The following is a 56967-nucleotide window of genomic DNA, read 5'->3' as shown; positions in this document are numbered from 1 at the left end:
GACTGCACCTGCAGCGGCGCGATGTTCACACCGGCGGCGCCGAGCTTGACCTCGCGGTTGACGCTCTGCATGAGCACGCCGAGCTCGGAGTCGATCTCCCCGTCGGTGAGCACCCTGGTGTTGTCGACGAGCACCGCGTCCACGTCGCCGTCGAGCACGGCCTGCTTGGCCGCCTCCTCGTCGGCGAACGCCCGCCACTCGAACTCCGTGTCCGGCGCGGCCTGCCGCAGCGGCAGCTGCTGGGAGTTGACCGTGCCCAGCGTGTACGAGTCGCCGCCCATGACCGTGGGCAGGAAGGAGACCGCCGCCACCAGCAGGACGGTGACCAGCAGGCCGATCACGAACCCCTTGGTCCGCACCTGCGTGACGATCTCCCGCCGCGCGATCAGCATCAGTCCGTTCACGCCACGGCCTCCTTGAAGATCTCGGTGAGGGTCGGCTGCTCGACCCCGAAGTATTCGACGTGGCCCGCCTTCATGGCGCGGCGCAGGACCTCCTGGTCGTCCACGTCGGCGGTCTCCAGGATGTGCCGGTCGCCGCGCACGGTGACCGTGCCGGGCAGGCCGTCCGACCAGCCGGGGGCGGGGTCACGGACGACGACCCGCAGCGTGTTGCTCTCGACGCCCCGCAGGTCCGCCACCGTGCCGGTGGCCACCATGCGGCCGGCGGAGACGATGCCGACGGAGTCGCACAGCCGCTCGACCAGCTCCAGCTGGTGACTGGAGAAGATGACCGGCACGCCGCCCCTGCACCGCTCCTGCAGCGCCGTGGCGAGGGTGTCGACCGCGATCGGGTCGAGGCCGGAGAACGGCTCGTCCAGGACCAGCACCGCCGGGTCGTGCACGAGCGCCACGGCCAGCTGCACGCGCTGCTGGTTGCCCAGCGAGAGCGCCTGCACGGCGTCGTTCCTGCGCTCGACGAGCCCGAGCCGCTCGATCAGGTCGGTGGCGGACTTCTTCGCCGCCTGCGCGCTCAGGCCCTGCAGCCGGCCGAAGTACTCGATCTGCTCGGTGACCTTCATCTTCTGGTACAGGCCGCGTTCCTCCGGCATGTAGCCGAACCGCCGCCGGTCGTCGTAGCCGAGCGGCCGGCCCTGCCAGCTCACCTCGCCCGAGTCGGCCTGGAGCACGCCCATGACGATGCGCATCGTCGTGGTCTTGCCGGCGCCGTTGGCGCCCACGAACCCGAACATCTCACCCGGCCGTACGGTGAAGCTGATCCCGTCCAGGGCGACCTTGCCCTCTGGGGCGTCGGGGCCGCCCGCGAAACGCTTGCGCAGGTCGCTGATCTCGAGCATCAGGTCCTCTCCTTCGTCATGGGTCAATCATGGCCTTTGCCGCATAGCCCCATGTAGTCGCGGAAATCATGGACCGCATATGGATCTCGCGTCCGATCCTGATGACATTTGTCATTACGCTGAGGCCATGACGCGCCCCGACAAGGACAAGCCGGTCGTTCTCTCACGCATCTACACTCGGGTCGGCGACGACGGCACGACGGCGCTGAGCGACATGAGCCGCACGTCGAAGACCGACCTGCGGCTCGCCGCCTACGCCGACGTGGAGGAGGCCAACGCCCAGCTGGGGCTCGCGCTCGCGTTCGGCACCCTCCCGGCCGAGCTGGCGCGGGTGCTCCGGCTCGTGCAGAACGAACTGTTCGACGTGGGGGCGGACCTGGCCACACCCGTGACGGACAACCCGGAGTTCCCGCCGCTGCGGGTGGAGCAGTCGTACATCGACCGGCTGGAAGAGCTGTGCGACCGCTTCAACGCCGGCCTCAAGCCGCTGCGGAGCTTCATCCTGCCCGGCGGCGACCCCGCCACGGCCGCGCTGCACGTCGCGCGCGTCACCGTCCGCAGGGCCGAGCGGACGACCTGGGCCGCCCTGCAGGCGCACGACGACATGAACGCGCTGACGGCGAAGTACCTCAACCGGCTGTCCGACCTGCTCTTCATCGCCTGCCGCGCGGCCCACGCCGGCGAGGAGATCCTCTGGAAGCCGGGCGGCACCCGCTGAGGGAGCCGCCTCAGGCGACGTCGAGATAGGCGCTCGGCGGGGCCGACTCCAGCCAGGCCAGGAAGCCGGTCATCGCGTCGGGGCTCATGGCGAGGGAGATGCCCCGCGTGCTGCCGTCGCAGTCGACCGCGTAGAGCCCGCCCTCGATCTCACGACGGGGGGATACGACAAGGCCGCGCCTCGCGATGGCGTGGCGCGGCCTCAGTCGGACACCCAGGAGCGGAATCCAGTGGAGCTCCCCGTCGGCATAGCGGGCTACCCCGCTCTGCCATCCCCGGTCGCCCACCCGCAGGCGGCAGGGGACGCTTCCGCGTACGCGGGCGAGCGTCACCCCCCGCAAGACGACGAGGACGGCCAGCGCAACCACGAGAACTACCACCGTCGTCACCACTGCCGCCCCCTGAGTCCGCTTGTATGTATTAAACCTCTTCGCCCGCCGCGCGCAGCCGGGCCCTGGCACGCTTGGCCTCGAGGGCCGCCTCGCCGTCTTCGTGGTCGGCCTCGATCGACGCCTGAGCCCGGTCGAGAGCGTCACGGGCAGCCGCGACGTCGACCTCGGAACCGAGTTCGGCCACCTCGGCGAGCACGGACACCTCATCGTCGGCCACGGAGATGAAACCCCCGTGCACCGCGGCCACGAGGTCGCCCTCGCCCTCCCGCTTCACGCGCAGCACGCCGCCCTCGACGAGAACGCCGAGCACAGGTGCGTGTTGCGGCATGATACCGATCTCGCCGTCCACGGTCTTGGCAATCACCATGTCGGCCTCGCCCGACCAGATCTCACGCTCGGGTGAGACAACCCCTACGCGTAGCTTCGCCACTGGTGTAGGTTCCTTTCCGATCAAGTGACGGCGCGGTCGCCCGCGCCGTCACCGTAGGTCCGGGCTCGCAGCCCTTCGACAGGGGCGATCAGCGACGCTCGAGTTCCTTGGCCTTCGCGATGGCCTGGTCGATGCCACCGACCATGAAGAACGCCTGCTCGGGCAGGTGGTCGTACTCACCCGCGCAGAGGCCCTTGAACGAGGCGATGGTCTCGTCGAGCGGAACGGTCTCGCCAGGCTGGCCGGTGAAGGCCTCGGCCGCGTACATCGGGTGCGACAGGAAGCGCTCGATGCGGCGGGCCCGCTGGACGGTGACCTTGTCCTCTTCGGACAGCTCGTCGATACCGAGGATCGCGATGATGTCCTGGAGCTCGCGGTACTTCTGCAGGATCCGCTTGGTCTCCTGGGCCACCCGGTAGTGCTCCTCGCCCACGATCTGCGGGTCGAGGATGCGGGAGGAGGAGTCGAGCGGGTCCACCGCCGGGTAGATGCCCTTCTCCGAGATCGGCCGCGACAGAACGGTCTGCGCGTCGAGGTGCGCGAACGCGTTGTGCGGGGCCGGGTCGGTGATGTCGTCGGCGGGAACGTAGATCGCCTGCATCGAGGTGATCGAGTGACCGCGCGTCGAGGTGATGCGCTCCTGGAGCACACCCATCTCGTCAGCCAGCGTCGGCTGGTAACCCACCGCGGACGGCATACGGCCGAGCAGCGTGGAGACCTCGGAACCGGCCTGCGTGAAGCGGAAGATGTTGTCGATGAAGAGCAGCACGTCCTGCTTCTGCACGTCGCGGAAGTACTCCGCCATCGTCAGCGCCGACAGCGCGACCCGCAGACGGGTGCCCGGCGGCTCGTCCATCTGACCGAAGACGAGCGCGGTGTCCTTGAGGACGTCCGCCTCCTCCATCTCCAGCCAGAGGTCGTTGCCCTCACGGGTGCGCTCGCCCACGCCGGCGAAGCACGAGGTGCCACCGAAGTTGCGGGCGACGCGGCGGATCATCTCCTGGATCAGAACGGTCTTGCCGACGCCTGCGCCGCCGAACAGACCGATCTTCCCACCCTGTACGTACGGGGTGAGCAGGTCGATGACCTTGATGCCGGTGACCAGCAGCTCCGTGCGGGACTCGAGCTGGTCGAAGGCGGGCGACGGGCGGTGGATGCCCCACCGCTCCTCGACCTTGAGGGACGCGGTGGGCACGTCGAGCGTCTCGCCCAGCGCGTTCCACACGTGGCCCTTGACGACGTCGCCGACCGGCACCGAGATCGGGCCGCCGGTGTCGATCACGGCCTGGCCGCGGACCATGCCGTCGGTGGGCTGCATGGAGATGGCCCGGACGAGGTTGTCACCCAGGTGCTGGGCGACCTCGAGCGTGAGGGTCCTGGTCTCCTCGCCGAGGGTGACCTCGACGTGGAGCGCGTTATAGATGTCGGGCATCGCATCGACGGGGAACTCCGCGTCGACGACGGCGCCGGTGACACGCGCCACGCGGCCAGTGCCGGCCGCGGCGCTTTCTACAGTTTCAACAGCCTCTGCAGTCATTTCACTCTTTCCCCGCTGCGGCGTCAGCGAGCGCGTTGGCGCCACCGACGATCTCGCTGATTTCCTGGGTGATCTCGGCCTGGCGAGCCTGGTTCATCTGCTGGGTCAGCACCCGCATCAGCTCGTTGGCGTTGTCGGTCGCGGACTTCATCGCACGCCGCCGCGCGGCCTCCTCGGAGGCCGCGGACTGCAGCAGCGCCGTGAAGATGCGGGACTCCACGTAACGCGGAAGCAGCGACTCCAGCACGTCACCCGCGGTCGGCTCGAACTCGAAGTACGGCGGGATCGTGGTGGACTCCGTCGCCTCGGTCTCCTCGATCTCCAGCGGCAGGACCCGCTTGACCACGACGTTCTGCGTGAGCATCGAGACGAACTCGGTGGAGACGATGTGGATCTCGTCGATGCCGTTGTCGTCCTTGAAGGACTCGATCAGCGTGTTCGCGATCTCCTTGGCGTCGCTGTAGGCGGGCTTCCTGGTGAAGCCGACCCAGCTGCCGCCCATCTCCCGGTTGCGGAAGGAGTGCCAGGCGACACCCTTGCGCCCCGTGACGAACGGCACCACGCTCAGGCCGCGGCCCTCCAGGTGTCCGCGCAGGGCCTCGGCCTCGCGCAGCACGTTGGCGTTGAAGCCGCCGGCGAACCCGCTGTCACTGGTGACGATGAGGACGCCCGCCTTGGCGGGGTTCTCCTTCGCCACGGTCAGCGGATGGTCGACGCTGGCCGCGTTGCTGACGACGCCCGTGACGGCGCGAGTGATCTCGCGCTCGTACGGGATCGCCGCCTGCATCCGCTGCTGCGCCCGCACGATCCGCGATGAGGCGATGAGCTCCTGGGCGCGCGTGATCTTCGCGGTCGACTTGACCGAGTTGATCCGCCGCCGCAGCAGCCTTAGCTGGGCACCCATGACCTACTTCTCCGCCGCCGGCCGGACGACCTTCTTGATCTTCTCCTGGCCGACCTCGTCGGCGCCGAGCGGCGCCACCGGCTCATCCTTGACCAGCAGCTCACCCGAAGAGGTGGTGAAGCCCTTCTTGAACTCCGTGATGGCGTCCTTGAGAGCGGTCACCGCGTCGTCGGGCAGCTCCTTGGTCTCGCGGATGCCGTCGAGAATGCCCTTGTTGGAGGACTGCAGGTAGTCGAGGAACTCGGACTCGAAGCGGCGGACGTCCTCGACCGGCACCTCGTCGAGCTCACCGGTGGTGCCGGCCCACACCGACACGACCTGCCTCTCGACCGGGAACGGCGCGTACTGGGGCTGCTTGAGCAGCTCGACCAGGCGCTGGCCGCGGTCGAGCTGAGCCCGCGAGGCCGCGTCCAGGTCGGAGGCGAACGCGGCGAACGCCTCCAGGTCGCGGTACTGCGACAGCGACAGCTTCAGCGTGCCCGCCACCTTGCGCATGGCCTTGACCTGCGCGGAACCACCGACTCGGGAGACCGAGATACCGACGTTGATCGCCGGGCGGACGCCCGCGTTGAACAGGTCGGTCTCAAGGAAGCACTGACCGTCGGTGATGGAGATGACGTTGGTCGGGATGAACGCCGACACGTCGTTGCCCTTGGTCTCGATGATCGGCAGACCGGTCATCGAGCCGGCGCCCATGTCGTCGGAGAGCTTGGCGCAGCGCTCCAGCAGGCGCGAGTGGAGGTAGAACACGTCGCCGGGGAAGGCCTCGCGGCCCGGGGGGCGACGCAGCAGCAGGGACACGGCGCGGTAGGCGTCGGCCTGCTTGGTCAGGTCGTCGAAGACGATCAGGACGTGCTTGCCCTGGTACATCCAGTGCTGGCCGATGGCCGAGCCGGTGTAGGGGGCAAGGTACTTGTAGCCGGCCGGGTCGGAGGCGGGGGCGGCGACGATGGTGGTGTACTCCATCGCGCCTGCCTCCTCGAGGCGGGCCTTGACCTGCGCGATCGTCGAGCCCTTCTGGCCGACGGCGACGTAGACGCAGCGCACCCGCTGCTCGGGGTCACCCGAGAGCCAGCCCTCACGCTGGTTGAGGATGGTGTCGACGGCGATCGCCGTCTTGCCGGTGCCACGGTCGCCGATGATCAGCTGACGCTGGCCGCGGCCGATCGGCGTCATGGCGTCGATCGCCTTGATGCCGGTCTGCAGCGGCTGCTTCACCGGCTGCCGCTGCACGACCGAGGGGGCCTGCAGTTCGAGGGCACGACGGCCCTCGGCCTCGACGGGGCCCTTGCCGTCGAGCGGGTTGCCCAGGGGGTCGACCACACGGCCGAGGAAGTTGTCGCCGACGGGCACGGACAGGACCTCGCCCGTCCGGCGGACCGTCTGGCCCTCCTCGATGCCGCTGAACTCGCCAAGGACCACGACACCGATCTCACGGGTGTCGAGGTTGAGCGCCAGACCGCGCGTGCCGTTCTCGAACTCGAGCAGCTCGTTCGCCATCGCCGAGGGAAGGCCGGAGACATGGGCAATGCCGTCGCCGGCGTCGACGACGGTCCCGATCTCCTCGCGCGCGGCGCCTTCCGGTTCGTACGCCTGGACGAAGCGCTCAAGCGCGTCCCGGATCTCGTCCGGCCGGATCGTAAGCTCCGCCATCTCTACTCTGTCTCCCTATTCGCCTAGCCGGCCAACCGGCGGCGGACTTCTTCGATTCGTCCCACAATGGTGGTGTCGATGATCTCGTCGCCGATGCGGACCGAGAACCCACCGATGACTCGCGGATCCACCTCGACGTTCAGATGTACGTCGCGGCCGTAGGAGGTGCTGAGCCAGGTGGCCAGGCGCTGCTTCTGCTGCTCGGTCAGCTCGACCGCGCTGCGCACCACCGCGACCAAGCGCTGGCGCTGCTGCGCGACCAGCAGCCCGAACTCCTCCAGGCCTGACTCCAGGCTACGTCCTCGCGGATGTACTGCGACCTGCGAGATGAGCCGCACGCTGGTCGGCGCCGTCTTGCCGCCGAGCAGGTCGCGCAGCAGCTGCCGCTTGGCCTCCTCGGGGGCGCTGTTGTTGGCGAGCGCTCGCCGCAACAGCGGATTGGCGGCCATCACCCGGCCGAAGCGGAAGAGCTCGTCCTCCACCTCGTCGAGCGTGCCCGTGCCCTCGGCCTCGGCGGCCGCGGCGACGACGCCGAGCCGTTCCAGCGCGTCCGGCAGGTCGATCCCGCTCGACCACTTCGCCGCCGCCGCGGCCTCGGCGGTGGCCACGGCGGCCTCGCTCACCTTGCCGGAGAGCAGCGCCCGCATGGTGCGCGCCCTGAGCTCGGCAGGCTTGGCCGGGTCGGACAGAGCACGGCGCAGGCTGTGCTCCCGGTCGAGCAGATCGGCGATCGCGAACAGCTCGTCGCAGAGCGTGCCGAGGTCGGCGGTACCCGCCACCGCGTTGAAACGCTCCTCGACCTCTACGAGCGAGCTCCTGCTCAGGCCTCTCATCTATCGCACCGCCTGCGCTGTGGAGTTCTCGAGGTCGTCCAGGAAGCGGTCGATCGTACGACGCTGCCTGGCCTCGTCCTCCAGGACCTCCCCCACGATCCGGCTGGCCAGATCGGCGGAAAGACGGCCGATCTCGGTGCGGAGCTGGGCGAACGCCTGCTGCCGGTCTGCCTCGATCTGCGCGTGCGCCGCCTCGACGAGGCGGCGGGCCTCGGCCTGCGCCTCTTCGCGGAGCTCGGCCTTGATCTGGGCGCCCTGCTCGCGGGCCTCCTCACGGAGCCGCGCGGCCTCGTGCCGGGCCTCGGCGAGCTGGTCGCGGTACTGCTTGAGCAGCTCCTGAGCCTCGGCCTGGGCCCCCTCGGCCCGCTTGATGCCTCCCTCGATCGCGTCGGTCCGCTCGTTCAGCACCTTCTGAATGCGGGGCGTGAGGACCTTGATGAGGAAAAAGGCGACGACAGCGAACGAGAAGATGCCGACGACGAGCTCGTAAATGTGCGGAAGGAGCGGGTTGTAGCCCTCCTCCGCCGCGAGGAGCGTAGCTGCCTTGGTCATGGACGCAGCCTTTCGTCAGGTTTCTTCGGGTCGTCAGATGGTCTGGAAGATGAAGGGCGCGACCAGACCGAGCATGGCGAGGGCCTCGGTGAGAACGGTGCCGAGAAGCATGTTCTGGCGGAGCAGACCGTAGGCCTCGGGCTGGCGGGCGATGGCCTGCACACCCTGGCCGAAGATGATGCCGACGCCGATGCCGGGGCCGATGGCGGCGAGACCGTAACCGATGGCGGTGACGTTGCCGGAGACCTCAGCGAGAACGTTCATTGCTGTTTTCCTTTACTGGACGGCCGGTGATCGGTCGTCACCGGTCTGGACACGTGGTGGGGCTGAGTTTCAGTGCTCAGGGTGCAGGGAACCGCCGATGTACATCGACGCGAGCATCGCGAACAGGAAGGCCTGCAGGAACTGGATGAACATCTCGAAAGCGGTGAAGACGATGGTCACCAGCACGCCGATGATGCCGATGGGCGCGCCCAGCGGAGTCAGCTTCTCGAAGAGGAACCAGTAGCCGACCATGCTGAAGAAGGCGATCAGCGTGTGCCCGGCGAACATGTTCGCGAACAACCGCACCGCGTGGGTGAACGGCGCGATGATCATGTTGGAGAGGAACTCCATCGGCGCCAGCAGGACGTAGATCCCCTTGGGCAGACCCGGGGGGAACATCATGTTCTTGAAGTAGCCGACAGGCCCCTGGTGCTTGACACCCAGGTAGATCTTGATGATGTAGATGGCGCCGGCGAGCACGATCGGGAACGCGAGGTGCGAGGCGACCGGGAACTGCATCAACGGGACGACGCCCATCAAGTTCCAGACGAGCACCAGGAAGAAGATGGAGAGCATGAAGCCCATCCATCGATCGGCGTCCTTGCCCAGGAAGGGCCGCGCGATCTCATCCCGGACGAACATGTAGCCCATCTCGACGACATTCTGCATGCCCCGCGGGACGAGCTTCGGCGAGGCGAAGGCGCTCCAGAAGATGGCGACCACGACGATGGCGCTCAGAACGGCCAGGATCACAGGCTTGGTCAGCCAGTAGATCCCGCCGACCGGCGCAAGCTGGAACAGCTCTTCAGGTGTCGGCGCTCTGAAAGTATCTGGATCGGCGAGGAGCGTCAGCGCGTTCACGCGGCGTTCCCTTCAAAGTGGTAGGTGATCACAAGGGTGCGGCCCTGAGCTAGCCACCGAGCTTTCGGTAGACTAGGTAGACAGCGAGCAAGACCCCCACGACGGCGCCGATGGGGAAGAAGGCGACCGTGTCGAGCCAACGATCCAGCAACCAGCCGATGCCGCCGTAGATCAGTATTCCCGAAAGCAGGGTGCTGATGATCGACCAAGCGTCGTCGGGGAAGTTGCGACCGTCGTCTTCGTTCGGTCGGTCTTTCTTTTCGCTCATCGCGGCCTTGACGATAGCAGGCAAGCGAAGGACTAGTCATATTGGACCCGTCACGGCGGTAGGACATCATCGCTCGCGCGTCTCCGCGACCGTGACCTCGGGGTCCACGTACAGCATCTTGGTCTTCAGGAACGCGCGTGCCTCGAAGCCCGTCCAGACGAGGGTGCCCACGAGGATCGACCAGGCAAAGGCCCGGAAGTCCCAGAGCGTGGTGTCGCGGAACACGGCCAGCACCAGCATGACGGCGACCACCTTGACGAGGTAGGTGCCCATCGCGACCGCGCCCATGACGTGGGGGGAGACTCGGGAGGCGAAGCCGACCGCCACCAGAGTGACGCCGAAGAAGACGGCGACCAGCACGATGCCCATCGCGGCCCCGAGCGCGCCCTTGCCGCCGGCCAGGAGGAGAGCCGCGACCACGGCCACCACCCCCACCGCCGCAGTCGGCAGTGCTGCACTCTTCAAGACGTGCACGTCCTGGGCCTGCATGGTGCTCCTCTGGAAAGTTATCAAGCGAGCGTTTGCTACCTCCAAAGCATATGCGTGCGCTGGAGGTGCCTGTTCGTGAAAGATATCACAAGCTCCGGAAGACCGCTTTTACCTGCCGTTTCTAGTGGGCGATCAAGAGCGGGTGGGAAAGACCGGAATGACCGGATTGCCCTCTGCTGTCGCACGTCCCGACGGGGGGCCGTCCGCGGGCGGGTTGTGGCTCCTGATCTCGGTGTCGGGGAAGATCGGCGGCATCGGGCCGGTCGGCGGGCCGTCGTCGTCGGGCTGCTTGTCGCGCGAGGCAGCGTGCGCGCCGCCCCTGCCCCGCCAGCGCGGCGCCGCCATCAGCACCAGCACGGCCAGCGCGAGCACGATGACCACCGGGAACAGCATGATCGGCACACCGATCGCGGACATCCCCACGATGCCGAAGGAGAACAGGAACGCCCACGCGTACATGATCAGCACGGACCTGCGGTGGGAGTGGCCGATGTCCAGCAGCCGGTGGTGCAGGTGGCCGCGGTCGGGCGCGAACGGGGACAGGCCCTGCGAAGTACGTCGCACCACCGCGGTGATCAGGTCGATCAGCGGCAGCACCAGCACCGCCGCCGGGACCAGCAGCGGCAGCAGCACGCCGAACCGGTTCATGTTCTCGATGATCGCCGGGTCGAGCGGGGTCACGGTGACGATCGAGGAGGCGAGCACGAGCCCGATGAGCATGGCCCCCGTGTCGCCCATGAAGATCTTCGCCGGATGGAAGTTGTGCGGCAGGAAGCCCAGGCACGCGCCGATGAGAACGGCGGCGATCGCGGCCGTGGTCGTGATGCGGCCACCGCTGATCTCGTTGGCCAGGAAGATCGAATAAGCCCAGGTGGCCATGCCCGCGATGCACACGATCCCCACGGCGAGCCCGTCGAGCCCGTCGACGAAGTTGACCGCGTTGATCGTCACGACCACGACCAGGATCGTGATGACCATGCTGAGGGTGTAGTCGAGGCTGGTGGAGCCGCCCCAGTCTTTCGGCAGCGGGATGTAGAGCAGCCTCATGTCGTAGAAGACCAGCACGCCGGCCGCCGCGATCTGCCCGCCGAGCTTGATGAAGGGGTCCATGCCCCACCAGTCGTCGAGGAAGCCGGTGATCGTGATGAGCGCGCCGGCCACGATGAGCGCGGTGACCGCGTTGGCGTCGGACTCGGCGAGCGCCGCCCCGGTGTGCGTGAGCTGACTCGCCGTCAGCAGGCCCACCACCAGGCCGCCGTACATCGCCAGGCCGCCCAGTCTGGGCGTGGGCGTGGTGTGCACGTCACGTTCGCGTACCTCGGGCATGGCGCCGATGCGGACGGCGAAACGGCGCACCAGCGGGACGAGGAGGTAGGTCACCACCGCTGAGATGAGCGCCATGAACAGGTATTCGCGCACGGACCCTAGTTTCCCGGATGCTCCGGCCAGGTGTGACCGGAAACCGACACAGACCAGCTTAATATTCGCTGAGATATGGCCGATGGATGGCGAGAAGCGCCGACACTCTTTCCCGAACCTCCCGGGCCCGGCCCGGTTGCCGCACCGCCCTGTTGACCAGCGCCCCCACCTCCTTGAGCTCCTCGGCGTCCATGCCCTGGGTGGTCACGCACGGCGTGCCCACCCGGATCCCGGAGGTCACGGCGGCGGGTTCCGGATCGTACGGAATCACGTTTCTGTTCAGCGTGATCCCGGCCGCGGCGCATCTGCGCTCGGCCTCGGCCCCCGACACGCCCGTCGCGCGCAGGTCGATCAGCGCGAGGTGGGTGTCGGTGCCCCCGGAGACGGCCCGCATGCCGTCGACGGCCAGCGCGTCCGTGAGCGCCTTGGCGTTCGCGATCACCCTTCTGGTGTAGTCGGCGAACTCCGGCCGCATCGCCTCCCCGAACGCCACCGCCTTGGCCGCCACCGCGTGCATCAGCGGCCCGCCCTGCACGAACGGGAACACCGCCCGGTCGATCCGCCCGGCCAGCTCCTCCGTGCACAGGATCGCGCCGCCGCGCGGCCCGCGCAGCGCCTTGTGCGTGGTGAAGGTCACGACGTCCGCGTACGGCACCGCCGACGGGATCGCGCCGCCCGCCATCAGCCCGATCGGGTGCGCCATGTCGGCCAGCAGCCACGCCCCCACCTCGTCGGCGATGCCGCGGAAGGCCGTGTACTCGATCAGTCTCGGGTACGCGGTCGCCCCGCACACGATGAGCTTCGGCCGGTGGCGCAGCGCCAGGTCCCTGACCTCGTCGTAGTCGATGAGTTCGGTGTCGCGTCGCACGCCGTACGACACGACGTCGAACCATCTTCCCGAGAAGTTCACCTTGGAGCCATGGGTCAAATGACCGCCGTGCGGCAGCGCCATGGCCAGCATCGTGTCGCCGGGCTGCAGCAGGGCGGCGTACGCGGCCAGGTTCGCCGAGGCGCCCGAATGCGGCTGGACGTTCGCGTGGTCCGCCCCGAACAACTCGCGGGCCCGCTCCACCGCCAGCCGCTCGGCCCGGTCCACGACCTCGCAGCCGCCGTAGTAGCGCCGGCCCGGATAGCCCTCGGCGTACTTGTTGGTGAGGGTCGAGCCGAGGGCGGCCAGGACGGCGGGCGAGGTGAAGTTCTCGCTGGCGATCAGCTGGATGCCGCCGCGCACCCGCTCGAGCTCGTCCAGCAGGATCTGCGCGATCTCGGGATCCTGCCGGCGCAGCTGCCCGAAGTCGGGCCCGTAGTGCGGTTCCGCACCCATGACCTCACTGTACGACCCGGTGTCCGTTTCTCCCATAGGGCCGTCATGCCCGGGAAATCAGGCCTCACGGGAAGGCATGCGGTGCGTTGGCCGTCGTTTGAACCCACCGTGGCGTGTCGGCCGCCTCGTCGCTGATCGCGGTGAGTACGGCGTGGCGGTAGCGGGCGAGCCGCTCGCGCCACTCGCGGATGTCCTCGACGTACCGCTCGCCGACGGGAGCGTCCCACGTCTGCGGGCTCTTGGCGCGGCTGTAGGCCTTGTCGAGAACCGTCCTGAGCGTCTCCAGATGCGGCATGGCGGCGTTCCAGGCGTCGACCAGGCGTTGGTAGTCGGGATTGAACTCCCAGGCCCGCTGAGGCGCGTCCAGAGGCCCGGCAGCGCTGATGGGCGGCCGCTCCCCCGCTTCCCTTGGCCGGGGCGCCGGCGGATCGACGTACATCACACGGTCCTCCCCGCCACCCCGCCGGCACCGGGACCGGTCTCCGGCACACCAGAGGCACCCTCGGCACCACGGCCGCCCGGCGCACCGGTTTCGCCGGGCGCGTAGGAGCCCGCACCGGTTCCGCCCGGTGTGCCAGTACCCGTACCAGGCGATCCGGGATCGACCGAGCCGGCCGGTCCGTCCGGCCCGACGTCCTCCGGAGCCCACGGGCCGGTGCCGTACTCACCAGGCGGCACCTGCACGGACGGCATCTCCATGGGCTGCACCTCACGATGGTTCTCGATCAACGAGCGGATGGCGTCCATGTCGGGCGGCCCCGCCTCGACCGACACCACATCGCCGCGGTCGGCGCCTCCCCCGGACTCGGCCGCCCCGGACCGTCCGGGCGCCTCATGACCACCCGCCCCGGTCCCCTGAGCCCCGTAACCGGTATCGGCACCCCCGCCGTGACCAGGCGACGAGCCCGAGGCGCCTTGTACGCCGTGGCCACCGGCGACGCCTTGAGCGCCATGGATCGCATCACCGCTGTAGGCGGCCTGCTGGGCGTGGCCGGGTTGTGCGGTGTAGGGCTGGCCCTGGGTCGTCCCGCTCTCCCGGCCCGCACCGGAGGCATCCGGGCTTCCAGCACCCGGGCTGCCAGGAGCCGTGCCATCGGGGGCCGTGCCGACGGGTGTCTCGGACGCGGGGTTCGTCGGCGGGATGACGACCGGCCTTCCTTGCTCCCCGGCCCCTTGCCCCCCAGCCCCGCCATCGCCACTTCCCTGGCCCCCACTCCCCTGGCCACCACTCCCTTGGCCACCACTCCCCTGGCCACCCGCGCCCCGATCACCGGATCCACGGTCACCCCCGCTCTGATCACCGGCCCCGCGGTTGCCGGCTCCCTGGTCATCGGTCCCGCGACCGCCCGCGTTCTGACCAGGTGCCTCCGGATCACGAGTTCCCCGGTCGCCTGTCCCCTGGTCACCAGCGCCGCGGTCACCAGTCCCGCGCTCACCCATGCCGTTGCCATCAGCCCCGCGGTCTCCGCCTCCCCGGTCACCCGCGCCTTGCCCGGATCCCTCTGGAGCACCAGCGCCCCGATCACCGGTCCCCTGATCGCCCATCCCCTGGTCGCCAGTGCCCTCCCGATCGCCGACGCCACGGCCGCCCCCGCCGCCATCCCCGATCCCCTGGTCGCCGGCCCCTCGGTCACCCTGACCCTGACCGCCCGCACCTCGATCGCCCATCCCCTGGTCACCCGTGCCCTGGCCATAACCCTCCGGCTCGCCGACGCCACGATCACCCCCGCCGCCATCCCCGATCCCCTGGTCGCCGGCCCCTCGGTCACCCAGACCCTGACCGCCCGCACCTCGATCGCCCATCCCCTGGTCGCCCGTGCCCTGGCCATGACCCTCCGGCTCGCCGACGCCACGGTCACCCGTGCCGCCATCCCCGGTTCCGCGGTCGCCGGCAGGCGTGTTCTGGTCGGGGCCGCAGGTGTCGTCGGTCCTCGGGGAGTCCGGCGGGGCGGCGGGGCCTGATATGTCCGTCGTGGCGGAGCCGGATGGGCTGTCCGGGGGTGGGGGGCTGGCTCCGCCCGTGTTGGGAGTGTCTGCGTCGATCGAGCCGGGCCGGCCGTCCGGGCGGATGTCACGTTCGGCCCACTCGCCCTGGCCGTAGTCGCCCGCGGGGACCTCCACGGTCGGCATCTCCTGCGGCGCGACGTCCCTGTGGTTCTCGATCATCGCTCCGATCACGTCGAGATCGGGCGGATCGGCCTCCACGGAGACCACGTCGTTGCCGTCGTTCGCCCAGGCGCCGGCGTTCGAGGCGCCTCCTCCCGTGTCGGCGGTCCCGGCGACGCCACCGGCACCCGCGCCGTGGACGTCAGCGGTTCCTCCACCGCCCTGAGGGCCGGTGGAACCAGCCGCTCCTTGAGATCCGGCGCTGCCGGTGCCCGCCGTTCCGGCGCTCTCCCCGGTTCCGCCCGGTCCCTGAGGTACGCCGGTGTCGGCGGGAAGCTTCGGCATTTCCGCTGGTTGAACGTCGTCGGTGTCCTTGAGCATGTCCGCCAGCTGCTCGGCCGTCGGCGGGTCGACCGGTATCTGGATGACCTTGACGCCGTCCACCACCACGACCTGCGGCTTGCCCACACCGCCGGTGTCGTTCGCGGCGGGAGCGTCGGCCCTGCCGTCGCCACCCTCGGTCCCGCCATCGGGTGTGCCGCCGGTGCCATCGCCCCTGGGCCGGTCAGCGGGCCGGTCCGCCGAGCGGTCGCCGCCGGTTCTGCCGTCAGCCCCGGTGTCCTGCCCCGCCCCCTCTCCTCTGCCCGCCCCGGTGTCCCCGGCGTCGTCACAGGGCCTCCCGTCAGAACCGGCAGTCCCGTCGGAGCCGCCGCTCCTGTCGGCGTCGGGCTTCGCCTCGGAGCCCGTTCCGCCGACATCCGGTTTCCCGTCCGAGCCGGCCCCAGCATCCGGCTTCCCGCCGGAGCCGGTCTTGTCGCCGGTATCTGGCTTGTCTGCGGAGCCGGTGGGCCCTTCACCGCCCGGCTTCTCCTCGGAGCCGGTCCTGCCGTCGCCATCCGGCTTGCTCTCGGACCCAGAGGCGCCGCCGTCCGGCTTCCGATCGGAACCGGTCTTGTCGCCGGCGTCCGGCTTGCTCTCGGAGCCACTGGGACCTTGGGCGTCCGGCTTGCCGTCGGAGCCCGCCCCAGCGTCCGGCTTGCTGTCCGAGCCCGCCCCGGCGTCCGGCTTGCCGCCGGAACCAGTGGACCCTTCGGGGGTCGGCTTGCCGGTCGAGCCCCCTGTCCCTGAGCCCGGCTCCTCCTCCGAGCCGCTCCTGCCGCCGCCCTCCGGCTTGCTCTCAGAACCGGAGGACCCTTCGGGAGCCGGCTTGCCGGTCGAACCAGGCGCCCCAGCATCCGGCTTGGCGTCAGAGGCGCCCGACTCCGGTTCGCCGTTCGAGCCGGCTTTTCCGCCGGGGTCCGTCTTTCCGTCCGAGCCGGCCTTCGGGGTGTCGCCGGGGGCCGGGGGTGTGCCGGGCTTGGGTTGGTCTTCGCGCTTCTCCAGCACGGCGAGGCGGGCGTTGACGTCCTTGACCATCGCGTCGGCGTCGTCGGCGATCCGCACCGGACGGTACGTGGTCTGCGTGGCGAGCCCCGCCCGGTTCATGGCGGCCCGCACGTGGTCCTCGACCGTACGCATCTGCGTGGCCGCGTGTTTCACCTCGGCCAGCAGGTCGCGGACCAGCTGCGGATCCATGCCGTCGAACTTGCCCATGGGCCACTCCCGGACGTATCGCCGCTCCGGGCCTCACCGTAGTCAGGGCCCGCGCGCGATGGCGCCCGGAATAATGAGCCGGTATACGTCAGTCGTCGGTGGCGACGTAGCCGATGATGCCGCGCAGCTTCTCCACCGGGATGGCCCCGCGGCGCAGCAGCCGGGGCACGGCCGTGGTGAGGTCGAGGATGGTGGAGGGCGTCTTGTCGGTGGTCGGGCCGCCGTCGAGGTAGACCTCGACCGAGTCGCCGAGCTGCTTCTCGGCCTCCTCGGCGGTGGTGGCCGGCGGCTCGCCGGAGCGGTTGGCGCTGGAGACCGCCATCGGACCGGTCTCCTTGAGCAGGTCGAGCGCGACGGGGTGGAGCGGCATGCGTACGGCCACCGTGCCCTTGGTGTCGCCCAGGTCCCACGAAAGAGCCCTGTTGGCCTTGCAGACCAGCGTGAGCGGCCCCGGCCAGAACGCGTCGACGAGGTCCTGCCCGTACGGCCCCAGGTCGTCGACGAGCGCGGTGGCGGCCCTGACGGTGCCCACGAGCACGGGCGGAGGCATGTCGCGGCCCCGGCCCTTCGCGTCGAGGAGCGCGGTGACAGCGGCGGGGGTGAAGGCGTCGGCGCCGATGCCGTAGACGGTGTCGGTCGGCAGGACCACGAGCTCGCCCCGGCGTACGGCCGCCGCGGCCTCCATCACGCCGACAGTGCGTTGTGTGGAATCGGAGCAGTCAAAACGTCGTGCCACGGTCTTTGCGGCCTCACTCCGCTCGGCTGCGAACGGCACTCGCGAGGCCTCCTCCTTCCTCCTGATCGGTCGCCTGGCTCCTCCTCAGGATCAGGAGAAGGCCGCGCCGCTCGCATGCATCCTAATCCTGGCCCAGGCGGGCGGTGACGAAGCGGTCTCTTCGGGTGAGGTCCTGGCGCAGGCGTACGTCGCGCCAGCCGTTGTCCTCGGGGAAGGTCAGGTAGACGGCCCTGCCCTGCTCGTCGGCGTGCTCGACGGCCACCCAGCCGCCGGGGCGCAGCAGGCGGCGGGCGGTGCGCTCGACCGCGCGCACCTCGCCGAGCCCGTCGTCGCCGGAACCGAACAGCGCCCTGGCGGGGTCGTATTCGCGCACCTCGGGGTCGCGCGGGATCGCGCCGGGCGGGATGTAGGGAGGGTTGGAGATGACCAGGTCGACCTTGCCGTTGAGCTCGGGCAGCGCCTCGGCGAGGTCTTCGGGGTGCAGGTGGGTGCGCCCCTGGCCGAGCTCGGAGATGTTGCGCTTGGCCCAGGTGTACGCCGCCGGATCGACCTCCACGGCGTGCACCTCGGCCAGCGCCACCTCCTGCGCGATGGACAACGCGATGGCGCCCGAGCCGGTGCCGAGGTCGACGACGAGCGGGGCGGTGACATCCATCGCGCGCAACGTCTCGATCGCCCAGCCGGCCATCACCTCGGTCTCGGGCCGCGGCACGAACACGCCGGGACCGACCGCGAGCTCCAGATAGCGGAAGTAGGCGTGGCCGGTGATGTGCTGCAGCGGCTCACGGGCCTCGCGCCGGGCGATGCCCTCCCAGAACAGGGCGTCGAAGTCGGAGTCCTTCACCGTGTGGAGCTCGCTCCTGCGCACGCCGTGGACGAACGCCGCTATCTCCTCCGCGTCGGTGCGCGGCGAAGGGACACCTGCCTCGGCCAGCCGGGCGGTGGCGAGAGCGATCTCGTCCAGCAGAAATGTCATGAGTGTTGTGCGAGCTTCTCCGCCATTTCGGCGTCGATGAGGGCCTGGGTGACGGCGGTGAGTTCGCCATCGAGAACCTGGTCGAGGTTATACGCCTTGAAGCCGACGCGGTGGTCGGAGATACGGTTTTCCGGGAAGTTGTAGGTGCGTACGCGCTCGGAGCGGTCGACGGTGCGCACCTGCGACTTGCGCTCGGCCTGGGCGGCGGCGTCGGCCTGCTCCTGCGCCACGGCCAGCAGCCTGGCCCGCAGGATGCGCATGGCCGACTCCTTGTTCTGGAGCTGGCTCTTCTCGTTCTGGCAGGAGACGACGACGCCGGTGGGCAGGTGGGTGATGCGCACCGCGGAGTCGGTGGTGTTGACGCTCTGGCCACCGGGGCCGCTGGAGCGGTAGACGTCGATGCGCAGGTCGTTGGGGTCGATCTGGACCTCGACCTCCTCGGCCTCCGGGTAGACGAGCACGCCCGCGGCGCTGGTGTGGATGCGGCCCTGCGACTCGGTGACGGGGACCCGCTGCACGCGGTGGACGCCGCCTTCGTACTTGAGCCTGGACCACACGCCCTCGTCGCCCTTGGCCTTGATGCCGACCGTGACGTCCTTGTATCCGCCCAGGTCGGACGGCTGGCTGTCGATGATCTCGGTCTTCCAGCCGAGCCGCTCGGCGTAGCGCAGATACATCCGCAGCAGGTCGCCCGCGAACAGCGCGGACTCCTCGCCGCCCTCGCCCGCCTTGATCTCCATGATGATGTCCTTGTCATCGTTGGGATCGCGCGGGATGAGCAGGTGGCGGAGCCTGTCCTCGAGCTGCGGGATGCGCCCTTCGAGCTCGGCCGCCTCGGCGGCGAACGTCTCGTCCTCGCCGGCCAGCTCCTTGGCCGCCGTCAGGTCGTCGCGGACCGACTCGAGCTCGCGGTACGTCGTGACGACCGGGGTGAGCTGGGAGTAGCGCCTGCCGAGGGTGCGGGCCTTGTTCTGGTCGGCGTGCACGGCGGGGTCGGCGAGCTGCGTCTCCAGCTCGGAATACTCCTTGAGCAACTCGTCGAGATTCACCGTGTGTCCTTTTCCGTGGGTAGGGCCTTTTCACCAACAACGCCGACCCGGCGCACCGGGGTGCGTCCGGGTCGGCGTCGGTGAAGCTACTTGCCCGCGGGCTTCTTGCCGAAGCGCTTCTCGAAGCGGGCCACCCGGCCGCCCGTGTCGAGGATCTTCTGCTTGCCCGTGTAGAACGGGTGGCAGGCGGAGCACACGTCGGCGTGGATCACGCCGTTCTTCGCGGTGCTGCGGGTGGTGAACGTGTTACCGCAGGAGCAGGACACCTGCGTCACGTGGTAGTCAGGGTGGATGTCGCGCTTCATGGCTGTCCTTTCGGGGCGCGGCCGCCGGGTCGCTTGTCGCATGCGTGAACCGGAACCGCGAAAACGGTCAGCTACCAGTGTGCCAGATCGTGCAACCATCCCAGGCCATCCGGCATTCCCCCGGATCACCGGCCGAGGTACGTCAGCACCGCCAGCACCCGCCGGTGGTCCTCGGGCGCGGGCCCCAGCGACAGCTTGGCGAAGATGCCGGGTTTCTCCACCGCGCCCTCGGTGACGACCAGGCGGGCGGCGATGGCGGTGTTGGACCTGCCCTCGGCCATCAGCGCCAGCACCTGTCGCTCGCGCGGCGACAGGGAGTCGAGCGGCGCGCCGCGGCGCTGTCGGCTGAGCAGCTGCACGACCACCTCCGGATCGATGACCGTGCCGCCCGCCGCCACCTGACGCACCGCCGCCAGGAACTCGGCCACGTCGGCCACCCGCTCCTTCAGCAGGTAGCCGACGGCCCTGCCGATGAGCTCGCCGGCGTAGCGCTCCTCGACGTACTGCGACAGGACCAGGATGGGGAAGCCGGGCTTGGCCGCGCGCACCTGCAGCGCCGCCCGCAGGCCCTCGTCGGTGTGGGTGGGCGGCATGCGTACGTCGACGATCGCCAGGTCGGGGTCGTGCTCCCGCACGGCGGCCACCAGCGCGGACCCGTCGGAGACGGCCGCGACCGTCTCGACGCCGCCGTCGGCGAGCAGACGCGCGAGCCCTTCGCGCAGCAGGACGGAATCCTCGGCGATGACCACGCGCATGGCCTCATCCCTACCACGCGCAGGGCAGCTCCGCGCGGACGAGCGTGGGGCCGCCCACGGGGCTGTACAGCACGAGCACGCCGTCGATGGTGGCCGCCCGGTCGGCCAGCCCGGCCAGTCCGCCGCCGGGGACGAGGCGGGCGCCGCCGACGCCGTTGTCCCAGACGTCGACGACCACGCCGCGGTGGTCCCTGACCACGGAGACCGACGCCTCGGTGGCGCCGGAGTGTTTGGCCAGGTTGGCCAGTGTCTCGGCCACGACGAAGTACGCGATGCTCTCCACCGCGGCCGGCGGACGTTCCTCGACCTCGACGGAGACGTCCACCCGGATCGGCGCCCGCGCGGCCAGCCCGGACAGCGCGGCGTCGAGCCCGCGGTCGCTCAGGATGGCCGGGTGGATGCCTCTGGCGAGATCGCGCAGTTCGGCGATGGCCGCTTTCGTGCCGGCGTGGGCCTGGGCGATGAGCGTCCTGGCCGCGTCGGGATCGCTGTCGAACTTGGCCTGCGCCCGTCCGAGGTCCACCGCCACCGACAGCAGCCGCTGCTGGGCGCCGTCGTGCAGGTCGCGCTCGATCCTGCGCCGCTCGGCCTCGGCCGCGTCGATGCCGCGCGCCCTGCTGGCGCGCAGGCGTTCCTCCTGGTTGCCGCCGAGCAGCACGGTGGCCAGCGTCCCGTGCAGCCACCCCATGCCGCGCACCGCGTACGCCGACAGCACCAGCAGCAGCACGCCGCCGAGCGTGGCCGCGAACGTCCCGGGCCAATTGTCGATCGTGAACGGCGTCTGCACGCCCGCGGCGATGTACAGCGAGAACAGGACGGGCTGGGCCAGCAGCAGCGCCGTCGCCGTCCACAGCGCCGCGGACAGGGCCGCCTCGACCGCGCCGAGCGGGAACAACATCAGCAGGTAACCGAGGTCCTGCCAGGTGGCGGAGTCGGTGAGCAACCAGCGCAGGTGCGCGCCGAGCCCGCGTTCGGGCCGCGCCCGGTACGGGTCGGCGATCCGGACGCCGAGGGCCGCGTGCAGCAGACGCCGCTCCAGCATGGCCCCGCCCCGCCACATCAGCATGGCGGCCATCATGAGCGGCACGCCCACCCAGACCACGCTCAGGCTGAGCGAGGCCGGCACCGCCACGCCCAGCACCACGAACCACGCCAGCCCGAACACCCCGCTGGCCAGCAGGTACGGCGCCGCCCGCCAGGTCATCGGATCCACCAGCACGCCCACCGGCCCCCGGGGCCCGTACGGCACCCGTTCCTTCAACACACCTGACCGCATGGCTCAAGACTGCCCGCGGACACCGGCGGGGTGAATACGGAAGGCGCCAGTCCCCAGGTGGGGATAACCCCACCCCGGGACCGCGAAAGGGGCGGCGGGGAAGACCCCGACGCCCCTTATGGCGATGCGAACCGTCAGTCGCGGTCGTTGTTCACCGTGGTCTTCTGGACCTGCAGCAGGAACTCCGCGTTGGACTTGCTGTCCTTCATCCGGTCGAGCAGCAGCTCGAGAGCCTGCTGCATGTCGAGCGCGTGCAGCACCCGGCGCAGCTTCCAGACGACCTGGAGCTCTTCCCTGGCCATGAGGATCTCTTCCTTACGCGTGCCGGACGCGTCGACGTCGACCGCGGGGAAGATGCGCTTGTCGGCCAGGGAGCGGTTGAGCTTGAGCTCCATGTTGCCGGTGCCCTTGAACTCCTCGAAGATGACCTCGTCCATCTTGGACCCGGTCTCGACCAGGGCCGTGGCGAGGATCGTCAGCGAGCCGCCGTTCTCGATGTTGCGGGCGGCGCCGAAGAAGCGCTTGGGCGGGTAGAGCGCCGTGGAGTCGACACCACCCGACAGGATGCGCCCGGACGCAGGGGCCGCCAGGTTGTAGGCACGGCCGAGACGGGTGATCGAGTCGAGCAGCACGACGACGTCGTGGCCCAGCTCCACCAGGCGCTTGGCCCGCTCGATGGCGAGCTCGGCGACCGTGGTGTGGTCTTCGGCGGGACGGTCGAAGGTCGAGTGGATGACCTCGCCCTTCACCGACCGCTGCATGTCGGTGACCTCTTCAGGCCGCTCGTCCACGAGCACGACCATGAGGTGGCACTCGGGGTTGTTGTGGGTGATCGCGTTGGCGATCGCCTGCAGCACCATCGTCTTACCGGCCTTGGGCGGCGAGACGATGAGGCCGCGCTGGCCCTTGCCGATCGGCGAGACGAGGTCGATGATCCGCGTGGTGAGGATGTTCGGCTCGGTCTCGAGGCGCAGGCGCTCCTGCGGGTAGAGCGGCGTCAGCTTGTTGAAGTCGGGCCGGTTGCGGGCCTGCTCCGGGTCCATGCCGTTGACGGTGTCGAGGCGGACCAGGGCGTTGAACTTCTCGCGCCGCTCGCCGTCGCGCGGCTGCCGGACGGCGCCGGTGATGACGTCGCCCTTGCGCAGGCCGTTGCGGCGGATCTGGGCGAGCGAGACGTAGACGTCGTTGCTGCCCGGCAGGTAGCCGCTCGTGCGCACGAAGGCGTAGTTGTCGAGGATGTCGAGGATGCCGGCGATCGGGATGAGCACGTCGTCGTCGCCGATGACGGGCTCGGTGCTGTCGTAGCGGTCACGGCCACGGCCGCGGTTGCGCTCCCTGAAGCGGCCCCTGCGGCCGCGCCCGCCGCGCTCGTCGTCGTCGCCCCCGCGCTGGTCGCCCCGCTGGTCGCCCCGCGGGTCACTGCGCTGGTCACCGCGCTGGTCACGGCTGCCGGTGTCGACGGCGGCGCGATCGCGCTGCTCGCCACGGCCGCCGTCACGCTCGCCCCGGTCACCGGAACGGTCACCGGAACGGTCGCCCCGCTCACCGCGGTCACCGCGGTCGCCGCGGTCGCTGGAACGGTCGCCCCGCTCGCCGCGGTCGCTGGAACGGTCGCCCCGCTCGCGGCGCTCGCCGCGGCTGCGGCGCTCACGCCGGCTCTCGCTCCGCTCGGAGCGGGAATCGCTCTGGTCGTTCTGCTGGCTCTGCTGCTCCACGACGGGCTCCGCCGGGGCGGCGACCGGCTCGGGCGCGCTGACCGCCGGCTCGGCGGCCTGGACCGCCGCCGCCTGCGCAGCGGGCTCCTCGGCCACCTTGGAGCGGGAACGTTCCCTGCGGGTACGGGTGGGCCGCTCGGCCGCGGGCGCCGTCTCCGTCGCGGCAGGCGCGGACGCCTCCGCCGCGGGAGCGGCCGCTGCTGCGGCGTCTCCGGAACCGCCACCCTGCTTCTCCTGGATGGCCGCGATCAGCTGGCTCTTCCGCATGCGCCCGGTCCCGCTGATGCCCAGCTCCGCCGCGATCTTCTGCAGCTCGGGCAGCACCTTGGCGGACAGGCCGGTGCCGGAGCGACGCGCACGCGGCTTGGCCGCGGCGCGGGTGGGGGTGTCGCCGGACGCCGGCTCAGCGCCAGATGCGTCGGAGAGGAGTTCGGTGGTGTCGCTCAACTAAAAGGTCCTTCCCAGGGGTCGGGCGCCGGTTTTGTTCTGCCGGGCGTCCCGGAGGTGCTTGCGATCCGGCGGGACAGACCGGGTCGGGGTGCACTTTGCGATCTTCGGCTGTCACTGGAGACGGCCGCCACTCTTGGGGAGGGGTTCGTCCACGCCGCCGATGGCGCTTGGCGCGTGACTGACACCCCCCAGATTGCTGTCGCCAACCAGACGTCGAGATGATTCGAACGCGCACGTCCCCGTCGTCGCCACCTCGCGTCGAGCCAACCGGGTGTGGGCCAACCGGAGGCGACGGATTCCGGGGAGACAGCCGCGCTGCTCTCACGCCTCGCGACGTGAAGCATGGTGCAGCGATGTTTGGCTGACAAGCACGCACCCACCAAGGGGGCATCTGGTGCGGCTATCAGCCTAACATCACCAGCGCACACGGCTATTCCCTGAAGGTCTAAAGAGGTATCAGCGTGTCTCGGGGAACTGAACGTTCGCACCAACCGGGTCGACGTCCATTTGCTGGATGTGCCAGTCATTACCCACTTCTGGCGCGATCAAATCCTGCGTATCCGAGGTCGAAAACGCAAGAACCGTGGGACCCGCTCCCGAAACGACCGCGGGCACGCCCACTGCACGGAGACGTTCTACCAGATCCACGCTCTCCCGCATCACAGGCGCGCGGTAACGCTGGTGGAGACGGTCTTCTGTGGCGGCAAGCAGCAGCTCTCGCTCGGGCCGCAGGGTCAACGCGGCGATCAGCAGCGCGGCCCGGCCGGCGTTGAAGGAGGCGTCCTTGTGGGGCACGTCCTTCGGCAGCAACCCCCTTGCGGCCTCCGTGGACAGGCGCACCGCCGGAATGGCGACGACCGGGCGGATCCGCTGGTCAGGGGTTACTTTCAGCTTACGCGGCGCACCGGAGTGGTCGGACCACGCGATGGTGAGCCCGCCGGCGAGACATGGGGCGACATTGTCGGGATGGCCTTCCATTTCGGTGGCCAGCGCGAAGACGTCGTCGTCGCTCATTTCGCTATGAGCCAAAGCACGGGCGGCGAGAATGCCCGCGCACACCGCCGCCGAGGACGACCCAAGGCCGCGCGCGTGCGGGATGCGGTTGCGGCAGTGGAGACGGATGCCCTCCGGCTGCGGCACGCCCATGAGCCCGAACGCCCGTCGCATGGCCTTGATCACCAGGTGGCCCTCCCCGGTGTCGACCTCGCCCGCGCCCTCACCCTCGACGGTGACGTGCACGCCCGGCTGGCCGGTGAGCGTGGCCTCGACCTCGTCGTTCAGGCTCAGCGCGAGGCCGAGGGCGTCGAAGCCCGGCCCCAGGTTCGCCGACGTGGCGGGCACGCGGATGACCACGGTCCTCACGTTCGCCTCATCACTCCTCATGCCCCCGCGGGGGCGTCGTGCCCGATCAGGCGAGGTTGAGCGCCGCGGCGGCGGCGTGGACGTCGATGGGGATGACGACCGGCGCCGGCGCGCCCGAGATGGCCCAGTCGGGGTCTTTCAGGCCGTTGCCGGTGACCGTGCAGACGATGCGCTGCCCTGGCGCGACCATGCCCTGCGCGTGAGCCTGAAGCAGGCCGGCGACGCTGGCCGCCGAGGCGAGCTCGACGAACACGCCCTCTTCCTGCGCCAGCAGTTTGTACGCCGCCGCGATCTGCCGGTCGGTCACCGCCTGGATGGCCCCGCCCGACTCGTCGCGGGCCGCGGTGGCCAGCGACCAGGAGGCCGGGTTGCCGATGCGGATGGCGGTGGCGATGGTGTGCGGATGGACCACGGGCGCGCCCTGCACGATCGGCGCCGCGCCGCTGGCCTGGAAGCCGAACATGCGCGGCCGCTTCGTCGCGAGCCCGTCGGCGAAGTATTCCTGGTAGCCCATCCAGTACGCCGAGATGTTGCCGGCGTTGCCCACCGGGATGCAGTGGATGTCGGGCGCGTCGCCGAGCGTGTCGACGATCTCGAACGCCGCGGTCTTCTGCCCCTGCAGCCGGAACGGGTTGACGGAGTTGACCAGCGCGATCGGGTAGCTGGACGACAGCTTGCGGGTCATCTCCAGGCAGTCGTCGAACGACCCCTCGACCTGCAGCAGCGTGGCCCCGTGGACGAGCGCCTGGGCCAGCTTGCCCATCGCGATCTTCCCCCGCGGCACCAGCACGGCGCAGGTCAGCCCCGCGCGCACGGCGTAGGCGGCGGCCGAGGCCGAGGTGTTGCCGGTGGAGGCGCAGATGACCGCCTTGGCGCCCTCTTCGACGGCCTTGCTGATGGCCATGGTCATGCCACGGTCCTTGAAGCTGCCCGTCGGGTTGGCGCCCTCGACCTTCAGGTAGACGTCGCAGCCGGTGAGGGCCGAGACGCGGTGGGCCGGCACCAGTGGGGTGCCGCCTTCGAGCAGCGTGACGACGGGCGTTTTCGTGGTTACCGGAAGACGTTCGCGGTATTCCTCGATGAGGCCACGCCACGACCTGCTCATGATGACTCCCTACCTGCGGTGCTGGCCATTGAGTCTACGGGGTGCGGGGCGCTGCCAGGGAGCCGCGTCCACGGGTCGGACCGTCCGTTGGACAGAGGCACTATTCAGGAAATTCTCAGCATCTCCCGATAAGGTCCCGGGCAGGGGGTCACGACCATGGACGCGCGTCCTGCTCTGAGGCAGAACGACTATTCACCGGTGGCCGCGCCGCAGCTGGGCGCCTGGTCACCCGCCCTTTCCGTCAGCGTGGTGATACCGGCGCACGGCGGGCAGGACAGGCTCGACCTGACGCTCGCCGCGCTGGCGGCGCAGACGTATCCGGACCATCTCATGGAGGTCCTCGTCGTCGACGACGGGAGCCGGCCGCCGCTGCGGCTCCCCGAGATCCGCCCGGTCAACACCCGGCTCGTACGCGTCGAGGACGGCTGGGGCATCTCCAACGCCGTCAACACCGGCGCGAAGGCCGCCGACGGCGAGATCATCCAGCGGCTCGACTCCGACATGGTGGCCTGCCGCGAGCACATCGAGGCGCTGGCCCGCTGGCACCACGTGACGGACTACCTCGTCACGATCGGGATGAAGAAGTTCGTGCAGGCGCCGCCGCTCACGCCCGCGCAGGTCCACCGGGCCGCGCGGCTGGGCGAGCTGTTCGACCTGGACGCGGCCGTGGCGAGCTCCACCGAGGCGACGATCGCCAAGACGGACGGGCTGCGCAAGAGCCGCAATCCGTATCACGTGTGCACAGGGCCGACGTTCGCCCTGCCGCGGGAGGTCTTCCACGCCGTGGGCGGGCTCGACCCGACAGTGGCGCGGGGCGAGGACACCGAGTTCTCCTACCGGCTGGCCATGCACGGCGTGGTGTTCGTGCCCGACGTGGAGGCGCAGGCCGTTCATCTGGGGCTGCCGTCGCAGCATCGCGACCGGGAGCGGGCGGTCAGGGCGGTGGAGCCGTACCTGGCGCATCGGATCCCGCTGCGGCGTGACCTGCGCAAGGACCGGGGACGGCGGTGGCTGGTGCCGTACGTCGAGATCGTGTACGACGTCGGCGACGCGCCCGAGCCGGTGGTGCGCCAGGCGGTCTCCGCGGCGCTCGACGGCAAGCTCCAGGACGTCGTGGTGACGCTGGTGGGGCCGTGGTCGCGGCTGGACGACGCGCGCTTCGCGTTGTCCGACCCGTGCTTCGAGCTGCGGCTGATGCGTGACCTCTTCTGTCACGACGAGCGGGTGCGGCTCATCGACGAGGCCGCGCCGACGCCCGCGCCGATCCCGTTCCGTTACCGGGGGCCGGTGGACGTGCCGCTGCACCGGGCGACGCTGGAGCGGATGATCGAGTCGGTGCAGAAGGACCTCGCGGGCGTGCTGGTCGTGGACCTGGAGGACGGGCGCACGGCCCGGCTCGAACGGACCTCCGCGCTCGGCCGCGCCGCCCTGCTCACCGGGCCGGGCGACGACCTGGACGCGGTCATCGACACCACCCACGGGGTACGCCACGAGCGGCCCGGCCGCTACTGGCCCGCCCCCTCGCAGCCGGAACCGGTCACCATCCCGGCTCCCTCGCCGGTTACGGTCGAGGCTCCGGAGAAGACGCTCCTGCGCCGGCTGAAATCGGCGCTCCGGCCGAACTGACGGCCCCCTCCATGAGCAGGCTCGGGCGGAACCCGTGCCACTGGTTGACCGCGACCTTGAGGAAGTGGGCGAGCGGCAGCTGCCAGGTGTGCTCGCCGCCGAGGCCGCGGCGCAGGACGTAACCGAGCCCGTGGGTGCGGTAGATGCGCGCGCCGGCCTCGTGCGCGGCTTTCAGGAATTCGCGGTCGACAGCCCGCGGCAGCGCGGGAAATCCGCCGATGTCGTGGAACTTCTTCCGGGGGACCATGATCGTGCCGCCCGCCACGTGGTCGGCGTACACCTCGCTCGGATAGCTCGCCCCGCTGGCGAACGTCGTGCGCCGGATCGTCGTGCGCAGCGGCTCCAGGTAGAAGAACTCGGCCGTCGTGCCGACCACGTCGGCCTCGGCGTACGACAGGGCCATGAACAGGTCGGCCAGGTGGCGGGGGCCGTACCAGTCGTCGTCGTCCCATTTGGCGAGGTGGTCGCCCTCGGCCAGGGCGGCGGTCCGGTTGAGGACCTCGCCGAACGGCACCGACTCCTCGGCCTCGACCCACCGCACGGGCAGCGCGCAGGACTCGACGGCCTCGCGTACGCGCTCGAAGGGCACCCCGTGCAGGCCCAGCAGCACCTCGGCCTCGACATCGCGCTGACGTTCCATCTGGGCCAGGGCGGAGGCGACCAGGGCCGGGCGGCGGGTGGACATGACGATGCTGACCTTCGGCGGCCGCACCGGGTGCGCCAGGCGGCGCAGCCGTACGCTGTGCTCCTCGCGCCGCAGGTCGGCCAGGGAACGCAGGCCCTCGGGGGCGTGGCCGAGCCAGTCGCGGTCGGTGAGCCGCTCCGCGAGGGCGGCGGGCACCCACGGCGCGGCGCGCTCGGCGGTCAGCGGGACACCGGCGGCGGCCAGCCGCATCAGTCCGTCGAGCGGCACCTCACGGTCCGGCCACTCGACCTCCAGCCCGCGCAGCACGCGCAACTCCGGCACGACGGGCGTCCGCCCGTCGACCGCCCAGCCGCTGCCGGCCCAGTGCAGACGGGCCAGACCGGCCTCCGGCGTACGCACGAAGCCGCAAGGGGTGTCGGACAACAGACCGCTCCTCGACCGCTGGGATTCGACCGGCGCCTACCTTACGCCGCTTTGCCCCACGATCGTCCGCAACCCGGCCCTATTCGGCAGACCCCCACATGAAGCGGGACGGCGTCCAGCCAGGGAACCGCCACGGAGCCGGGCAAGATGGGCTCGCGTAGCGGCGGGCCGGCGGTGAAGGGTCAGCGGCCGTTTCCCTGGAAGGCCCCCAGCCGAAGTGCGGCGGATGGCCGGCCACGGCAGCGCCGTAACGGATGATTCGAGGAGATGCGGAGTGCGGCGCGGCGGCCCCGCGCGAGGCGGAGTGCGGCGGGCTGCCGCGGCGACGGCTGCCTGCCCTGACGCCTGAGCCGCCGCTAGTCGTCGCCTTCCACGCGCATGACACTGGCGATGGCGCGGACGATGTCGAGCTCGCGCAGGCCCTCCATGGTGGCCGTCAGGGCGGCGTCGGTGGCGCGGTGGGTGACGATGACAAGCTGGGCGTCGTCGCCGTGGCCCTCCTGGCGCACGGTCTGGATCGACACGTCGTGCTTGGCGAACAACTCGGCGACCCGGGCCAGCACGCCCGGCTTGTCGGCCACGTCGAGCGCCACATGGCAGCGCGTGACGGTCTCGCCCATCGGGTGGACGGCCAGGTGGGCGTAGGTCGACTCCTCCGGGCCGCGGGTGCCGGCCAGGCGGTTGCGGCCCACGGCGACCAGGTCGCCCAGCACGGCCGAGGCCGTCGGGGCCCCGCCCGCGCCCTTGCCGTAGAACATGAGCTGGCCCGCCGACTCGGCCTCCACGAACACCGCGTTGTACGCCTCGCGCACCCCCGCCAGCGGATGGGTGCGCGGGATCATCGCCGGGTGCACCCGCACCCCGAACGTACGGCCGTCGTCGGAGCGGGCGCAGATGGCCAGCAGCTTGATCACGTAGCCCATGGCCTTGGCCGAGGCCACGTCGGTGGCGGTGATGTCGGTGATGCCCTCGCGGTGCACCTGCTCGGCCGTCACGCGGCTGTGGAAGGCGAGCCCGGCGAGGATCGCGGCCTTGGCGGCGGCGTCGAAGCCCTCGACGTCGGCCGTCGGGTCGGCCTCGGCGTAGCCCAGGGTCTGGGCCTCCTCCAGGGCGTCGAGGAAGGACGCGCCGGTGGAGTCCATCTTGTCGAGGATGTAGTTGGTGGTGCCGTTGACGATGCCGAGCACCCGGGTGACGCGGTCGCCGGCCAGCGACTCGCGCAGGGGCCGCAGCAGCGGGATCGCACCCGCCACGCTGGCCTCGAAGTAGAGGTCGCCGTTGCCCGCCCTGGCGGCTTCGTGCAGGGTGGCGCCGTCTTCGGCCAGCAGCGCCTTGTTGGCGGTGACCACCGACTTGCCGCGCGACAGGGCCGAGACGATCAGCGAACGGGCCGGCTCGATGCCGCCGATGACCTCGATCACGATGTCGACGTCGTCACGGGTCACCAGCGACTCGGCGTCGGTGGTGAACAGCGCCGGGTCGACCTCGACGTCACGCTTGCGGCCCAGCCGGCGCACGGCCACCCCGGCCAGCTCCAGCGGGGCCCCGACGCGGGCGGCCAGGTCGGCGGACTGCTCGTGCATGAGCCGGATGACCTGCGTGCCGACCACTCCGCAGCCCAGCAGCGCCACTCTCAGCGGTTTCACAGCTGCCCCCTCAACAGGTCGTCCTCGGTCTCGCCCCGTACGATCACCCGCGAGGCACCGCCGGAGACGGCGACCACGGCGGGCTTGGGCAGGTAGTTGTAGTTGCTGGCCAGCGAGCGGCAGTAGGCGCCGGTCGAGGCGACCGCGATCAGGTCTCCGGGGACGAGGTCGGCGGGCAGGTGGACGTCGCGCACGAGGATGTCGCCGCTCTCGCAGTGCTTGCCGACCAGGCGGCTGAGCATGGGCCCGGCCTCGCTCTCCCGGCTGGCCAGCACGGCGGTGTATTCGGCGCCGTAGAGGGCGGTGCGGACGTTGTCGCTCATGCCGCCGTCGACGCTCACGTAGGCGCGCAGGCCCTCGACGTCCTTGACCGTGCCGACCTCGTAGAGGGTGATGCCGCCCGGGCCGACGATGGTGCGGCCGGGCTCGACGGTCAGGCGGGGCACCGGCAGGCCGGCGTCGACGCAGACCTTGGCGACGATCTCGCGCAGGCCGTCGGCCAGCTCCTTGATGTCGGGGGCCTCGTCGCCCTCGACGTAGGCGATGCCGTAGCCGCCGCCGAGGTCGAGCTCGGGCAGGACGATGTCGTGTTCGTCCTTGATCTGCACGAGCAGCGTGGCCAGGCGCCGCGCGGCCACCTCGAACCCGGCGGTGTCGACGATCTGCGAGCCGATGTGGGAGTGGAGCCCGACGAGCTCCAGCTGCGGCAGCGCCAGGATGCGGCGGACGGCCTCGGCCGCCGCGCCGGTGTTGAGCGACAGGCCGAACTTCTGGTCGTCGTGGGCCGTGGCGATGAACTCGTGGGTGTGGGCCTCGACGCCGGTGGTCACCCTGATCATCACCTTGGGCCGCTTGCCGAGCTGGTCGGCGAGGTAACCCAGCCGGGCGATCTCGTCGTAGGAGTCGACCACGATGTGGCCGACGCCGGCCTCCAGCGCCCTGGTGAGCTCCGCGGCGGACTTGTTGTTGCCGTGCATGGTGATGCGGCCGGGCGGGAACCCGACGCTCAGCGCGACCGCCAGCTCGCCGCCGCTGGCCACGTCGAGGCCGAGGCCCTCGGCCTCCAGCCAGCGCACGACCTCCTTGCACAGGAACGCCTTACCGGCGTAGTGGACCTCGGAGCCGGCGAACGCGGTGGCGTAGTCGCGCATGCGCGAGCGCACGTCGTCCTCGTCGAGGACGTAAAGAGGGGTGCCGTGCTCGCGGGCGAGGTCGCGGACGTCCACGCCGCCGACCGTGAGCGCCCCTTCGGCCCTGGCCGACGTTCGGGGCCAGATCGCGGGGTTGATCCGGTTGAGGTCGGCGGGCGCCTGCGGGGGCCGCTCGTGGGGCAGCATCTCGGCGTGCCTGTCCCCGGCGGGATGGACGTATCGACTCACCCGATCGAGGCTATCGGAAGCGCAAGTGCGCCATGACCCACTGCCCACGTATCGAGACGCGATCAAGGCCGCCATGGGATATTTTTACGATTTATCGCCGTTTGGCCGGATAATTTGTGCTTTATTACAGTCGCTCCGGTCCCGGCAGCACCGTCGCCACCGCCTGTGCCAGCCGCACCCGGGCCGTGTGCACCGGGCCGGGCCGCTCGTCCCCGACCGGAACGGCCGGTGCGCGTTCGCAGGCGTCGTGGTAGGCCAGCGCCAGCCGCAGCAGGTAGCTCTCCCAGCCGGGGTCCCGGCTCTGCCTGCGACCCGGCAGCTCGGCCAGCACACGCAGCACCGCCCGGTGCGCAGGGTCGTCCAGCAGCTCGGGCCGGAACCCGCGCTCGGGAACCCCCAGGTCCCGCGCCCACCGCCGCACGGCGCAGGCCCTCGCGTGCGCGTACCGGACCACGAAGCCGGGGTTGTCCCACGTACGCGGGAAGTCCGGCCAGCCGGGCTCGGGCACGTCGAGCGGCCGTATCGACTCCACCAGCTTCCCCGGGACGGTGACGGCGATGCGCAGGAACCCGTTCGGCCGCACCTCGACCGAGGACACCCCGTCCAGCTTCCGCACCTGCGCCGCGAGCTCCTCGGCCGGCATCCGGCGCCGCAGCGCCGCCGCGGAGACGTACACGGCCTCCCGCTCCCACGTGCCCTCCGGCACGGGAGGCTCCCCCAAGATCCCGGCCAGCACGGCGGATCAGATCAGCGCGTGGGGCTCGGCCGAGCCGTATTCGACCAGCTGGGCGGCTCCGAGCAACCAGCGGTCCTCGTCGCGCACGCGGACGTAGCCGAACCGGTCGGCCGAGAAGACCTTGATCCCGTCAGTACGGCACTGCCGCATGAGAACCTCGTCCCAGCCCTCGGTGAGGTCGGCGAAGCGCAGCTCGCGCAGCGTGTTGCGGCGGGCCAGCAGGGTGGCGCCGGCGATCTCGGGCACGTACGCGTACTCGGCGTCGGGCTGCTTGAGCAGCGTGGCCTGCGGCTTGCGCAGGTGGGCGTAGTACGCGGCCTTGCCGACGATGTCGGCCGTCGTGAACAGGAACGCCCGCTTGAGGTCGGTCAGGTAGTGGGACCCGTAGACGTCGCGCGGGTCCATGACCGCCACCAGGTCGGACTCGCACAGGTCGAGCCCGGCGTTGAGCATCGCGCCCTCGGTCATCGCGGGGTGCGGCCGGCGGTGCACGACCTCGACGTCGGGCAGCACGTCGCGGGCGCGCAGCTCGGCCTCCGGCGGCCCGATGACGATCACCTGGTCGACGCCCGACTGCTTGGCGACCTGGGCGAGCGCGTGCTCCATCAGGTACGGGTCGATGATCGGCAGCAGCACCGAGGTGGTGAGCGTGGCCCGGGCGCTGGGCAGCCCGATCGCGTCGAGCATCTCGTCGACGCGCTCGCTCATCGTCCCCATCTGGTACGCCCGCCGCAGCGCCACGTGCGCCCGCCGCGAGTCGGCCTCGGTGCCGATGGGCGTGCCGCAGGCGGCGATCTCGGCCAGCCGCCACTGCGGCGTGCCCGGCGGGCAGTCGGCCGCGGCCGGCCAGCGGTAGGACGTCAGCACGTCGGGGTAGGCCAGGTGGCCGGGCAGCAACTGGTCGAGCGTCAGCACCCGGTCGATGCGCCCCCCGGCCAGCGGCAGCGGGTTGTGCACCCGCGGCTGGACGCCGAACTGCAGGCGCGGCCAGGCCACCGACAGGTCGGCGGTGAAGCGGTGCTCGAACAGCTCGGCCGCCTTGGCGTACGCGGAGACGTCGCCCTTGGTGTGCCAGAAGACCGTGCGGATGCCGCGCTCGGCGCACCAGGCCAGCAGCGCCTTGAGGCCCTCACCGGGCTCGCCGGTGATCTCCTCGGCCCACGGGCCCTGCGTGACCGACTCGACGACCAGCAGGTGGGGCACCTCCAGCGGGAGGATCCGGGCGAAGTCGCGCGGCGTGAACCCGGTGGTCTGCCGCCACTCGTAGCGCAGCAGCGCCTCGGCGTGGGGGTCGGCGACCACGGCGGCCGTCAGATGGGGCCGGGTGTTGGGGCCGGTCGGCACCCGGAACGGCTTGAGCTTGAACGAGGCCCCGTTGAGCGTCCTGGTCGTGGCGGTGGCCTGATAGGCGGCGCCGGGGCGCTCGTCCTTCGGCTTGGCGGCGATGGCCACCGGCCTGCGTTTGGGCGCGGTGGGCCGCTTGACCGGCTTGGCCGCGCCCTTGAGGCCCCTGGCCAGGCGCACCGGGTTGTTCTTGCCGCTCTTGATGGCGTCGCCGAGGCGGTTCCAGCGGGCGACCTTGATGGAGGACAGCTTCCAGTTGGCGACCTCGGCCTGGAAGCGCTGCTCGGCCAGCTCCTTCCTGAGCCGGTCCGCGGCGGCCTGCTCGGCGGCCAGGCGCGCCTCGATCTCGCTCAGCCGCTCGGCCAGCATCCTGACCTCCTCCGCGGCCTGCTCGGCGCCCGCCAGCTTGGCCTGGGCGGCGTCCAGCAGCCTGGCCAGCTCGGCCGCGCGCTCGGCCTGGGCGACCGCATCTCGCAGCGCACGCCGCGTGCTCTCCAGCTCCGTGCTCACTGGGACCTCCGCTCTCTCAGCCCGGCAAAGGATACTCTTTTGCGGGAAGCGTCTCGAAGGGATGAGATCCGGTGCAGTTCAACGTGCGACCCTACGTATGCGGCGCTCTCGGCCGGATCGACACCGCCCTCCTCGGCAAACTGACCGCCGCGGGCCCGCGGGTGCGCCCCGCGCTGCAGACCGACGAGGCGGCGCTGTTCAGCTCGACGCCGCTGCCGCCCTACCACCGCGACGGCGCCTCGTACGCGTTCGCGTGGGGCGAGCGCAGGCCGAAGGCCGCCGACGACTGGATCTCGGTCGCGGAGACGTACGAGACGCCGGGGCTGATCGGCGACGGCGACCGGGTGACGCTGCACACCGGCGGGCTTGGCCTGGTCGACGTCTACTACGTGCGCCAGGGCGACGCGGTCTACTTCTCCTCGCTCATCCAGCCGCTGCTGAGCCTCGTGCCGATCGGGATCGACTGGTCGGCGTGGGCCTCGATCCTGCAGGTGACGTTCCCGCTGGCCGAGGCGACGCCGTACACCGAGGTCAAGCGGCTGCCGGGGTCGAGCGCGCTGGCGTTCCGGCACGGCGTGCTCACCACCGAGCGCCGGCTGCCGCGCTGGCTGCGCACCGAGCCGTACGAGGCGTGGATCAGCCCGCACGAGATCGTCCAGCTGCTGCACGACGTCTACGCGGAGTACGACGGCCGCAAGCTGCTCGTCCCGGTGAGCGGCGGCTACGACTCCCGCCTGCTGGCCAGTGTGGCCAAGGCCAGGGGCGCCGACGTCGAGTCGTGGACGACCAGCCCCGACGACGGCACCGACACCGACATCGCGTTCGCCCGGGCGATCACCAGGGAGCTGGGCATCCCCCACCGGGTGATCACCCAGGACGCCGCCGACTACCCGGCCGACGCCGCCGAGGTGGCCCGCCGGCTGGAATATCTGACTCCCCACCACGCTTGGTACGCGCCCTTCGCCAAGGAGGTCCACGGCGCGGGCCGGGTCCTCGTCGACGGGCTGGCCGGCGGGCCGCTGCTGAAGAACTTCATGGTCAGCGGGGCCGCGCTGGAGGCCAGGACGCAGGCCGAGCGCTCGAAGGCCGTGCTCGATTCCCTGTCGCTCGGGCAGCCGTCGCAGCCGTTCCTGTCGAAGGCCGCCGCGCAGTGGATGGACGAGACCGTGCGCGAGCAGTTCGCCGCGGCCACCTCCATGCTCCACGGGCACCGGGCCGAGCTGCCGCTGTCGGTGCTGCACACCCGGACCGTGCGTGGCATCGCGCGCTCGGCGGTCAACCTGGTGGGGCCCGAGGCGTCGTTCGCGGCGCCGTTCATCCACCCCGCGTTCTTCGACGCCGCGCTGTCGGTCGGGGTGGCCAGGAAGGACAGGGGCCGCTTCTACCGCGAGGTGCTCTACGCGGCGGACCCGCGGGTGGCCGCGCTGCCGTCCACCAACGTCGTCAAGCAGCCGCTCCAGCGGGTACCGTTGCGGTCCACGGCGGCGCCTGCCCGAAATTATGCGCACCGCATGTTGGAGACGGTGGTGCGGAGAGTGCCGGGTCTGCTGTCCGACGAGATGCATGAGGTGGTCGCGGCCGGACCCGACGCTCTGACCAGGTTCAACGGGTGGAATGACCGTTTCTGGGTAAGAGGTCTGGTCTTGTTCGGACTGTGGCTGAGTGACGTAGAGAACGACCTCTCGGACCTGACGCCGCCTTTTTAGTGAACTCTGGGTAACAGGGTGATTACGTACCGATCTCGCGGGTATTAACCCTCGCACAGCAGAAGCGGGTTCCGGAGAGCCAACGGGCTGGTAGTGTTCGGCCCGTAAGCGCCGCACAAACGGGCACCAGATCACAAATCCGGTCTCGTTCGAGGGCATGGGGTTCGCAGGGATGACGACCCCACGCGGCGCGGTCACCACATAACAACGCCGGGGAACCGGTGACTTCGTCCTGCCCACATCTCTTCCTGTGAGCGACATATGATCAACGCATCCCCAATGCCGGAGCCGATCTCCGAGGCGTTCGTCTCGGAGGATCCTGCCTGGTACAAGCGGGCGGTGTTCTACGAAGTGCTCGTCCGGGGGTTCAAGGACTCCAACGGCGACGGCACCGGCGACCTGCGCGGTCTCATCGAGAAGCTGGGCTATCTCGAGTGGCTCGGCGTGGACTGCCTGTGGCTGCTGCCGCTGTACGAGTCGCCGCTGCGCGACGGCGGGTACGATATTTCGGACTATATGAAGATCCTCCCTGACTTCGGGGACTTGGGGGATTTTGTCCAGTTGATCGAGAAGGCCCACGAACGCGGCCTGCGGATCATCACCGACCTGGTGATGAACCACACCAGTGATCGGCACCCGTGGTTCCAGGCGTCCCGGCACGACCCCGAGGGGCCGTACGGCGACTTCTACGTGTGGTCCGACCACCCCGGCGGATACCCGGACGCGCCGATCATCTTCATCGGCGCCGAAGAGTCCAACTGGACCTACGACCCGGTGCGCAAGCAGTACTACTGGCACCGTTTCTTCCACCACCAGCCGGACCTCAACTATGACAACCCGGCGGTCCAGGAGGCCATGCTGGAGGTCCTGCGGTTCTGGCTGGACCTCGGCATCGACGGGTTCCGGCTGGACGCGGTGCCGTACTTGTTCGAGCGGGAGGGCACGGCGTGCGCGGGGCTGCCCGAGACGCACGCGTACCTGAAGAAGATCCGCGCGGAGGTCGACCGGCTCTACCCCGACCGGGTGCTGCTGGCCGAGGCCAACGGCTGGCCCGAGGACGTCGTGGAGTACTTCGGCGACCCGACCACGGGAGGTGACGAATGCCACATGGCCTTCCACTTCCCGCTGATGCCGCGCATCTACATGGCGGTCAAGAAGGAGACCCGCGAGCCGATCTCCGAGATCATGTCGCTCACGCCGAAGCTGCCGGAGAACGCCCAGTGGGGCATCTTCCTCCGCAACCACGACGAGCTCACGCTCGAGACGGTCAGCGAGGAAGAGCGCGACTACATGCACAAGGAGTACGCCAAGGACCCGCGCATGCGGGCCTACCTGGGCATCCGCCGCCGCCTGGCCCCGCTGCTCGACAACGACCGCGACCGCATCGAGCTGTTCACCGCGCTGCTGCTGTCGCTGCCGGGCTCGCCGATCATCTACTACGGCGACGAGATCGGCATGGGCGACAACATCTGGCTGGAGGACCGCGACTCGGTCCGCACGCCGATGCAGTGGAGCCCCGACCGTAACGCCGGGTTCTCCTCGGCCGATCCGGGCCGGCTCTACCTGCCCGCGGTCATGGACCCGATCTACGGCTACCAGGCGGTCAACGTGGAGGCCCAGCAGCGCCACGAGGGCTCGCTGCTCCACTTCACCCGCAAGATGCTGGAGATCCGCCGCCGGCACCCGGTGTTCGGCACGGGGGCGTACACGGAAATGTGGTCGTCGAACCCGTCCGTGCTGACGTACGTGCGCGAGGAGCGCGACGACGTGATGCTGTGCGTCAACAACCTGTCGAAGTTCCCGCAGCCGGTGGAGCTCGACCTGCGGCGCTTCGAGGGCATGATCCCGGTCGAGGCGCGGGGCGGGGTGCACTTCCCCAAGATCGGGGAGCTGCCGTACCTGCTGACGCTGCCGGGGCACGGCTTCTACTGGTTCGCGCTGAAGCAGGACGAGAACGAGGAGCAGCCGGTCAGGCTGGGCTAGACCTCCTGGGCTGATCTCATCGCGCCCGCGGCCCGATGGCCGCGGGCGTCAGCGTGCGGTGACCGGCACCTGGGCGCGGGCGGCGCGGCGGGCGGGGATCAGCGCGACCGCGAGAGCCGCGCCCACCGCGACGACCACGGTCACCGCCAGCGTCACCGGCGACGGCGCCCGGCCGATGCCCGCGCCGACGCCGCTGGTGTGGCCCTGCAGGTCGATCAGCGCGGTCACCACAGACGCCCCCGCCACCGCGCCCGCGCCGATCCCGAGCACGACGAGCAGGCCCGTCCCGGTCACCAGCGTGGCCATGACCTGGCGCGGCGTGAGCCCCATCGCCTTCAGCACGGCCAGGTCGAAGGCGTGGTCGCGCAGCCCGAGCGCGCTGGCGGTGAGCAGGTTGGCCAGGCCGATCAGGGCCAGCACGGCGATCAGCGCCACGATCACCACCCGGATGACGGACAGCCGGTCGGCCGGGTTGACCGCGGCCTGCACGTCGAGGCCCTCGGCCGACTCGCCCAGCAAGCGGCCCCGCACCTCCGCCGGGTCGGCCCCCGGCTGGAGCGCGAGCGCGTAGTACGCCGGCGGCTGCGCGTCCTTCTCCGCCAGGCTGTCGAGGCCCAGCGAGAGCACCTCGCCGTCCTGGTCGGGCTCGACGGCGCGGCCGACGATCCGGACGATCAGCGGGGTGCCGCCCACGGTGAGCCGCACCCGGTCGCCGATCTCCACGCCGAGCAGGTCGAGCAGGCCCTGCCCGGCGACGGCCTCGCCCTGGCGGGCGTACATGCGGCCCTCGACCACGGGGAACGGGTACGGCTGCGCCGAGCCGCCGATCGCCCGCACGCGTACGGACCGGGCCTCGCCCGGGGCCAGCGCGTTGACGTCGGTGCCCGGGTAGACGGCGGCCACGTCCTTGTCGCGCTCGGCGATCCGCTGGGCGGCGGCCGGCTCCAGCTTGCCGGGGCGGACGTACAGGGAGGCGTGCTGGCCCACCTGCTCGGGGTGGGACTTGAAGGAGTCGAGCGTGGACCACACGCCCAGCCCGATGGTGATCATCATCATCGGCACGGCCAGGCCGAACGCCGTCAGGAACGCCGGCACCCGGCGGGTGAAGGCGTCGCGGGTGCCGAGGACGAGGGCGGGCGGAAGGCGTACGAGAAGGGCGAGCCGGGCCAGTCTGGACAGGTGGCCGCGCGGCGGGGCGGCCGGCGCGGCCGGGATCGGGGGTGTGCGCCCGCCGCGCCACGCGGGCAGCCCCACGGCCGCCAGCACGACGAGGGCCGTGCCCGCGACGATGGCCAGCACCGGACCGGCGGCGACGGAGCTCGGGCCCAGCATGGCCGCCATGACGCCCCAACCGGTGACCGCGCCGAGCGCGATGCCCAGCAGGCCGAGGGCGCCGTGCTCGACCAGGAGCAGCAGCGCCACCTGGCCCTTGGTGAACCCCATCGACTTGAGCGTGGCCAGGTCGCGCAGCTGGCCCAGCACCCGGCCGCCGGCGGCGTTGGCCAGCGCCAGCGCGGCGGCCACCAGGCCCACGACTCCGAACAGCGCGAGGAGCGTGCCGAGCAGCCGGTTGTCCAGCTCCATCGAGGCCCTGACCTCGCGCCAGGTGTAGACGCGCTGCAGGCGGTCCTCCAGCATGACGACCGCGCGCTGCGAGACGACCTGGGACGCCTCCGGGTCGTCCAGGCGCAGCCCGGTCACCCACTCGCTGCGGGCCTGCACGGGCTCGACCCGGTCGAGCATGACGGGCAGCACGTACGCCAGGCCGGGCGTCCACTCCGGGTAGAAGCCCTGGTCGGCGGAGTCGGCGATGCCGCGCACGTAGAGGGTGTGGCGTCCGCCGTTGAGCGCGATGATCGTGAACGGCGCGCCGATGCGCAGGCCCAGCGACCGGGCGAAGGAGCGTTCGACGACCACGCCGTCGGGCTGGGCGGGGTCGAGCCACCTGCCCTCGGCCACCACCGGGTGCGCCACCGCGGGCGGCGTGGCCGGCATCGCGCGCAGGGCGGCCGGGTCGCGTCTGCCGTCCTGTGCCACGGTGACGGGGGCCGAGCGGTAGGGGCCGGCGGTCTCGGCGACGCCGTCGATGCCGCCGAGCGAGACCTGGGGGCCGTCCTTGGTGTAGATCCAGACGTGGGCGCCCTCGGTCTGGGCGAACAGGCCGCGCCACGGGTTGGTGCCGTCTTCGAGCAGGGTCACCGCGGTGATCAGGGCGGCCACGATGCCGGCCACCGCCAGCACGGTCAGCGCCGCCGGCCCCTTCCTGGCCCGCAGGTCGGCCCTGACCCACCGGCTCCCCGCCCTGGTGGTGCTCATCTCAGGTCGATGACCTCTCCGGCGGTGCCGGTGCGGCGGCGGCGGACGATGCGGCCGTCGTCGACGATCTCGCCGTCGAACAGCGACACCACGCGGTCGGCCAGGCTGGCCACGCGGGCGTCGTGGGTCACCATGACGATCGTCTGGCCGTCTTTGTGCACGTCGCCGAGCAGGCGGAGCACGTCGCGGGTGTTGCGGCTGTCGAGATTGCCGGTGGGCTCGTCGGCGAGTAACAGCGCGGGCTCGTTGGCCAGCGCCCTGGCCAGCGCGACCCGCTGCTGCTCGCCGCCGGAGAGCTGCGCGGGCGCGGCGTCGGCCCGGTCGGTGAGGTTGAGCGCCGCCAGCAGGCTCTCCCTGCGCCGGCGGGCCACCTTGGGTGAGGCCCCGGACAGCAGCGCGGGGAGCTCGACGTTGTCGCCGACGGTCATGTTGGCGACGAGGTTGAAGAACTGGAACACGAAGCCGATCTTCTTGCGCCGCAGCAGCGCCCACGCGCTCTCCGACAGCGTGTCGACGCGCTTGCCGTCGAGCCAGATCTCGCCGCTGGTGCGGGTGTCGAGGCCGCCGAGCATGTGGACGAGCGTGGACTTCCCCGAGCCGGACGGCCCCATGACGGCGACGAACTCACCCGGCTCGACCTGCAGGTCCACCCCGCGTACGGCCGGCACGGGGACCGCGCCGTCCTGGTAGATCTTGACCAGATTGACCGTTTTTGCGACGGCGTTCACGCGAGGTCCTCCTGACACCGTTCGAGCCAGTCGAGGTCGGCCTGCAGGTGCAACATGGCGCCCTCGATGAGCAGCATCGCCACCCGGTCGGCGGGCGGGGTGCGGGACAGCAGCTCGTTGAGGTCGCCCATGAGCGACAGATAGTGGCGGCGCTGCCGGTTGATCAGGGCCATCCGGTCGGCGATGCCGGTGAGCGGGGCGAGCACGAGCTTCATGAAGAACTCGTCGCGCACGCGGGGGCCCTCGGTGGGCTCGTCGACCCAGATCTCGAGCACCTCGCGGCCCTTGGCGGTCAGGTAGTAGACCTTCTTGTTGGGCCGGTTGGACTGCTCGACGTCGACCGCCCTGACCAGGCCGTCCTTCTCCAGCCTGCCGAGGGTGACGTATATCTGCCCGATGTTGGGGGAGGGATAGGCGCTGCCGAAGGTCTGCTCCAGCGCCTGTTTCAGCTCGTAACCGTGCGCCGGCTCCTTCGCCAGCAGCGCCAGCAGGTGAAGCCGCACCGCCCCACCTCCCCGCGTTGTGTTACGCATGCGTTACGGAGTTATCCGTTGACCTACAGATTACAGGTGTGCATAACATAAATGCATCTACCTAACACGTATGTAAAACAGTCTGAACACGGAGGAAACAGCGTGCTTCGCCCGCTTTCCCTGCTGCTGGCCGTCACACTCGCGGCCGGCTGCGCGGCAGCGGGTGACGAGGGCGGCGGCGCATCCGGTACGGGCGGAACAGGGCCCATCACCTTCGCCACCGGCCGCGACACCACGGCGTACCTGCAACCCCTGCTGGACCGCTGGAACCAGGCCCACCCGGCCGAGAAGGTGACGCTGCTGGAGCTGCCCGAGGCCGCCGACGAGCAACGCGCCCAGATGGTGGCCAACCTCCAGGCCCGCAGCAACCGCTACGACGTGCTCGGCCTGGATGTGATCTTGACCGCCGAATTCGCGGAGAACGGCTGGATCATCCCCCTGGAGCGCGGGCTGTTCCCGCTCGACAGGTTCCTGCCGCCCGTCGTGGAGACGGCGATCTACAAGGACAAGCTCTGGGCCGTCCCGTACACCAGCAACGCCGGGCTGCTCTACTACCGGACCGACCTGGTGGACAAGCCGCCCAGGACGTGGTCCGAGCTACGCGACCAAGCACGCAAAATCACGAAAAAGCACGACATTGGAGGCTACGCCGGGCAATTCCTGGCGTACGAAGGGCTCACCGTCAACTTCTCCGAGGCCGTGCAGTCGGCCGGCGGCGAGATCGTCAGCCGCGACGGCACCGAGGTCGCCCTCGACCCGGCCACCGGCGGCACCGCCCTGGAGTTCCTGCTCCAGGGCGTACGCGAAGGCTGGATCCCGAAGGAGTCGCTGAGCTACAAGGAGGAGGAGTCCCGCCTGGCCTTCCAGGAGGGCCGGCTGGCCTTCGCCCGCAACTGGCCGCACGCGTACGGCCCCGCCAAGGCCGAGCTGGGCGACAAGGTGGCCGTGACGCGGCTGCCGGGCCTGAACGGGCCGGGGTCGAGCACGCTCGGCGGCGCCAACCTCGCCGTCAGCGCCTTCTCCAAGCACCAGCAGACCGCGCAGGAGTTCATCCGCTACTTCACCAGCCTGGAGAACGAGCGGCGGGTGCTCACCGAAGGCTCCTTCCCGCCCGTGTGGACGGAGCTCTACGACGACCCCGAGCTGATCAAGCGTTTCCCCTACCTGCCCGTGCTCAAGGAGAGCATCCTGACCGCGAAGGCACGGCCGGTGAGCGCCAACTACAACCAGCTGAGCCTGGTGATCGCCAGTTCGGTCGCCAAGGTGCTCGGCGATCCCACCCCCGAGTCCGCCGACGACGTGGCGGCCTCGATGAAGTCCGAACTCGAAGAAATCATGAGAACTCAGTGAGGCAGCCATGCGAAAAGGCAGAGCAGCAGCGATCCTGGCCGGGCTCGCGGTAGCCGTCGCCGCCTGCGGCAACGCGCCGACCACCACGGCGCCCACCGGCTCGGCGTCGGCTCCGGCGAGCGGAGGCGCCAAGCCGCTGGAGGGCGTGACGCTGGAGGTGGCCGCCAAGTGGACGGGCGCCGAGCAGAAGAACTTCGAGCAGGTGCTCAAGGCCTTCTCCGACAAGACCGGCGCCAAGGTGACGTACGCCTCCACCGGTGAGGACACCGGGGCCTACCTCGGCCCGCGCATCCAGGGCGGCAGCCCGCCCGACGTGGCGATCCTGCCCCAGCCGGGCCTGGTGCAGCAGTACGCCGACCAGGACGCGCTCAAGCCGCTGAGCGACGAGGTCATCAGCGAGATCGACGCCAACTACACCCCGTACTGGAAGGAGCTCGGCTCCGCCGACGGCCAGGTCTACGGCGTGCTGATCAAGGCGGCGCACAAGTCGCTGGTCTGGTACCGCGGCCAGGCGTTCGAGGACGCCGGCGTGCAGCCCCCGACCACGTGGGACGAGATGGTGACGGCCGCGCAGACCGTCGCCGACTCCGGCACCCCGCCCTTCTCCTTCTGCGGCGCCTCCGGCTGGACGCTGACCGACCTCTTCGAGAACGTCTACCTGTCCACCGCCGGCCCGGAGAACTACGACAAGCTCTCCAAGCACGAGATCCCGTGGACCGACCCCACCGTGACCACGGCGCTGGAGAAGATCCAGCAGATCGTCAAGAACGACTTCCTGGTCGACGGCACCTCCGGCACCATGCAGACCGACTTCCCCACCTGCGTGAGCAAGGTCTACGGCACCGACGACGCCGCCATGGTCATCGAGGCGGACTTCGTGGCCGTCGAGGCCGTCCAGTCGGGCGCCAAGGTCGGCGACGAGGCGAAGTACTTCCCCTTCCCGAAGGTCGGCGACACCGCCCCCGTCGTGCTCGGCGGCGACGTCGCCGTGGCCATGAAGGACTCCCCCGGCGCCATGGCGCTGCTGCAGTTCCTGGCCTCCAAAGAAGGCGGTGAAATCTGGGCCAAGCTGCCCGGCTACCTGTCGCCCAACAAGAACGTCTCCCCCACCAACTACCCCGACGAGCTGACCAGGCAGCTGGGCCAGACCATCGTCTCGGCCGGCGACGCCGTCCGCTACGACATGTCCGACCTGGCGCCGAGCGCCTTCGGCGGCACCGACGGCAAGGGCGAGTGGAAGGTGCTGCAGGACTTCCTGCGCGACCCGAGCGACATCAAGGGCGCTCAGGAAGCGTTGGAGTCCGAGGCCGTCAAGGCCTGGAAGTAAAGAGGTAAGGCCGTGACCGAACGGTTGGACGGCCGGCAGGCCCCGCCCGCGGACGCCGCGGGCGGGCCCTCCACCGGACCGGCTGCACCCCCCAGCAAGAAATCACGCCTCGGCCCCTCGCCGGCGGTCGCCATCGCCTTCCTCCTCCCGGCCGCGCTGCTGCTGGGCATCTGGGTGGTCTACCCGATCGTCTACTCCCTGTTCCGCAGCCTGTTCGACGCCACGGGCCAGGGGTTCGTGGGGCTGGGCAACTACGCCACGATCTTCACCGACTCGGGCATGCTCACCACGATCCGCAACAACCTCATCTGGGTGGTCGTCGCGCCGATCGTGGTCACCACGCTGGGTCTGATCTTCGCGGTGCTGACCGAGCGCATCCGCTGGGCGACCGCGTTCAAGCTGATCGTCTTCATGCCGATGGCGGTCTCGCTGATGGCGGCCGGCGTGATCTTCCGCCTCGTGTACGAGGAGAACCCGGACCGTGGCGTGGCCAACGCCATCCTCACCACCGTCCACGACACGTTCTCCTCCTCGCAGGGCTATCCGGAGGCCCGCCCGCGCGAGGGCGACCAGTCGCCGATCACCGACCAGGACGGCGCGGTCGTCACCAAGCAGCCGGCGCAGGCGGGACAGCCGGTGCTGATCCCGATCGTCGGCGTCCGACAGGAGTTCATGCCCGGTGACGCCCAGCCGGCGCGGGCGCCCGCGGGCGGCGACGGCCTGGCCGGGACGGTCTGGTTCGACTTCACCCCCGGAGGCGGGGGCGTGAACGGCGCCGTGGACGGCTCGGAGCGCGGCCTGCCCGGCATGACCGTGGAGGCGGTGGGGAGCGGCGGCGAGGTCGCCGCGACCGCGACGACGGCCGAGGACGGCACTTTCCGGTTCGAGGGGCTCCCCGCTGGCTCCTACACCGTACGGCTGCCGCAGTCGAACTTCGAAGCCTCGTACGGCGGGCTGACCTGGCTCGGGCCGACGCTCATCACGCCCGCCATCATCGGCGCGTTCGTCTGGGTGTGGGCCGGCTTCGCCATGGTCCTGATCGCGGCCGGGCTCGCGGCGATCCCGCGTGACGCGCTGGAGGCGGCCCGCATCGACGGCGCCTCGGAGTGGCAGGTGTTCCGCAAGATCACCGTCCCGCTGCTGTCGCCGGTGCTGCTCGTCGTCTTCGTGACGATGATCATCAATACGCTGAAGGTGTTCGACCTGGTCTTCATCATCGCGCCGGCCTCCGTGCAGCCGCAGGCGAACGTGGTGGCGCTGGAGATGTGGCGGGTGTCGTTCGGCGGCGGGGGCAACCAGGGCCTGGGCAGCGCCCTCGCGATCTTCCTGCTGATCCTGGTCCTCCCCTTCATGATCATGAACATCCGCAGGTTCCGGAGGGGAGACTCATGACCACCGCGACAGTCCCGGCCCCGTCGAGGCTGGAGGCGGGGGCGCCCCGCAGGGGCCTGGCGGGCAGGATCGTCGACCGCCTGGGCAGCGGCGTCGTGCAGGTCGTCATGGTCGTGCTCGGCCTGTTCTGGCTGGTGCCGACTCTGGGCCTGCTGGTCGTCTCGCTGCGCACCACGCAGGTCAACAACGCCGAAGGCTGGTGGACGGTCTTCACCAAGCCGGCCGAGCTGACCATCCAGAACTACGCGAACCTGCTGGGCAGCGGCTTCACCGCCTCCTTCTGGAACACCGTGCTCATCACGGTGCCGACGACGATCCTGGTGATCGGCATCGCGGCCATGGCGGGGTACGCGTTCGCGTGGATGGACTTCCCCGGCCGCGACACCGCGTTCCTCGTGGTCGTCGGGCTGCTCATCGTGCCGATCCAGATCGCGCTGATCCCCGTCGCGAGCCTGTACGGCGGCGCCGGCATCTTCGGCACGATCCCCGGCGTGGTGCTGTTCCACGTGGCGTTCGGGTTGCCATTCGCGATCTTCCTGCTCCGCAACTTCTTCGTCGGCATCCCCGCCTCGCTGCTGGAGGCGGCCAGGATGGACGGCGCCTCGGAGTGGAAGATCTTCGCTCAGGTGGTGTTCCCGCTGGGCAAGCCCGCCATCGCCTCGCTGGGCATCTTCCAGTTCCTGTGGGTGTGGAACGACATGCTGATCGCGCTGGTCTTCGCCGACACCGGCAACCAGCCGATGACCAAGTACCTGCAGTCGCAGATGCGGCAGTTCGGGTCGAACGTCGACATCCTCTCGTCCGGCGCGTTCATGTCGCTGGTCATTCCGCTGGTCCTGTTCTTCGCCTTCCAGCGGTACTTCGTCCAGGGCATGATGGCCGGCTCCGTCAAGTGACCTGGCGGGCGCCCGCCTCCCGAGAGGGGGGCAGGCGGGCGCCCGCCCTGTGATCATTCCGGTACGGCTTGAACCGCCGTTTCGGCAACAAGCCGTACCAGACCTGGCTAAGCTCATCGGCCATGGCCGGTCGTCCACTGAACGAAGTCGTCGAAGCAGGGTGGGCTCGCGCGCTCGAGCCCGTCGCAGAGCAGATCTCCTTCATGGGAGAGTTCCTGCGGAAAGAGATCGCCGAGGGCCGGCAGTACCTGCCGGCCGGGCCGAACGTCCTGCGGGCGTTCAACCAGCCCTTCGACGAGGTCAAGGTGCTGATCGTGGGGCAGGACCCGTACCCGACGCCCGGCCACCCCGTCGGGCTGTCGTTCTCGGTGGCGCCCGACGTGCGACCGTTGCCCGGCAGTCTGGTCAACATCTACAAGGAGATGGAGACCGACCTCGGCCTGCCCCGGCCGTCCAACGGCGACCTGACGCCGTGGGCCGAGCAGGGCGTGCTGCTGCTCAACCGGGTGCTCACCGTGATGCCCGGCAAGCCCGCCTCCCACCGCGGCAAGGGCTGGGAGCAGGTCACCGAGCAGGCCATCAAGGCCCTGGTGGGGCGCGACAAGCCGATGGTGGCGATCCTGTGGGGCCGCGACGCCCGCAACCTCGCGCCCATGCTCGGCAGCGTGCCGCGCGTCGAGTCGGCGCACCCGTCGCCGCTGTCCGCGCGCAGCGGGTTCTTCGGCTCCCGGCCGTTCAGCCGCGCCAACGAGCTGCTCATCCAGCAGGGCGCGGCTCCCGTCGAGTGGAAGCTGCCCTAGCATCGTCGCCATGAGTGATGAACCGAAGTTCCTGCGCCTCACGGTCGAGCTGACCGTCGAAGTGCTCGACATGGAGGCGCTGCAGGCCGCGGCGCTGGCCGAGATCAGACACCCCGACGCCGACCTCAGCGACGAGGAGCGTACGGAGCAGGCCGAGCTGGTCGCCTCCGACGACACCGGCGCCTCGGCGTTGCAGTGGCTGATCGAGCCTGACCACGTGCTGCAGCTCGTCGACCACATCGGCGAGATCGAGCCCCGCGAGGCCGTGCTCGGTGTCGAGCCGTCGGAGGGGCTGAGCGAAGAGGACGACGAGGAGCACGACCACGCGTGACGCGTACGCGGTGAGGTAGGGCGGCGGCCACGGCGTTCAGACGTCGTGGCTTTTCGCTGCCTTGACTAAGATCGGAAGCCTCCGGATCGCGCGAGAGGGCAGCCGATGATCGTCGCATTCTCCATCACCCCGCTGGGCGTCGGCGAAGGGGTCGCCGAGCCCGTGGCGCGCGCCGTCAAGGTGGTCCGTGACAGCGGCCTGCCGAACCGTACGGACGCGATGTTCACCACGATCGAGGGCGAGTGGGACGAGGTCATGGACGTCGTCAAGCGGGCCGTGGACGCCGTGGCCGAGGTCGCGCCGCGGGTGGGCTTGGTGTTGAAGGCCGATATGCGTGCGGGCGTCACCGACGGGATGACCTCCAAGCTGGAATCCCTGGAACGCCACCTGCCCTGATATTTCACGACAGCGGTGCCGGTCGGCCGGCGCCGCGTCCACTCTTGCCGCTCTGGCTCTACTTTCGAGATATGTCTTGAAAGCCTCTCCGACGCGACATATCGTGTTGCACCACTAGACGCGATAGTACGCGTTTCTCTGGAGGCGGTCATGGAGTACGAGCGAGTGCCGGTCCTGGTGGTCGGTGCGGGGTATGCGGGGCTGAGCGCGGCGACGTTGCTGGCCTGGCGTGGGATTCCGGTCATGCTGGTCGAACGGCATGCGAGCACGTCGGTCCAGCCGAAGGCGTTCGGCGTGGGGCCGCGGGCGATCGAGTTGCTGCGTCCCGTCCCGGGGCTGGAGGAGCGGCTCGCGAGCGTCTGGGCGGGCATCGGCGACAACATGCGCATCGCCATCGCCAAAAGCCTGGTTGACCCGGAGCCGCACATGATCATGAACGACGAGCAGGAGGAGCTCGCCTTCCTGGCGGACATCACGCCCGCCAGGCTGGTCGGCGCGCCGCAGGCCGAGATCGAGCGCATCCTGCGGCACAAGGCCGAGGAGCTCGGCGCCGACCTGCGGTTCTCCACCGAGCTGATCTCTCTCGACCAGGACGCCGACGGCGTCACGGCCCGCGTCCGCGGGCAGGACGGCGACCGGCTCGTGCGCGCTGAATACGTGGTGGCCGCCGACGGGTACCGCAGTCCGCTGCGGCAGATGCTGGACGTCCCGGTCTCGGGCAAGGGCGAGCTGGGCCGGATGTGCTCGATCATGTTCGACGCCGACCTGACCGGGCTGGTGCGGGAGCGCGAGGTGACCCTCTGGTACCTGCAGAACGACGCCTTCACGGGCGTCATCGTGACCGGCACCGGGGTCGGGTCACACGTGCTCGGCGTCAACCACGCCGAGGGCGAGGGCGACTTCACCGAGCGGCGCTGCGTCGAGCTGGTACGGATCGCGACCGGCCGGCCGGATCTGGACGTACGGGTGCTGGACACGGCGTCGTTCGCGATGGCACACGTGCTGGCGGACACGTACCGGGCCGGGCGGGTGTTCTTCGCCGGTGACGCCGCCCACACGATGCCGCCGACCGGCGGGCAGGGCGGCAGCACGGCGCTCCAGGACGGCTGCGACCTGGCCTGGCGGCTGTGGCTGGTGCTCACGGCGCAGGCCGGGCCGGCCTTTCTGGACACGTACGACGCCGAACGCCGCCCCATCGGCGCGGTGACCGCCGACATGCAGCTCGCCAACCTGGGCCGGCGCATGCCTCCGGCCGCCCGGATCGGTTATCCGGAGCCGCTCGACGACCCAGCGGGCGTGCTCATCGGCTACCGCTACCACTCCACAGCGATCATCGAAGGCCCCGGCGACGACGGCTCCGTCCTGGAGGATCCCCGCGTACCGGACGGCCGCCCCGGCAGCCGAGCCCCTCACGTCACGCTCGACCGTCACGGACGGCGCCTGTCCACGATCGACCTCTTCGGCCGCGATTTCGTCCTCCTCACCACCGCCCAGCCCTGGATAGACGCGGCACAGCTGGTCAAAACCCGCCTCGGCATACGCCTGACGCCGATCCTGGTGACCGACCCCTCGACAACGCAGCGAGAGCACACACCAGCTCACCCGCTGACGGACACGGAGACCCGCCACCTGACGGACGCGGGGAGCCACTCCCCCACGGACGCCCTCACAGACGCACAAGACGGCCACCTGACGGACGCGGGGAGCCACTCCCTCGCGGACGTGGAAGGCCGCTTCGCGGAGCAGTACGGCGTACGCGGGGGCGGCGCCGTACTGGTCCGCCCGGACGGCTACGTGGCCTGGCGCTCCCGGGATCTCGTCCCAGACCCCACCACCGCCCTGGACCAGGCCCTACGCCACATACTCAGCCGCTGACCCCACCCACGCGCCGCCGGCCTCCGCCACCACCACGATGCCGCCGGCCTCCGCCACCACCACGATGCCGCCGGCCTCCGCCACCACCTCGATGCCGTCTGCCGACCCCACCGGTGCCGCGCCCCGGCATCCGGCAGGGAAGCGGATCCTCGTCCGGCTCCCTACCGGAGCAGGCCGGCGCCGGGGCTTGGCCGCCGGTGGGAGCGGTGTCCGTCGCAGGCACATCATCCGTGCCGCAGGTCGGCAAGAGCGACAAGTTGTGCCGGTGACGACCACGACCACGACCACGACCAGCAAATCGTCCGGTCACGACCACGATCAACAAGTCGTCCGGTGACGGCCACAACCAGCACCGCTCGCCCTGGCCGTCGCCGAACCCAACGGCATCCAGACCGCCTTCGGGCCTCGCCGGACCCGACGCAGTCAGACACCGCAAAAGCTCACAGGAGCCGACAAGCGCAACCGCGGCCCGCCTTCGAACTGTCCTGACCCAGCAACGGCCTCCGGCCGGATCAGAACCCGCGCCGACCGGACCGGCGGTTCCCCTCACCTGCCGCCGACCTCGCCCGACCCGGGAGACGACGCGAGCTGGAACCCACACAGCACCGTGCGGCCCACCAGTGGTTCCCACCACCTGTCCCGCCTCGCCTCGGGGAAGAGACATCCGGCGGAGGCCGTCCGCCGTCGGTGCCGGCCGTGGCGCGGGCTGGGAGCTCACAACGCGATGAGCGTCGCCCGGAAGGAGTCGGTTTGCCGCCGACCGGTCCGATTGGATAGGAAGCCTTGCATGCTAAGAGGTAACAAGGTCGGGCTCAGGGCCCGGCACGAGGACGACATTCCGATCCTGCGGGCCGAGCTCTACGACGACGTGGTCAACTCCTCGCGGGCCGAAGGCAGCCCGTGGCGGCCGATCACACCCGGCTCGAACGATCCGCGGCTCGTGGTGGACGACAAGGAGCAAGGGAACGTCCGGTTCTCGGTCGTGGAGCTGGACGGCGGCACGCTGGTCGGCACCGCGACGCTGTGGGGCATCGACAACCACAACCGGTCCGCGCACATCGGGCTGGGACTGCTGCCGTCGGCCCGTGGCAAGGGCTACGGCACCGACGTGGTCGCGGTGTTGTGCCACTACGGTTTCGTCGTGCGCGGCCTGCAGCGACTGCAGATCGAGACGCTGTCGGACAACGTCGCGATGCTGCGCTCCGCCGAGCGCAACGGTTTCGTCCGCGAGGGCGTGCTGCGCCGCTCGGCCTGGGTCATGGGCGAGTTCCTGGACCAGGTGCTGCTCGGGCTCCTCGTCCAGGACTGGAAGCCGAACTCGTAGGGCCAGGCCGCCACCCCGACGGCGGGCCGCGGAACCGACACGGACGGGCCGGGACAGCTCATCGCGACAGGACCGGTCAGGGGCGGCGGCGGTTGTGGAGGAGGCGTTCGCGGCGGGTGCGGAGTTTGTCGTGAAGGTGTTCCAGTTTGCGGCAGCGTTCTTCCAAGCGGTCGACCAGTACGTCGACGGCGCCGGAAGTACGGGGGTCCGGTGCGGTCATGCCCAGTGCCGCGACCTGCTGGGAGAAGTCGGCCAGCGCGTCCCGGTCGGCTGCGCGCCGCAGGAGCGCGAGGCCGGATTCGCGGGCACGTACGCTGGCGGGCAGCTCGACGTCCAGCTCGGCCAGCAGCCGTCCGATCTCCAGCAGCTCGGAGCCGCGCGGATCGGCCGACTCGATCAGCCGGCGCTCCTCCCGGACGAGCAGCTCCTCGTAGAGCTCCTCCGCCGGGCCGAGCTCGGCGAGCTCCCGCTCCACGGTGTCGAGCGCCATCGTGTACGCCTGCAGCTTGGCCTCCTGGGCGGCCACGGCCTCCTGATCCCATACCGCGATCGCGTCGAGCCTGCGACGCGCCTCCCGAACTAAGCCGGCTATGGCCGTACAGCGCTTGGCCAGCTCGTCCCGGCGACGCGCCCGGCGACGGGCGATACGCAGATCTTCATCGATCATCTCAAACGGGATCACGTCACTTGGACGGGAGCACCCGCCGAAACGGTTCACAACAATCTTCACTTTTCTCACATAACCGGTCAGAACCGGCAAGCAGTCTTACCGCCTCGGCCCACGCAGCCCGTGACCACGCCCGAGCCACGCGACGATCAACGGGCCAGGATCCGCAGCCCGATGCGGAGGCGCCGGTCGCCGGGGCGGCGAGAGCCGCCCCGGCGACCGGGCCTTGCCACCGTCCGTTTGCCCGGCGGGTCGGACGGCCACGGCCGGGGTGGCCGATCCGTTGACCGTCGGCGGCAGTTCAGCTCATCCACCGGATGCCCGAGCGGCCGTTCAGCAAGGGCCGCCACGCCCGCCGGGTCTTCTCCGTCGTCTGCCGTCGCCATCGTCTGCTTGCTCGGTGAGTCAGGCGGCCAGGGCGCGAGTGGCGGAGTGGGCGAGGGTCAGTGAGGAGCGGGGGGCGAGGTGGGCGGTGCAGAGCCAGTCGTTCATCGAGCCGGGGAAGCCTGAGGGTGGACCGACCTTGAGGCAGGTGATCTCGCCCGTGCCCGGGGTGGGGCCTACCTTGAGGTGGCGGACGCCGGCGGCATGGCCCCGCTCGCCCGGCTCGGTGTCGTACGGGGTCAGGCGGACGCCGAAGGGCAGGTCGCCTTCGGGCCGGTCGGAGGAGCGGATGTGGAGGAAGTCGTCGATCACGCGGGTGGTGGCCTCCGGATGGGCGGCCAGGTAGCCGAGGTGGTCGGTGGCGAGGTGGGTGGCGACCCTACGCAGGAGGTCGGTGGCGCACAGGTGGTGCGCGCAGGCGGCGCCGTCGAGGGTGATCTCGGGGAGGGCGAAGCGGCACAGGCCGCGCGACGTGACGCGCAGGCAGTCGCACAACCCGGGGTCGGCCGGGCCCCAGGGCGGGCAGGTCGTGGCGTCGTGGACCTGGACGTCCCATGACACCCAGTCGTCGTCGAGGCGGAACGCCGGGGGCTCGGCCGCGCACCTGCCGCACGTGAGGACGGCTGCGCCGGTCAGCGGGTCGATGAGCAGGCCGTCGCACTCGCGGGCCAGGGCTCGGGCGGCGGCCCTGGCGACCTGCGCGGCGGCCGGCAGCCTGTGGGGCGGCGCGGTCGCGGAGACGACGACGTGTTGTCGGGTGCGGCGCAGGCGGCGTCTCTCGTCGCCGGTGAGCGTGGTGCCGGTCGGTTTCCACGGGGTTCGGTGGTGCGTCACGGTCAACGTGCCGTTGGTGATCGCGTCGATCGCCGCCCGTCTGTACGGGCCGCCGACGCGCCAGGGCACGTACGAGCCGGCCTCGAACGGCAGGTGCTCGACGGCGACGATGAACACCGACGTCATCGTGGCGGGCAACGGAAGGACGATCTTCATGGTGCCTCCGCACGGAAGGAAAGGGGAGGCCCTCAGCATGGGCTCGACGCCGGTCGGCACGAGCTGTCGAACGCGATTCTGTGGATGAGCGTTCCGTCCCACGACCGCCCTGTGGATAACGCCCCCGCCCTGGGCCTTCTCGCCGGGTGCACACGACCTTGTGTGCCTCTCGCGAAAGGGGCGGGGTCAGGCGGGGAAGGGCTGGGAGCCGGGCAGGGTGGCGGCGGTTCCGGATCGGGCGGGGCGGGTGATGGCGAGGGATTGGGCGGGGAGGCGCAGGCCGGCTCCGTCCGAGGTGACGGGGTCGTCCGAGGCGAGCAGGATCGTGCCCGCCGGCAGGGGGAGGGTCACGGATTCCAGGGAGAAGTTCACGGTCACCGCGATCGAGCCGCGCCACATCAGCAGCCACTTCCCGAGCGGGTCCAGCTCGACCCGCACCCGGTCCAGCCGCGGGTCCGACAGTTCGGGCAGCGCCTTGCGCAGTGCGATCAGGTCGCGGTACCAGCACAGCAGCGACCAGTGCGCCTCCTCCTTGACCTCGCTCCAGTCGAGCTTGGAGCGCAGGAACGACTCCTTGTCGGACGGGTTGGGCGCCTCCCAGACGTACCCGAAGCCGTCGAACTCGCGCTGCCGCCGCGCCCCCTCCGTGTCCCGAAGGTGCGGCTCCACGTGGTCGGAGAAGAACAGGAACGGCGAGCCCGCCCCCCACTCCTCCCCCATGAACAGCATCGGCGTGAACGGCGAGGTCAGCAGCAGCCCGGCGCCCAGTTTGAGCGCCGGCATCGGCAGCCGGTCGCCCGCCGGGCGGTTGCCGATCTGGTCGTGGTTCTGCAGGCAGGCCACCAGCCGGTGCCCTGGCACTCCCGCGAAGGGCGCGCCGTGCGTCCTGGAGCGGAAGCTCGAATAGCAGCCGTCGTGCACCACCCCGTGCGTCAGCACCTTGGCCAGCACCGGCAGCTGGGCGAAGTCGCGGTAGTAGCCGTGGCTCTCGCCGCTGACGGCGCAGTGCAGGGCGTGGTGGACGTCGTCGTTCCACTGCGCGGTCATGCCGAGGCCGCCGGCGTCGAGGGAGCGCACCATGCGCGGGTCGTTGAGGTCGGACTCGGCGATCAGCGACAGCGGCCGGCCGACGGAGCAGGCGAGGACGTCCACCTCCTCGGCCAGCTCGGCGAGCAGGTGCGTGGCCCGCCGGTCGTGCAGCGCGTGCACGGCGTCGAGCCGCAACCCGTCGATGTGGTAGTCGCGCAGCCACTGCAGCGCGTTGCCGAGGAAGTAGCGCCGCACCTCGTCGGAGTCGGGCCCGTCGAGGTTGACCGCCTCGCCCCAGAAACTCCCCTCGAACCCCGCGAAGTACGGCCCGAACGGCCGCAGGAAGTTCCCCGACGGCCCCAGGTGGTTGTAGACGACGTCGAGGATGACCCCGATCCCGGCCCGGTGGCAGGCGTCCACGAAGGACTTGAGCCCGTCGGGCCCGCCGTACGTCTCGTTGACGGCGTACAGGTCGACGCCGTCGTAGCCCCAGTTGCGCCCGCCCGGCACCGGCGCGACCGGCATGACCTCCACGAAGTCGACGGAGAGCTCCACCAGGTGGGGCAGTTTCTCGATGGCCGCGGCGAACGTCCCCTCGGTGGTGAACGTCCCGATGTGCAGCTCGTAGATGACCGCGCCGCGCAGGTCGCGGCCCTTCCAGTCGTGGTCGGACCAGGTGAAGCGGGCGTGGTCGTAGACGGCGCTCGGCCCGAACACCCCCTCGGGCTGCCGGCGCGAGCGCGGGTCCGGGTACGGCCCGTCGCCGTCGACCACGAAGGCGTACCGGGTGCCGTGTCCGGCGTCCTCCACCTCCGCCGTCCACCAGCCGCCTTCCCCGGGGGACATCGCCCGCCGTCCGCCGAGGACGTCGATTTCCACCGCCGTGGCCTTGGGGGCCCAGACCTCAAAGATCATGTCTCTCCAGCAGTGCGACCGGATATTGACCGAGCAGATGCGCGAGGGGGGTGCGCCCGGAGACGAGCGCGCCGGTCAGCAGGTCGCGCCAGGCGCCCGGGGGAAGGGGCAGCGTGGTGGCCCCCCAGCCGGTGGCGGCCAGGCGTACCGGCAGGCGGGTGGCGACGGCCACCGCCTGCGGCCGCTCGCCGCGGGCGAAGGCGATCACGTGCTCCGAGCGCTCGCCCTCCGCCTGCAGCGGCGTGTACGGGGCCGCGCCCCCGATCCGCCGGCGCAGCCGCAGCGCCTGCGTGGTGACCAGCAGCTTGGCGGAGTCCCAGGCGGTCTCCGGCTTGCGCGGGTAGCTCACCGGCCGCCGGTTGTCCGGGTCGACCAGCGAGAAGTCGGTGGTCTCGTTGCCCTGGTACACGTCGGGCACCCCGGGCATCATGAGCTGCACGAGCTTGGCCCCGAGCGAGTTGGACATCGCGTACGGCTCGATCCGCTCGGTGAACCCGCCGATCGGCAGCCGCACGGCCGCCTCGGCGAAGGCGCGCAGCCGCCGCTCGTAGCCGGGGTCGGGGTTCACCCACGAGATGGCGGTCTTGGCCTCGCGGGCGGCCTTGAGCAGGAAGTCGGTGAGGCGTTCCGCCGAGATCGGCCAGGCGGCCATGAGGTTCTGCCAGGCCAGGTAGTCGAGGTGGGGGTCGAAGCCGACCTGCGCCGACCATTCGGCCACTGCCGCCGCCCACTCCCCGGGCATCTCCGACAACACCGACAGCCGCGCCCGCACGTCCTCCGACCGCTTGGTGTCGTGGGTGGAGAGCGTGGTCATCGTGTACGGGGACATCTCCGCGCAGAAGTCGTGGAACTCCTCCACCGACACCCCGAACGCGTCCGGCTCCCCGCCCACCTCGTTGAGGCAGGCCAGCGGGAACCACCGGTAGAGCGCGGTGTCCTCCACGCCCTTGGCCATGACGGGCCCGCACGCCTGCTGGAAGCGCACGATCGACTCCGGGGAGCCGTACAGGACCTGGCGGACGAGCGGCTGGACGGCGGGAGAGCAGGACTCGGCGGCCATCTCGACGATCTCCACCGACTCGGGGGGCGGCGGCTCCCCCGGCACGACGTACGCGCGGTAGACCGGCATCGCGGCGAGCAGCTCGCGCACGGCGGCCGGGTCGCAGGCGGTGGCGCGGGCCAGCCGGTCGACCTCGGCGCCGAAGAACAGGTCGAGCACGTCGCGCTTGGACTGCGCCATCACAGGGCGATATTCGGCAGGCTGCCCCGTCATGTCCGTAAAAATTTGGATTAGTGGATCCTTGCCGGACGGGTCGACGAACAGGCCGTTCACCCGGTTGAGCACCT

Annotated in this window: 52 protein-coding genes (2 of these 52 running past the window's edge); 13 read left to right on the top strand and 39 right to left on the bottom strand. The window is 70.4% G+C overall.

The features are described 5' to 3' along the window. Nucleotides 1-404: the 5' end (the start) of an ABC transporter permease gene (locus tag ACIBP6_RS36935; RefSeq protein WP_397058571.1), read on the bottom strand. Its footprint begins 703 nt before the window's first position; the window shows 404 of its 1107 coding nt (coding positions 1-404); it begins with the start codon at nucleotides 402-404; its stop codon lies off the left edge, out of view. Next, nucleotides 401-1297 (bottom strand): ABC transporter ATP-binding protein, encoded by an 897-nt coding sequence (locus ACIBP6_RS36930; RefSeq protein WP_397058569.1) that lies wholly within the window; start codon nucleotides 1295-1297, stop codon nucleotides 401-403. The genes ACIBP6_RS36935 and ACIBP6_RS36930 overlap by 4 nt, the downstream gene beginning before the upstream one ends. 127 nt (nucleotides 1298-1424) lie before the next feature. On the opposite strand from ACIBP6_RS36930, the gene ACIBP6_RS36925 reads away from it, so the two are divergent. Next, nucleotides 1425-2015, top strand: a complete 591-nt coding sequence (locus ACIBP6_RS36925) for a cob(I)yrinic acid a,c-diamide adenosyltransferase (protein WP_397058567.1) — start codon at nucleotides 1425-1427, stop codon at nucleotides 2013-2015. 10 nt (nucleotides 2016-2025) lie between these two features. On the opposite strand, the gene ACIBP6_RS36920 is transcribed toward ACIBP6_RS36925, so the two are convergent. From ACIBP6_RS36920 to thrC, 24 genes are all read right to left on the bottom strand, one after another. Next, on the bottom strand, nucleotides 2026-2394 hold the full coding sequence (locus ACIBP6_RS36920; protein ID WP_235854595.1) for a DUF2550 domain-containing protein: 369 nt from the start codon (nucleotides 2392-2394) through the stop codon (nucleotides 2026-2028). Between the two features lie 40 nt (nucleotides 2395-2434). Then, the gene (locus ACIBP6_RS36915) at nucleotides 2435-2836 is read right to left on the bottom strand and encodes a F0F1 ATP synthase subunit epsilon (protein ID WP_397058565.1); all 402 of its coding nucleotides are present in this window, start codon (nucleotides 2834-2836) and stop codon (nucleotides 2435-2437) included. Between the two features lie 88 nt (nucleotides 2837-2924). After that, nucleotides 2925-4373 carry a F0F1 ATP synthase subunit beta gene (gene atpD, locus ACIBP6_RS36910; protein WP_397058563.1) on the bottom strand — a complete coding sequence of 483 codons (1449 nt, stop codon included), beginning with the start codon at nucleotides 4371-4373 and terminating at the stop codon, nucleotides 2925-2927. A 1-nt stretch (nucleotide 4374) separates the two neighbouring features. Continuing rightward, nucleotides 4375-5277 (bottom strand): F0F1 ATP synthase subunit gamma, encoded by a 903-nt coding sequence (locus tag ACIBP6_RS36905; protein WP_397058561.1) that lies wholly within the window; start codon nucleotides 5275-5277, stop codon nucleotides 4375-4377. Between the two features lie 3 nt (nucleotides 5278-5280). Further along, entirely contained in the window at nucleotides 5281-6930 is a 1650-nt protein-coding gene (gene atpA, locus ACIBP6_RS36900; RefSeq protein ID WP_397058559.1) for a F0F1 ATP synthase subunit alpha, read from the bottom strand. Nucleotides 6931-6953: 23 nt separating this feature from the next. Next, nucleotides 6954-7763, bottom strand: a complete 810-nt coding sequence (locus ACIBP6_RS36895; protein ID WP_397058557.1) for a F0F1 ATP synthase subunit delta — start codon at nucleotides 7761-7763, stop codon at nucleotides 6954-6956. Then, a complete protein-coding gene (locus ACIBP6_RS36890; RefSeq protein WP_397058555.1) occupies nucleotides 7764-8315 on the bottom strand; it encodes a F0F1 ATP synthase subunit B in 552 nt (183 codons plus the stop codon). It lies immediately after the preceding gene. A 33-nt stretch (nucleotides 8316-8348) separates the two neighbouring features. Then, the gene (gene atpE, locus ACIBP6_RS36885; protein WP_132616712.1) at nucleotides 8349-8579 is read right to left on the bottom strand and encodes an ATP synthase F0 subunit C; all 231 of its coding nucleotides are present in this window, start codon (nucleotides 8577-8579) and stop codon (nucleotides 8349-8351) included. Nucleotides 8580-8648: 69 nt separating this feature from the next. Beyond that, the gene (gene atpB / locus ACIBP6_RS36880; protein WP_132616714.1) at nucleotides 8649-9440 is read right to left on the bottom strand and encodes a F0F1 ATP synthase subunit A; all 792 of its coding nucleotides are present in this window, start codon (nucleotides 9438-9440) and stop codon (nucleotides 8649-8651) included. 49 nt (nucleotides 9441-9489) lie between these two features. Further along, a complete protein-coding gene (locus tag ACIBP6_RS36875; RefSeq protein ID WP_132616716.1) occupies nucleotides 9490-9708 on the bottom strand; it encodes an AtpZ/AtpI family protein in 219 nt (72 codons plus the stop codon). 66 nt (nucleotides 9709-9774) lie between these two features. After that, on the bottom strand, nucleotides 9775-10197 hold the full coding sequence (locus tag ACIBP6_RS36870; protein WP_397058552.1) for a hypothetical protein: 423 nt from the start codon (nucleotides 10195-10197) through the stop codon (nucleotides 9775-9777). A gap of 132 nt (nucleotides 10198-10329) precedes the next feature. After that, nucleotides 10330-11616 carry a glycosyltransferase family 4 protein gene (locus ACIBP6_RS36865; protein WP_132616720.1) on the bottom strand — a complete coding sequence of 429 codons (1287 nt, stop codon included), beginning with the start codon at nucleotides 11614-11616 and terminating at the stop codon, nucleotides 10330-10332. A 58-nt stretch (nucleotides 11617-11674) separates the two neighbouring features. Next, nucleotides 11675-12940, bottom strand: coding sequence for a serine hydroxymethyltransferase (locus ACIBP6_RS36860; RefSeq protein ID WP_397058550.1), 1266 nt, complete (start codon nucleotides 12938-12940; stop codon nucleotides 11675-11677). A 64-nt stretch (nucleotides 12941-13004) separates the two neighbouring features. Continuing rightward, complete coding sequence (locus ACIBP6_RS36855; RefSeq protein ID WP_132616724.1) at nucleotides 13005-13379, bottom strand: hypothetical protein; 375 nt, start codon at nucleotides 13377-13379, stop codon at nucleotides 13005-13007. Continuing rightward, nucleotides 13379-16639: a hypothetical protein gene (locus ACIBP6_RS36850; protein ID WP_397058548.1), complete on the bottom strand. Its 3261-nt coding sequence runs from the start codon at nucleotides 16637-16639 to the stop codon at nucleotides 13379-13381. The genes ACIBP6_RS36855 and ACIBP6_RS36850 overlap by 1 nt, the downstream gene beginning before the upstream one ends. A gap of 88 nt (nucleotides 16640-16727) precedes the next feature. Further along, nucleotides 16728-17375, bottom strand: a complete 648-nt coding sequence (locus ACIBP6_RS36845) for an L-threonylcarbamoyladenylate synthase (protein WP_397058546.1) — start codon at nucleotides 17373-17375, stop codon at nucleotides 16728-16730. 121 nt (nucleotides 17376-17496) lie between these two features. Beyond that, entirely contained in the window at nucleotides 17497-18351 is an 855-nt protein-coding gene (gene prmC / locus ACIBP6_RS36840) for a peptide chain release factor N(5)-glutamine methyltransferase (RefSeq protein ID WP_132615427.1), read from the bottom strand. Next, complete coding sequence (gene prfA / locus ACIBP6_RS36835) at nucleotides 18348-19400, bottom strand: peptide chain release factor 1 (RefSeq protein WP_132615426.1); 1053 nt, start codon at nucleotides 19398-19400, stop codon at nucleotides 18348-18350. The genes prmC and prfA overlap by 4 nt, the downstream gene beginning before the upstream one ends. Before the next feature lie 86 nt (nucleotides 19401-19486). Then, a complete protein-coding gene (gene rpmE, locus ACIBP6_RS36830) occupies nucleotides 19487-19705 on the bottom strand; it encodes a 50S ribosomal protein L31 (RefSeq protein ID WP_132615425.1) in 219 nt (72 codons plus the stop codon). Nucleotides 19706-19830: 125 nt separating this feature from the next. Then, complete coding sequence (locus ACIBP6_RS36825) at nucleotides 19831-20460, bottom strand: response regulator (RefSeq protein ID WP_397058542.1); 630 nt, start codon at nucleotides 20458-20460, stop codon at nucleotides 19831-19833. Nucleotides 20461-20470: 10 nt separating this feature from the next. Then, a complete protein-coding gene (locus tag ACIBP6_RS36820; protein WP_397058540.1) occupies nucleotides 20471-21736 on the bottom strand; it encodes a sensor histidine kinase in 1266 nt (421 codons plus the stop codon). Nucleotides 21737-21870: 134 nt separating this feature from the next. Next, the gene (gene rho / locus ACIBP6_RS36815; protein WP_397058538.1) at nucleotides 21871-23898 is read right to left on the bottom strand and encodes a transcription termination factor Rho; all 2028 of its coding nucleotides are present in this window, start codon (nucleotides 23896-23898) and stop codon (nucleotides 21871-21873) included. 459 nt (nucleotides 23899-24357) lie between these two features. Further along, complete coding sequence (thrB, locus tag ACIBP6_RS36810) at nucleotides 24358-25284, bottom strand: homoserine kinase (RefSeq protein WP_397058537.1); 927 nt, start codon at nucleotides 25282-25284, stop codon at nucleotides 24358-24360. A gap of 25 nt (nucleotides 25285-25309) precedes the next feature. Continuing rightward, a complete protein-coding gene (thrC, locus tag ACIBP6_RS36805) occupies nucleotides 25310-26368 on the bottom strand; it encodes a threonine synthase (protein WP_397058535.1) in 1059 nt (352 codons plus the stop codon). Nucleotides 26369-26524: 156 nt separating this feature from the next. Between thrC and ACIBP6_RS36800 the strand changes: the two genes are divergently transcribed. After that, nucleotides 26525-27994: a glycosyltransferase gene (locus ACIBP6_RS36800; protein ID WP_397058533.1), complete on the top strand. Its 1470-nt coding sequence runs from the start codon at nucleotides 26525-26527 to the stop codon at nucleotides 27992-27994. Here ACIBP6_RS36800 and ACIBP6_RS36795 read toward each other — a convergent pair. The 5 genes from ACIBP6_RS36795 to ACIBP6_RS36775 all read right to left on the bottom strand — a co-directional run bounded on the left by ACIBP6_RS36795 (nucleotide 27930) and on the right by ACIBP6_RS36775 (nucleotide 34678). After that, nucleotides 27930-29063: a glycosyltransferase family 2 protein gene (locus ACIBP6_RS36795; protein ID WP_397058531.1), complete on the bottom strand. Its 1134-nt coding sequence runs from the start codon at nucleotides 29061-29063 to the stop codon at nucleotides 27930-27932. The genes ACIBP6_RS36800 and ACIBP6_RS36795 overlap by 65 nt on opposite strands. A gap of 356 nt (nucleotides 29064-29419) precedes the next feature. Beyond that, the gene (locus tag ACIBP6_RS36790; protein ID WP_397058529.1) at nucleotides 29420-30709 is read right to left on the bottom strand and encodes a homoserine dehydrogenase; all 1290 of its coding nucleotides are present in this window, start codon (nucleotides 30707-30709) and stop codon (nucleotides 29420-29422) included. Next, nucleotides 30706-32088, bottom strand: coding sequence for a diaminopimelate decarboxylase (gene lysA, locus ACIBP6_RS36785; protein WP_397058528.1), 1383 nt, complete (start codon nucleotides 32086-32088; stop codon nucleotides 30706-30708). The genes ACIBP6_RS36790 and lysA overlap by 4 nt, the downstream gene beginning before the upstream one ends. 124 nt (nucleotides 32089-32212) lie before the next feature. Beyond that, complete coding sequence (locus ACIBP6_RS36780) at nucleotides 32213-32794, bottom strand: anticodon-binding protein (protein WP_397058526.1); 582 nt, start codon at nucleotides 32792-32794, stop codon at nucleotides 32213-32215. 36 nt (nucleotides 32795-32830) lie between these two features. After that, nucleotides 32831-34678, bottom strand: a complete 1848-nt coding sequence (locus ACIBP6_RS36775; protein ID WP_397058524.1) for a hypothetical protein — start codon at nucleotides 34676-34678, stop codon at nucleotides 32831-32833. Between the two features lie 83 nt (nucleotides 34679-34761). Between ACIBP6_RS36775 and ACIBP6_RS36770 the strand changes: the two genes are divergently transcribed. Next, on the top strand, nucleotides 34762-36384 hold the full coding sequence (locus ACIBP6_RS36770; RefSeq protein ID WP_397058522.1) for an asparagine synthetase B family protein: 1623 nt from the start codon (nucleotides 34762-34764) through the stop codon (nucleotides 36382-36384). A 279-nt stretch (nucleotides 36385-36663) separates the two neighbouring features. Next, the gene (treS, locus tag ACIBP6_RS36765) at nucleotides 36664-38367 is read left to right on the top strand and encodes a maltose alpha-D-glucosyltransferase (RefSeq protein ID WP_132615415.1); all 1704 of its coding nucleotides are present in this window, start codon (nucleotides 36664-36666) and stop codon (nucleotides 38365-38367) included. Between the two features lie 48 nt (nucleotides 38368-38415). On the opposite strand, the gene ACIBP6_RS36760 is transcribed toward treS, so the two are convergent. From ACIBP6_RS36760 to ACIBP6_RS36750, 3 genes are read right to left on the bottom strand one after another with little or no spacing between them, the layout of a single operon-like run. Beyond that, entirely contained in the window at nucleotides 38416-40683 is a 2268-nt protein-coding gene (locus ACIBP6_RS36760; RefSeq protein ID WP_397058520.1) for an ABC transporter permease, read from the bottom strand. Continuing rightward, a complete protein-coding gene (locus ACIBP6_RS36755) occupies nucleotides 40680-41411 on the bottom strand; it encodes an ABC transporter ATP-binding protein (RefSeq protein WP_397058518.1) in 732 nt (243 codons plus the stop codon). The genes ACIBP6_RS36760 and ACIBP6_RS36755 overlap by 4 nt, the downstream gene beginning before the upstream one ends. After that, the gene (locus ACIBP6_RS36750) at nucleotides 41408-41914 is read right to left on the bottom strand and encodes a PadR family transcriptional regulator (protein ID WP_397058516.1); all 507 of its coding nucleotides are present in this window, start codon (nucleotides 41912-41914) and stop codon (nucleotides 41408-41410) included. The genes ACIBP6_RS36755 and ACIBP6_RS36750 overlap by 4 nt, the downstream gene beginning before the upstream one ends. A 132-nt stretch (nucleotides 41915-42046) precedes the next feature. Here ACIBP6_RS36750 and ACIBP6_RS36745 point away from each other — a divergent pair, with 132 nt between their 5' ends. The 8 genes from ACIBP6_RS36745 (at nucleotide 42047) to ACIBP6_RS36710 (ending at nucleotide 50311) form a co-directional block, all read left to right on the top strand. Continuing rightward, nucleotides 42047-43294, top strand: coding sequence for an ABC transporter substrate-binding protein (locus ACIBP6_RS36745; protein ID WP_397058514.1), 1248 nt, complete (start codon nucleotides 42047-42049; stop codon nucleotides 43292-43294). Nucleotides 43295-43301: 7 nt separating this feature from the next. Then, nucleotides 43302-44621 (top strand): ABC transporter substrate-binding protein, encoded by a 1320-nt coding sequence (locus tag ACIBP6_RS36740; protein WP_397058512.1) that lies wholly within the window; start codon nucleotides 43302-43304, stop codon nucleotides 44619-44621. A 12-nt stretch (nucleotides 44622-44633) separates the two neighbouring features. After that, a complete protein-coding gene (locus ACIBP6_RS36735; protein ID WP_397058510.1) occupies nucleotides 44634-46013 on the top strand; it encodes an ABC transporter permease subunit in 1380 nt (459 codons plus the stop codon). Next, on the top strand, nucleotides 46010-46909 hold the full coding sequence (locus ACIBP6_RS36730) for a carbohydrate ABC transporter permease (RefSeq protein WP_397058508.1): 900 nt from the start codon (nucleotides 46010-46012) through the stop codon (nucleotides 46907-46909). The genes ACIBP6_RS36735 and ACIBP6_RS36730 overlap by 4 nt, the downstream gene beginning before the upstream one ends. 122 nt (nucleotides 46910-47031) lie before the next feature. Next, nucleotides 47032-47709, top strand: coding sequence for a uracil-DNA glycosylase (locus tag ACIBP6_RS36725; protein WP_397058507.1), 678 nt, complete (start codon nucleotides 47032-47034; stop codon nucleotides 47707-47709). A 10-nt stretch (nucleotides 47710-47719) separates the two neighbouring features. Further along, the gene (locus ACIBP6_RS36720; RefSeq protein WP_132615407.1) at nucleotides 47720-48040 is read left to right on the top strand and encodes a hypothetical protein; all 321 of its coding nucleotides are present in this window, start codon (nucleotides 47720-47722) and stop codon (nucleotides 48038-48040) included. Between the two features lie 105 nt (nucleotides 48041-48145). After that, nucleotides 48146-48436: an MTH1187 family thiamine-binding protein gene (locus tag ACIBP6_RS36715; protein ID WP_132615406.1), complete on the top strand. Its 291-nt coding sequence runs from the start codon at nucleotides 48146-48148 to the stop codon at nucleotides 48434-48436. A gap of 150 nt (nucleotides 48437-48586) precedes the next feature. After that, on the top strand, nucleotides 48587-50311 hold the full coding sequence (locus tag ACIBP6_RS36710; protein ID WP_397058504.1) for an FAD-dependent monooxygenase: 1725 nt from the start codon (nucleotides 48587-48589) through the stop codon (nucleotides 50309-50311). Here the strand turns inward: ACIBP6_RS36710 and ACIBP6_RS36705 are convergent. Continuing rightward, nucleotides 50288-50422: a hypothetical protein gene (locus tag ACIBP6_RS36705; RefSeq protein ID WP_397058502.1), complete on the bottom strand. Its 135-nt coding sequence runs from the start codon at nucleotides 50420-50422 to the stop codon at nucleotides 50288-50290. The two genes, ACIBP6_RS36710 and ACIBP6_RS36705, sit on opposite strands and share 24 nt — an antisense overlap. A 676-nt stretch (nucleotides 50423-51098) precedes the next feature. On the opposite strand from ACIBP6_RS36705, the gene ACIBP6_RS36700 reads away from it, so the two are divergent. Beyond that, nucleotides 51099-51635 (top strand): GNAT family N-acetyltransferase, encoded by a 537-nt coding sequence (locus ACIBP6_RS36700; protein WP_397058500.1) that lies wholly within the window; start codon nucleotides 51099-51101, stop codon nucleotides 51633-51635. Nucleotides 51636-51711: 76 nt separating this feature from the next. Here the strand turns inward: ACIBP6_RS36700 and ACIBP6_RS36695 are convergent, their stop codons facing one another. From ACIBP6_RS36695 to treY, 4 genes are all read right to left on the bottom strand, one after another. After that, nucleotides 51712-52302 (bottom strand): hypothetical protein, encoded by a 591-nt coding sequence (locus tag ACIBP6_RS36695; RefSeq protein WP_397058498.1) that lies wholly within the window; start codon nucleotides 52300-52302, stop codon nucleotides 51712-51714. A 405-nt stretch (nucleotides 52303-52707) separates the two neighbouring features. Beyond that, nucleotides 52708-53676 (bottom strand): hypothetical protein, encoded by a 969-nt coding sequence (locus ACIBP6_RS36690; RefSeq protein WP_397058496.1) that lies wholly within the window; start codon nucleotides 53674-53676, stop codon nucleotides 52708-52710. Nucleotides 53677-53862: 186 nt separating this feature from the next. After that, nucleotides 53863-55620 carry a malto-oligosyltrehalose trehalohydrolase gene (gene treZ / locus ACIBP6_RS36685; protein ID WP_397058494.1) on the bottom strand — a complete coding sequence of 586 codons (1758 nt, stop codon included), beginning with the start codon at nucleotides 55618-55620 and terminating at the stop codon, nucleotides 53863-53865. After that, nucleotides 55610-56967, bottom strand: partial view of a malto-oligosyltrehalose synthase gene (gene treY, locus ACIBP6_RS36680; RefSeq protein ID WP_397058492.1) — the 3' portion only. The gene runs 772 nt beyond the window's last position; the window shows 1358 of its 2130 coding nt (coding positions 773-2130); the start codon falls outside the window, past its right edge; its stop codon occupies nucleotides 55610-55612. Before treY ends, treZ begins: the two co-directional genes overlap by 11 nt.

It is taken from the genome of Nonomuraea terrae (assembly GCF_044465245.1).
Lineage (GTDB): Bacteria > Actinomycetota > Actinomycetes > Streptosporangiales > Streptosporangiaceae > Nonomuraea > Nonomuraea terrae.
Note: the sequence above shows the minus strand (reverse complement) of the source record. Positions and strands in the feature narration are given on the sequence as shown.

What these genes read in the sequence shown, in the direction of transcription:
- ACIBP6_RS36695 (WP_397058498.1), bottom strand. Translation starts at nt 52,302, where the DNA reads ATGATCGATGAAGATCTGCGTATCGCCCGTCGCCGGGCGCGTCGCCGG.
- ACIBP6_RS36905 (WP_397058561.1), bottom strand. Translation starts at nt 5,277, where the DNA reads ATGGGTGCCCAGCTAAGGCTGCTGCGGCGGCGGATCAACTCGGTCAAG.
- ACIBP6_RS36870 (WP_397058552.1), bottom strand. Translation starts at nt 10,197, where the DNA reads ATGCAGGCCCAGGACGTGCACGTCTTGAAGAGTGCAGCACTGCCGACT.
- ACIBP6_RS36700 (WP_397058500.1), top strand. Translation starts at nt 51,099, where the DNA reads ATGCTAAGAGGTAACAAGGTCGGGCTCAGGGCCCGGCACGAGGACGAC.
- ACIBP6_RS36855 (WP_132616724.1), bottom strand. Translation starts at nt 13,379, where the DNA reads ATGTACGTCGATCCGCCGGCGCCCCGGCCAAGGGAAGCGGGGGAGCGG.
- ACIBP6_RS36860 (WP_397058550.1), bottom strand. Translation starts at nt 12,940, where the DNA reads ATGGGTGCGGAACCGCACTACGGGCCCGACTTCGGGCAGCTGCGCCGG.
- rpmE (WP_132615425.1), bottom strand. Translation starts at nt 19,705, where the DNA reads ATGAAGCGCGACATCCACCCTGACTACCACGTGACGCAGGTGTCCTGC.
- ACIBP6_RS36930 (WP_397058569.1), bottom strand. Translation starts at nt 1,297, where the DNA reads ATGCTCGAGATCAGCGACCTGCGCAAGCGTTTCGCGGGCGGCCCCGAC.
- ACIBP6_RS36710 (WP_397058504.1), top strand. Translation starts at nt 48,587, where the DNA reads ATGGAGTACGAGCGAGTGCCGGTCCTGGTGGTCGGTGCGGGGTATGCG.
- thrB (WP_397058537.1), bottom strand. Translation starts at nt 25,284, where the DNA reads ATGAGGAGTGATGAGGCGAACGTGAGGACCGTGGTCATCCGCGTGCCC.
- ACIBP6_RS36715 (WP_132615406.1), top strand. Translation starts at nt 48,146, where the DNA reads ATGATCGTCGCATTCTCCATCACCCCGCTGGGCGTCGGCGAAGGGGTC.
- prmC (WP_132615427.1), bottom strand. Translation starts at nt 18,351, where the DNA reads ATGACATTTCTGCTGGACGAGATCGCTCTCGCCACCGCCCGGCTGGCC.
- ACIBP6_RS36720 (WP_132615407.1), top strand. Translation starts at nt 47,720, where the DNA reads ATGAGTGATGAACCGAAGTTCCTGCGCCTCACGGTCGAGCTGACCGTC.
- ACIBP6_RS36760 (WP_397058520.1), bottom strand. Translation starts at nt 40,683, where the DNA reads ATGAGCACCACCAGGGCGGGGAGCCGGTGGGTCAGGGCCGACCTGCGG.
- atpD (WP_397058563.1), bottom strand. Translation starts at nt 4,373, where the DNA reads ATGACTGCAGAGGCTGTTGAAACTGTAGAAAGCGCCGCGGCCGGCACT.
- ACIBP6_RS36740 (WP_397058512.1), top strand. Translation starts at nt 43,302, where the DNA reads ATGCGAAAAGGCAGAGCAGCAGCGATCCTGGCCGGGCTCGCGGTAGCC.
- ACIBP6_RS36800 (WP_397058533.1), top strand. Translation starts at nt 26,525, where the DNA reads ATGGACGCGCGTCCTGCTCTGAGGCAGAACGACTATTCACCGGTGGCC.
- ACIBP6_RS36820 (WP_397058540.1), bottom strand. Translation starts at nt 21,736, where the DNA reads ATGCGGTCAGGTGTGTTGAAGGAACGGGTGCCGTACGGGCCCCGGGGG.
- atpA (WP_397058559.1), bottom strand. Translation starts at nt 6,930, where the DNA reads ATGGCGGAGCTTACGATCCGGCCGGACGAGATCCGGGACGCGCTTGAG.
- ACIBP6_RS36825 (WP_397058542.1), bottom strand. Translation starts at nt 20,460, where the DNA reads ATGCGCGTGGTCATCGCCGAGGATTCCGTCCTGCTGCGCGAAGGGCTC.
- ACIBP6_RS36850 (WP_397058548.1), bottom strand. Translation starts at nt 16,639, where the DNA reads ATGGGCAAGTTCGACGGCATGGATCCGCAGCTGGTCCGCGACCTGCTG.
- ACIBP6_RS36895 (WP_397058557.1), bottom strand. Translation starts at nt 7,763, where the DNA reads ATGAGAGGCCTGAGCAGGAGCTCGCTCGTAGAGGTCGAGGAGCGTTTC.
- ACIBP6_RS36730 (WP_397058508.1), top strand. Translation starts at nt 46,010, where the DNA reads ATGACCACCGCGACAGTCCCGGCCCCGTCGAGGCTGGAGGCGGGGGCG.
- thrC (WP_397058535.1), bottom strand. Translation starts at nt 26,368, where the DNA reads ATGAGCAGGTCGTGGCGTGGCCTCATCGAGGAATACCGCGAACGTCTT.
- ACIBP6_RS36890 (WP_397058555.1), bottom strand. Translation starts at nt 8,315, where the DNA reads ATGACCAAGGCAGCTACGCTCCTCGCGGCGGAGGAGGGCTACAACCCG.
- atpE (WP_132616712.1), bottom strand. Translation starts at nt 8,579, where the DNA reads ATGAACGTTCTCGCTGAGGTCTCCGGCAACGTCACCGCCATCGGTTAC.
- ACIBP6_RS36725 (WP_397058507.1), top strand. Translation starts at nt 47,032, where the DNA reads ATGGCCGGTCGTCCACTGAACGAAGTCGTCGAAGCAGGGTGGGCTCGC.
- treZ (WP_397058494.1), bottom strand. Translation starts at nt 55,620, where the DNA reads ATGATCTTTGAGGTCTGGGCCCCCAAGGCCACGGCGGTGGAAATCGAC.
- ACIBP6_RS36875 (WP_132616716.1), bottom strand. Translation starts at nt 9,708, where the DNA reads ATGAGCGAAAAGAAAGACCGACCGAACGAAGACGACGGTCGCAACTTC.
- ACIBP6_RS36925 (WP_397058567.1), top strand. Translation starts at nt 1,425, where the DNA reads ATGACGCGCCCCGACAAGGACAAGCCGGTCGTTCTCTCACGCATCTAC.
- ACIBP6_RS36690 (WP_397058496.1), bottom strand. Translation starts at nt 53,676, where the DNA reads ATGAAGATCGTCCTTCCGTTGCCCGCCACGATGACGTCGGTGTTCATC.
- treS (WP_132615415.1), top strand. Translation starts at nt 36,664, where the DNA reads ATGCCGGAGCCGATCTCCGAGGCGTTCGTCTCGGAGGATCCTGCCTGG.